The sequence below is a fragment of the Sphingomonas sp. genome (genome assembly GCF_041661885.1).
In the GTDB taxonomy this organism is placed as follows: domain Bacteria; phylum Pseudomonadota; class Alphaproteobacteria; order Sphingomonadales; family Sphingomonadaceae; genus Sphingomonas.
The window spans coordinates 57672-114163 of the sequence record NZ_JBAZTL010000003.1; the positions used below are offsets into that span (position 1 = coordinate 57672).

At 64.7% G+C, this 56492-nt stretch carries 54 protein-coding genes and 1 riboswitch (2 of these 55 cut by a window edge); of the genes, 19 read left to right on the forward strand and 35 right to left on the reverse strand.

The window, feature by feature from the left end; translation table 11 throughout:
- The 4 genes in view from nagA to WC704_RS06745 are tightly spaced (at most 50 nt apart) and all read right to left on the reverse strand, a layout consistent with a single transcriptional unit that may run on beyond the window.
- Window positions 1-340: the start of an N-acetylglucosamine-6-phosphate deacetylase gene (nagA, locus tag WC704_RS06730; RefSeq protein ID WP_372889155.1), read on the reverse strand. 818 nt of this gene lie to the left of the window's left edge; 340 of the gene's 1158 nt are visible here — the first part of the coding sequence; it begins with the start codon at window positions 338-340; the stop codon falls past the left edge of the window.
- Entirely contained in the window at window positions 337-1395 is a 1059-nt protein-coding gene (locus WC704_RS06735; RefSeq protein ID WP_372889156.1) for an SIS domain-containing protein, read from the reverse strand. Before WC704_RS06735 ends, nagA begins: the two co-directional genes overlap by 4 nt.
- 50 nt (window positions 1396-1445) lie before the next feature.
- Window positions 1446-2204: a copper homeostasis protein CutC gene (locus WC704_RS06740; protein ID WP_372889157.1), complete on the reverse strand. Its 759-nt coding sequence runs from the start codon at window positions 2202-2204 to the stop codon at window positions 1446-1448.
- Window positions 2201-3202, reverse strand: a complete 1002-nt coding sequence (locus WC704_RS06745; RefSeq protein WP_372889158.1) for a N(4)-(beta-N-acetylglucosaminyl)-L-asparaginase — start codon at window positions 3200-3202, stop codon at window positions 2201-2203. Before WC704_RS06745 ends, WC704_RS06740 begins: the two co-directional genes overlap by 4 nt.
- Before the next feature lie 171 nt (window positions 3203-3373).
- Between WC704_RS06745 and WC704_RS06750 the strand changes: the two genes are divergently transcribed.
- Window positions 3374-6415, forward strand: a complete 3042-nt coding sequence (locus WC704_RS06750) for a TonB-dependent receptor domain-containing protein (protein WP_372889159.1) — start codon at window positions 3374-3376, stop codon at window positions 6413-6415.
- A 161-nt stretch (window positions 6416-6576) separates the two neighbouring features.
- Here the strand turns inward: WC704_RS06750 and WC704_RS06755 are convergent, their stop codons facing one another.
- Together WC704_RS06755 and WC704_RS06760 are read right to left on the reverse strand one after the other, a co-directional pair.
- Window positions 6577-8520 (reverse strand): TonB-dependent receptor plug domain-containing protein, encoded by a 1944-nt coding sequence (locus tag WC704_RS06755; RefSeq protein ID WP_372889160.1) that lies wholly within the window; start codon window positions 8518-8520, stop codon window positions 6577-6579.
- A gap of 180 nt (window positions 8521-8700) precedes the next feature.
- A riboswitch (cobalamin riboswitch) is annotated at window positions 8701-8927 on the reverse strand.
- Window positions 8928-9030: 103 nt separating this feature from the next.
- Entirely contained in the window at window positions 9031-9933 is a 903-nt protein-coding gene (locus WC704_RS06760) for an MBL fold metallo-hydrolase (RefSeq protein ID WP_372889161.1), read from the reverse strand.
- Window positions 9934-9991: 58 nt separating this feature from the next.
- On the opposite strand from WC704_RS06760, the gene WC704_RS06765 reads away from it, so the two are divergent.
- From WC704_RS06765 to WC704_RS06775, 3 genes are read left to right on the forward strand one after another with little or no spacing between them, the layout of a single operon-like run.
- Window positions 9992-10360, forward strand: a complete 369-nt coding sequence (locus tag WC704_RS06765; protein ID WP_372889537.1) for an ArsR/SmtB family transcription factor — start codon at window positions 9992-9994, stop codon at window positions 10358-10360.
- Window positions 10329-10862, forward strand: coding sequence for a rhodanese family protein (locus WC704_RS06770; RefSeq protein WP_372889162.1), 534 nt, complete (start codon window positions 10329-10331; stop codon window positions 10860-10862). The genes WC704_RS06765 and WC704_RS06770 overlap by 32 nt, the downstream gene beginning before the upstream one ends.
- Before the next feature lie 15 nt (window positions 10863-10877).
- Entirely contained in the window at window positions 10878-11642 is a 765-nt protein-coding gene (locus tag WC704_RS06775; protein WP_372889163.1) for a sulfite exporter TauE/SafE family protein, read from the forward strand.
- A 62-nt stretch (window positions 11643-11704) separates the two neighbouring features.
- Here WC704_RS06775 and pnp read toward each other — a convergent pair whose 3' ends face one another.
- The 13 genes from pnp to rimP form a co-directional block, all read right to left on the reverse strand.
- On the reverse strand, window positions 11705-14068 hold the full coding sequence (pnp, locus tag WC704_RS06780; protein WP_372889164.1) for a polyribonucleotide nucleotidyltransferase: 2364 nt from the start codon (window positions 14066-14068) through the stop codon (window positions 11705-11707).
- Between the two features lie 173 nt (window positions 14069-14241).
- Complete coding sequence (rpsO, locus tag WC704_RS06785; RefSeq protein ID WP_010406799.1) at window positions 14242-14511, reverse strand: 30S ribosomal protein S15; 270 nt, start codon at window positions 14509-14511, stop codon at window positions 14242-14244.
- A gap of 19 nt (window positions 14512-14530) precedes the next feature.
- Window positions 14531-15562 (reverse strand): tRNA pseudouridine(55) synthase TruB, encoded by a 1032-nt coding sequence (truB, locus tag WC704_RS06790; RefSeq protein WP_372889165.1) that lies wholly within the window; start codon window positions 15560-15562, stop codon window positions 14531-14533.
- Window positions 15559-16263: a site-2 protease family protein gene (locus WC704_RS06795; RefSeq protein WP_372889166.1), complete on the reverse strand. Its 705-nt coding sequence runs from the start codon at window positions 16261-16263 to the stop codon at window positions 15559-15561. Before WC704_RS06795 ends, truB begins: the two co-directional genes overlap by 4 nt.
- 16 nt (window positions 16264-16279) lie before the next feature.
- Window positions 16280-16858 (reverse strand): thymidine kinase, encoded by a 579-nt coding sequence (locus tag WC704_RS06800; protein WP_372889167.1) that lies wholly within the window; start codon window positions 16856-16858, stop codon window positions 16280-16282.
- Window positions 16858-17262, reverse strand: a complete 405-nt coding sequence (locus tag WC704_RS06805) for a type II toxin-antitoxin system VapC family toxin (RefSeq protein WP_372889538.1) — start codon at window positions 17260-17262, stop codon at window positions 16858-16860. Before WC704_RS06805 ends, WC704_RS06800 begins: the two co-directional genes overlap by 1 nt.
- The gene (locus WC704_RS06810; protein ID WP_372889168.1) at window positions 17244-17525 is read right to left on the reverse strand and encodes an AbrB/MazE/SpoVT family DNA-binding domain-containing protein; all 282 of its coding nucleotides are present in this window, start codon (window positions 17523-17525) and stop codon (window positions 17244-17246) included. Before WC704_RS06810 ends, WC704_RS06805 begins: the two co-directional genes overlap by 19 nt.
- 31 nt (window positions 17526-17556) lie before the next feature.
- Window positions 17557-17952, reverse strand: coding sequence for a 30S ribosome-binding factor RbfA (gene rbfA, locus WC704_RS06815; RefSeq protein ID WP_372889169.1), 396 nt, complete (start codon window positions 17950-17952; stop codon window positions 17557-17559).
- Window positions 17953-18092: 140 nt separating this feature from the next.
- Window positions 18093-20873, reverse strand: coding sequence for a translation initiation factor IF-2 (gene infB, locus WC704_RS06820; protein WP_372889170.1), 2781 nt, complete (start codon window positions 20871-20873; stop codon window positions 18093-18095).
- Entirely contained in the window at window positions 20870-21634 is a 765-nt protein-coding gene (locus WC704_RS06825; protein ID WP_372889171.1) for a DUF448 domain-containing protein, read from the reverse strand. The genes infB and WC704_RS06825 overlap by 4 nt, the downstream gene beginning before the upstream one ends.
- Window positions 21635-21703: 69 nt before the next feature.
- Complete coding sequence (locus WC704_RS06830) at window positions 21704-21934, reverse strand: 4-oxalocrotonate tautomerase family protein (protein WP_033964443.1); 231 nt, start codon at window positions 21932-21934, stop codon at window positions 21704-21706.
- Window positions 21934-23556: a transcription termination factor NusA gene (gene nusA, locus WC704_RS06835; RefSeq protein WP_372889172.1), complete on the reverse strand. Its 1623-nt coding sequence runs from the start codon at window positions 23554-23556 to the stop codon at window positions 21934-21936. Before nusA ends, WC704_RS06830 begins: the two co-directional genes overlap by 1 nt.
- On the reverse strand, window positions 23556-24140 hold the full coding sequence (gene rimP, locus WC704_RS06840) for a ribosome maturation protein RimP (protein WP_372889173.1): 585 nt from the start codon (window positions 24138-24140) through the stop codon (window positions 23556-23558). Before rimP ends, nusA begins: the two co-directional genes overlap by 1 nt.
- Window positions 24141-24320: 180 nt before the next feature.
- Between rimP and WC704_RS06845 the strand changes: the two genes are divergently transcribed.
- The gene (locus tag WC704_RS06845) at window positions 24321-25529 is read left to right on the forward strand and encodes a PQQ-dependent sugar dehydrogenase (protein WP_372889174.1); all 1209 of its coding nucleotides are present in this window, start codon (window positions 24321-24323) and stop codon (window positions 25527-25529) included.
- On the opposite strand, the gene WC704_RS06850 is transcribed toward WC704_RS06845, so the two are convergent.
- Genes WC704_RS06850 through WC704_RS06860 form a run of 3 tightly spaced genes read right to left on the reverse strand, consistent with a single transcriptional unit; the run spans window position 25526 to window position 26759 of the window.
- Window positions 25526-25936 carry a hypothetical protein gene (locus tag WC704_RS06850; RefSeq protein WP_372889175.1) on the reverse strand — a complete coding sequence of 137 codons (411 nt, stop codon included), beginning with the start codon at window positions 25934-25936 and terminating at the stop codon, window positions 25526-25528. The genes WC704_RS06845 and WC704_RS06850 overlap by 4 nt on opposite strands.
- The gene (locus tag WC704_RS06855) at window positions 25933-26310 is read right to left on the reverse strand and encodes a PaaI family thioesterase (protein ID WP_372889539.1); all 378 of its coding nucleotides are present in this window, start codon (window positions 26308-26310) and stop codon (window positions 25933-25935) included. The genes WC704_RS06850 and WC704_RS06855 overlap by 4 nt, the downstream gene beginning before the upstream one ends.
- Window positions 26310-26759, reverse strand: a complete 450-nt coding sequence (locus WC704_RS06860) for a PaaI family thioesterase (protein ID WP_372889540.1) — start codon at window positions 26757-26759, stop codon at window positions 26310-26312. The genes WC704_RS06855 and WC704_RS06860 overlap by 1 nt, the downstream gene beginning before the upstream one ends.
- A gap of 178 nt (window positions 26760-26937) precedes the next feature.
- Between WC704_RS06860 and WC704_RS06865 the strand changes: the two genes are divergently transcribed.
- From WC704_RS06865 to WC704_RS06890, 6 genes are read left to right on the forward strand one after another with little or no spacing between them, the layout of a single operon-like run.
- Complete coding sequence (locus WC704_RS06865) at window positions 26938-27096, forward strand: hypothetical protein (RefSeq protein ID WP_372889176.1); 159 nt, start codon at window positions 26938-26940, stop codon at window positions 27094-27096.
- The gene (locus WC704_RS06870) at window positions 27089-27997 is read left to right on the forward strand and encodes a hypothetical protein (RefSeq protein WP_372889177.1); all 909 of its coding nucleotides are present in this window, start codon (window positions 27089-27091) and stop codon (window positions 27995-27997) included. Before WC704_RS06865 ends, WC704_RS06870 begins: the two co-directional genes overlap by 8 nt.
- Window positions 27997-28890, forward strand: a complete 894-nt coding sequence (locus WC704_RS06875) for a transposase (RefSeq protein WP_372889178.1) — start codon at window positions 27997-27999, stop codon at window positions 28888-28890. Before WC704_RS06870 ends, WC704_RS06875 begins: the two co-directional genes overlap by 1 nt.
- A 50-nt stretch (window positions 28891-28940) precedes the next feature.
- Window positions 28941-29534 carry a winged helix-turn-helix domain-containing protein gene (locus WC704_RS06880; protein ID WP_372889179.1) on the forward strand — a complete coding sequence of 198 codons (594 nt, stop codon included), beginning with the start codon at window positions 28941-28943 and terminating at the stop codon, window positions 29532-29534.
- 48 nt (window positions 29535-29582) lie between these two features.
- Window positions 29583-31118 carry an acyl-CoA synthetase gene (locus tag WC704_RS06885; RefSeq protein WP_372889180.1) on the forward strand — a complete coding sequence of 512 codons (1536 nt, stop codon included), beginning with the start codon at window positions 29583-29585 and terminating at the stop codon, window positions 31116-31118.
- Complete coding sequence (locus WC704_RS06890; protein WP_372889181.1) at window positions 31115-31903, forward strand: crotonase/enoyl-CoA hydratase family protein; 789 nt, start codon at window positions 31115-31117, stop codon at window positions 31901-31903. Before WC704_RS06885 ends, WC704_RS06890 begins: the two co-directional genes overlap by 4 nt.
- Window positions 31904-32086: 183 nt before the next feature.
- Here WC704_RS06890 and WC704_RS06895 read toward each other — a convergent pair whose 3' ends face one another.
- From WC704_RS06895 to WC704_RS06905, 3 genes are all read right to left on the reverse strand, one after another.
- Entirely contained in the window at window positions 32087-32515 is a 429-nt protein-coding gene (locus tag WC704_RS06895) for an acyl-CoA thioesterase (RefSeq protein WP_372889182.1), read from the reverse strand.
- Between the two features lie 116 nt (window positions 32516-32631).
- A complete protein-coding gene (locus WC704_RS06900) occupies window positions 32632-33414 on the reverse strand; it encodes an SDR family NAD(P)-dependent oxidoreductase (RefSeq protein WP_372889183.1) in 783 nt (260 codons plus the stop codon).
- Window positions 33415-33549: 135 nt separating this feature from the next.
- Complete coding sequence (locus WC704_RS06905) at window positions 33550-34722, reverse strand: acetyl-CoA C-acetyltransferase (RefSeq protein WP_372889184.1); 1173 nt, start codon at window positions 34720-34722, stop codon at window positions 33550-33552.
- Between the two features lie 101 nt (window positions 34723-34823).
- Between WC704_RS06905 and WC704_RS06910 the strand changes: the two genes are divergently transcribed.
- A complete protein-coding gene (locus tag WC704_RS06910; RefSeq protein WP_372889185.1) occupies window positions 34824-35489 on the forward strand; it encodes a nitroreductase in 666 nt (221 codons plus the stop codon).
- A 32-nt stretch (window positions 35490-35521) separates the two neighbouring features.
- On the opposite strand, the gene WC704_RS06915 is transcribed toward WC704_RS06910, so the two are convergent.
- The 3 genes from WC704_RS06915 to WC704_RS06925 form a co-directional block, all read right to left on the reverse strand.
- Window positions 35522-36964 carry a DEAD/DEAH box helicase gene (locus WC704_RS06915; protein ID WP_372889186.1) on the reverse strand — a complete coding sequence of 481 codons (1443 nt, stop codon included), beginning with the start codon at window positions 36962-36964 and terminating at the stop codon, window positions 35522-35524.
- Window positions 36965-37381: 417 nt separating this feature from the next.
- Entirely contained in the window at window positions 37382-38680 is a 1299-nt protein-coding gene (locus WC704_RS06920; protein ID WP_372889187.1) for an amidohydrolase family protein, read from the reverse strand.
- Window positions 38677-40125 carry an amidohydrolase family protein gene (locus WC704_RS06925; protein WP_372889188.1) on the reverse strand — a complete coding sequence of 483 codons (1449 nt, stop codon included), beginning with the start codon at window positions 40123-40125 and terminating at the stop codon, window positions 38677-38679. The genes WC704_RS06920 and WC704_RS06925 overlap by 4 nt, the downstream gene beginning before the upstream one ends.
- A 260-nt stretch (window positions 40126-40385) precedes the next feature.
- On the opposite strand from WC704_RS06925, the gene WC704_RS06930 reads away from it, so the two are divergent.
- Window positions 40386-40610, forward strand: coding sequence for a hypothetical protein (locus WC704_RS06930; RefSeq protein WP_372889189.1), 225 nt, complete (start codon window positions 40386-40388; stop codon window positions 40608-40610).
- 188 nt (window positions 40611-40798) lie between these two features.
- Here the strand turns inward: WC704_RS06930 and WC704_RS06935 are convergent, their stop codons facing one another.
- Entirely contained in the window at window positions 40799-40954 is a 156-nt protein-coding gene (locus WC704_RS06935) for a hypothetical protein (RefSeq protein WP_372889190.1), read from the reverse strand.
- A gap of 376 nt (window positions 40955-41330) precedes the next feature.
- Between WC704_RS06935 and WC704_RS06940 the strand changes: the two genes are divergently transcribed.
- Window positions 41331-41942, forward strand: a complete 612-nt coding sequence (locus WC704_RS06940) for a hypothetical protein (protein WP_372889191.1) — start codon at window positions 41331-41333, stop codon at window positions 41940-41942.
- A gap of 386 nt (window positions 41943-42328) precedes the next feature.
- Here WC704_RS06940 and WC704_RS06945 read toward each other — a convergent pair whose 3' ends face one another.
- Entirely contained in the window at window positions 42329-42745 is a 417-nt protein-coding gene (locus tag WC704_RS06945; RefSeq protein ID WP_372889192.1) for a PaaI family thioesterase, read from the reverse strand.
- Between the two features lie 106 nt (window positions 42746-42851).
- Entirely contained in the window at window positions 42852-44006 is a 1155-nt protein-coding gene (locus WC704_RS06950; protein ID WP_372889193.1) for an acyl-CoA dehydrogenase family protein, read from the reverse strand.
- 134 nt (window positions 44007-44140) lie between these two features.
- On the opposite strand from WC704_RS06950, the gene WC704_RS06955 reads away from it, so the two are divergent.
- Complete coding sequence (locus tag WC704_RS06955) at window positions 44141-45142, forward strand: fumarylacetoacetate hydrolase family protein (protein ID WP_372889194.1); 1002 nt, start codon at window positions 44141-44143, stop codon at window positions 45140-45142.
- Between the two features lie 10 nt (window positions 45143-45152).
- On the opposite strand, the gene WC704_RS06960 is transcribed toward WC704_RS06955, so the two are convergent.
- From WC704_RS06960 to WC704_RS06970, 3 genes are read right to left on the reverse strand one after another with little or no spacing between them, the layout of a single operon-like run.
- Complete coding sequence (locus tag WC704_RS06960) at window positions 45153-48443, reverse strand: error-prone DNA polymerase (protein ID WP_372889195.1); 3291 nt, start codon at window positions 48441-48443, stop codon at window positions 45153-45155.
- A 17-nt stretch (window positions 48444-48460) separates the two neighbouring features.
- The gene (locus WC704_RS06965; protein WP_372889196.1) at window positions 48461-50425 is read right to left on the reverse strand and encodes a DUF6504 family protein; all 1965 of its coding nucleotides are present in this window, start codon (window positions 50423-50425) and stop codon (window positions 48461-48463) included.
- Window positions 50343-51062, reverse strand: coding sequence for an ImuA family protein (locus WC704_RS06970; RefSeq protein ID WP_372889541.1), 720 nt, complete (start codon window positions 51060-51062; stop codon window positions 50343-50345). Before WC704_RS06970 ends, WC704_RS06965 begins: the two co-directional genes overlap by 83 nt.
- A 269-nt stretch (window positions 51063-51331) precedes the next feature.
- On the opposite strand from WC704_RS06970, the gene WC704_RS06975 reads away from it, so the two are divergent.
- From WC704_RS06975 to WC704_RS06990, 4 genes are all read left to right on the forward strand, one after another.
- Window positions 51332-52630, forward strand: coding sequence for a 3-methyl-2-oxobutanoate dehydrogenase (2-methylpropanoyl-transferring) subunit alpha (locus WC704_RS06975; RefSeq protein ID WP_372889197.1), 1299 nt, complete (start codon window positions 51332-51334; stop codon window positions 52628-52630).
- Between the two features lie 187 nt (window positions 52631-52817).
- Window positions 52818-53825 (forward strand): alpha-ketoacid dehydrogenase subunit beta, encoded by a 1008-nt coding sequence (locus WC704_RS06980; protein WP_372889542.1) that lies wholly within the window; start codon window positions 52818-52820, stop codon window positions 53823-53825.
- On the forward strand, window positions 53825-55237 hold the full coding sequence (locus tag WC704_RS06985; protein WP_372889198.1) for a dihydrolipoamide acetyltransferase family protein: 1413 nt from the start codon (window positions 53825-53827) through the stop codon (window positions 55235-55237). Before WC704_RS06980 ends, WC704_RS06985 begins: the two co-directional genes overlap by 1 nt.
- A 32-nt stretch (window positions 55238-55269) precedes the next feature.
- A complete protein-coding gene (locus WC704_RS06990; RefSeq protein WP_372889199.1) occupies window positions 55270-56091 on the forward strand; it encodes a protein phosphatase 2C domain-containing protein in 822 nt (273 codons plus the stop codon).
- 39 nt (window positions 56092-56130) lie between these two features.
- Here the strand turns inward: WC704_RS06990 and WC704_RS06995 are convergent, their stop codons facing one another.
- Window positions 56131-56492 carry the final stretch of an SDR family NAD(P)-dependent oxidoreductase gene (locus tag WC704_RS06995; RefSeq protein ID WP_372889200.1) on the reverse strand. Its footprint extends 424 nt past the window's final position, so 362 of the gene's 786 nt are visible here — the last part of the coding sequence; the start codon falls outside the window, past its right edge; the stop codon is at window positions 56131-56133.

The following is a 56492-nucleotide window of genomic DNA, read 5'->3' on the forward strand; positions in this document are numbered from 1 at the left end:
CAATCGCGGCGTCGGTCGCGTCCAATGCCTGGCCGATGACCGCCGCCGAATCGCTGATCAGCGTCGGCAGGAAGGCGGTGGTGCCATAGGGCCGATGCGCCGCGCCGATCGCCGCAATGCCGTCGACAGTTGGTTCGTCGTTGAACAGAATCCCGCCGCCGCCATTGACTTGGGTATCGATGAAGCCCGGCATCACCCAGCCGCCGGCAAGATCGGTCGCGCCCGGGCTTGCCCGGTCGATCAGCGCGACGATCACACCGCCCTCTACGTCGATGGTCGCCGCAGATAGTATCCCGCGCGGTGTTACGATGTGACCGTTGACGAAAGCATGGGACGTCATAGCGTGCGGGTAACCTTGCTGAGATGGCTCGGCGTATCGGGATTGTACCCGCGCGCGCGCGAAAGTGCATCGGCCATACGATAGAAGCTCTGGATCATCAGAATCGGCTCGATTGCGGGGTCGGCGGCAAGCGCGGGGGGATCGCCCGCTCCATTGGCGCGCGCATCGGCCAGGCGAACGACTGCGCCGCGTGCTGCAAATTCCGCCGCAACCGCACGAACATCATCGCCGATTCCGTCTGAGGTGGCAAAGGCAATGACGGGGAAGCCGACACCAACGATCGCCATCGGGCCGTGGCGAACTTCGGCCGAGCTGAACGCCTCGGCATGGAGGCCACAGGTTTCCTTGAGCTTCAGCGCGGCTTCCTGCGCCACGCCAAGGCCAAGACCTCGCCCGATGATGAATAAGTTGCTCGCATCCTGCAGTGTTGCGCCGACACAATCCCAGTCAAGCACCCATGACCGCGCGAGCGCGTCGGGCAAGCCCGCAACTGCGCTCCGCAACACGTCGTCCTCGATCCACTCCGCCACCAAAGCGGCAAGGGCGGCAAGCGCGGTGATATAGGATTTGGTCGCGGCGACCGAACGCTCGACTCCAGCAGATAGCGCGATCACGGTATCGGCGGTTTCGGCGAGCGGGGAGGTGGTGTCGTTGACCAAGGCGACGACATACGCGCCTGCGGCCCTTTGCGCGGCGACGGTTGCGAGCAGGTCCGGGCTCCGGCCGCTTTGCGAAATGGCGAGGCACAGCGCGTGCCCGGCGACTGCGGGCGCGGCATAAACCGACGCGACCGAAGGCGCGGCGGAAGCAACGGGAGTCCCGGTGCGCGTCTCGATCAGATATTTGGCGTAGGTTGCGGCATGATCGGAGGAACCGCGCGCGCAGGTCACGACAAGCGCTGGCGGTGCGCCGCGCAACCTGCGGCCGAGCGCGGCAAAGTTTGCGACATTGGCAGCGAGCATACGCGCAACCGCGCCGCTGGCTTCCGCCGCTTCCTGGAACATCAGCGTTGGTCCCGAAACGGGTGACGCGGTATTGGGCATGGTCTCGTGCATGGCTGGTCCGATTGCTACCTCAGCCGGGATAGGTTTTGTATTGGTATTACTCAACCCGCAAAATGCACCCGTTGCGCGAGGGCCGCTACGCGATCGGCATCGGTATCGCCGTTCTGCGCCGCGACGAAACCGAAGCGGCGTTCGGGCGAGTCCGGCGCGACCTCGTGCGTGGTACGGCAGGATGCGTGAAGTTCGACAATGCCGGTCTTCAGCAGTGTGGGCGCGGTCTCGACATTTACGCCGCTGCCCGCGAGGATGATGATCCGCCCCGCCGCTTGCCGATGCAATGCGGCGAGCGTCGCGATGCCGTCGATCGCGCGTGGTTCGCCGCCGGAAGTCAGGATGCGATCGAATCCCAATGCTACTGCCTGCTCGAGCGCGGCCAACGGATCAGGCACCAAATCGAATGCGCGGTGCAGCGTCAGTGACAGCGCCGCACCACGTTGCTGCCCGAGCGCGCGGGCATGATCGATCCAGCGAGCGAGGACGGCGGTATCGAGCCGCCGATCCCCGGTGCTTGCCCCGATCACGACGCCCGCGAGCCCGGCCTCGGCCGCAGCGCGAATGTCGTCGGCGATCAGCGCCTGCTCGGCCCGGTCGTAGACGAATCCGCCCGCCCGGGGGCGCGCCAGCAGATGAACGGGCAGGGGCGATGTCGCGGCGGCGCGGATCAGCGAACTCGGCGGGGTCAGCCCACCGACCGACAAGGCCGCACACAATTCGATCCGATCGGCCCCACCGCGCACAGCCGCTTCCAACCCTGCGATCGTTTCGACACAGACTTCCAGCAATCTGCCCGTTGTGGTCACGCCTGGAATAGCGACGCTCCTTTATGCACCACGGTGCGGCCCGCCATGTCGGTGACGGCATAGGTAAAGCCTGGCAATAGGCAGAAGGCACCGATATTGCCCTGCGGATCAAGCGCCAAGAAGCCGACTTGAACCCCGCGAATTGCATCGCCGCGCAGCGTGGCGATGTGCTTCACCACTTCCTCGCATGCCGCCTGGGGAGATTTCCCGGCGCGCATCGACGCAACGACGCGCGCGGTACCGGCAATCCGTGTTACTTCCTCACCCAGCCCTGTCGAAGTTGCGCCGCCAACGCCCGCTTCGACAAACAAACCGCTGCCAACCTGCGGTGAATCGCCAACGCGACCGCGCATCTTGAACGCCATGCCCGAGGTAGTGCAGGCACCGGCAAGGCGCCCGCTGGTATCGCGCGCGAGCAACCCGATCGTATCGTGATCGAGCGCACCGCCGGGCGTGCGCGTGATGCGGTTTTCGCTATTGGCTTCGGGTTGGTAATGAGCGGTTTTGAGCCATTCGCGCCACGCTTTTTCCGCTTCGGGCGTCAGCAATTTGCAATAGGGAAAGCCCTGATCCTTGGCGAAGCGCGTCGCGCCTTCGCCGACCAGCATGGTATGCGGGGTCTTTTCCATCACGCGGCGCGCGACTGAAATGGCGTGCATGGTATCTTCCAGCGCGGCGACCGCGCCGACTCGCCCGGTATCGTCCATGATGACCGCGTCGAGCGTAACATGGCCGTCCCGGTCGGGATAACCGCTATAGCCGACCGAATGGTTGTCGGGGTCCGCCTCCGGCACCATCGCCCCCGCTTCGACCGCGTCGAGCAACGATCCGCCGCTGGCCAATTTTGCGAAGGCGGCGTCGTTCGCGGCCGCGCCAAAATCCCAGGTCGAGACGATTTGCGCCGCAGGGCCCGTCGCCGCAGCGGCGAACGCCTTCGTCGCGGGCAGTGCCCCCGCAATGGTCCCCATCATCGCGAGCAAGGATCTTCTAGTGGTCATGGTCACCCCGGTTCATTCTAGCTGCGCGATCATGACATGGCCGCATAAAATGTCAAAATAGGTTTGTTGTGGTATCAATTAGGTATTGACGAACCGCCGGTTTGAATAGAACCTCTTGTAACAATGCCGTCACGCACAGCGCGGGCGGCATATGTAATTAGGGGAAATTCCATGATGCTCCGTCATTCCGTATCCTTTGCCGCATTGGGCGCGGCGCTGGCCTTTGCCGCACCTGCGGCGGCGCAGCAGACCCGTGCCGCCGGTGACGACCAGGTCTCGAAATCGGATGCGACCGAGACAACGCCTGCGGATGGTGACATCCTCGTCACGGGCACGCGCATTCTGCGTCCGAACATTGCTTCGGCCGCGCCGATCACCACCGTAACCGCGCAGGACATCAAGGCACAGTCGCCGACCAACATCGAGGAAGTGCTCAACCGCCTCCCGCAGATCGCGCCCGACAGCCAACAAAATTATCAGGATTCGGATGGCCGCCAGCGGATCAAACTACGCAGCCTCGGCTTCGAGCGCACACTGGTGCTGGTCGATGGCAAGCGGCTCGGCACCCAGAATGGCGAGGATGCGGGGATCATCCCGGTATCGCTGATCGACCGCGTCGACGTGCTCACCGGTGGCGCGTCATCGGTTTACGGTTCGGATGCGGTCGCGGGCGTCGTGAACTTCGTCCTGAAGCCCGATTTCAAAGGCATCCGCATCGACGGCAACTATAATTTCTACAACCACCAGAACCGCTCGAACATCGTGACGCAACAGGCCCTGGCGTCGAGCTTTCCGGCCAATACCGGTTTGGTCAACGACGGCGGCCGTACCGACATAACGTTGACGGCAGGCACTTCGCTGTTCGATGACAAGCTCAAAATATCGGGCTTCGTCAATTACAAGCATCAGGATCTGGTGCCGTATGCCGCGCGTTCCACGTCTGCGTGTCAACTTCTGCAAACCGGCACCGATGGGCCGCTGAGCTGTTCGTTGTCGACCTATTCGTCCAGCGGCTACATTTCGCCGCGCTCGGGCGCCAATAACGGCACGGCCTATGTCAACGATCCCGCCGGTTCGCGCACGTTCGTTCCTTATGGTGTGGGCCCGGGGAACGCGGCCAACCCGTATGACGGCTATTCATACCAGCGCGCGTTCAACCGCGTGAACGCAGGCGGTTTCACGTCGCTCAAGCTTTCGCCCGAGGTTGAGCTTTACGGGTCGGCAATCTGGTTCCGCGACAAGTCGACCAACCGGTTCCCGACGCGGGCGTTCAGCTACACCGCTTACGGTTCCACCCCGTATCAGGTGAATTGCAACAATCCGTTCTTGTCGGCGTCGCAAGCATCGGCAATTTGTGGTGCCGCGGCCGGCACGGCGGCGACCGCGCCGCTTGAAGTACGCTATCGTTTCAACGCGCCCTATCTGACGGATACCTATGTCAACACCGGTATCCGCGCGACGGGCGGGGTCCGCGGTAAGCTCGGCGATGCGTGGACCTATGATGTTGGTGGCGTCTATGCGCGGAACCAGCAGGAGTACCGACCCGCAACATTGCCCATTTTTGCCAACGTCAATCGTGCGCTCAATGTGGTCAATGTCAACGGCACGCCAACCTGCGCTTCGGTGGTCGATGGCACCGACCGAAACTGTGTTCCGTTCGACGCGTTCACGGCCGGAAACGGAAATCAGGCGCTCATCAATTATCTGTACAGCGGCACCGCCCCCGAAAAGCAGACTACGGTTGGCATTCTGTATGATGTCCTTGCCAACGTGACTGCCGACCTCGGCAAATATGGCATCACCTCGCCCTTTGCGGAGCAGGGTGTCGCTTTCGCGGCGGGCGTAGAATATCGTGAGGATCGTCAATTCTCGACCGCCAACGCGGCGTTCCGTGCGGACAATGGCGGATCGGATTCCGATCTGCGTCAACATGTCTGGGAAGGCAATTTCGAGCTTCAGGCACCGCTCGTTCAGCACAAGCCCTTTGTCGAGGAGTTGCAGGTCAATGGGGGCCTGCGTTTGTCGAAATATAATACCAATCCCGACAAATTCACGACGTGGAAGCTGGAGGGGCTGTACTCGCCGGTCCGCGACATCATTTTGCGGGCGTCGTTCAACAAGGCGCAGCGTGCGCCGACGGTTGTAGAAACCTATCAAGCAAGGAACATCAGTTTCTCGCGCCAGGGCGGATCGCAGAACGATTTCTGCGCGCCGGTGCCGCGCCAGATCGTCGATCCTGCGGATCCAACCAAGACGATCACCACCACCGCACCGCTTGCGTCGCGTGAAGTGTGCCGTGCGACCGGTCTGTCTGACTCGCTTTACGGCAGCGCAACGTTGTTGTGCCCCGACAACCAGTGCACCGTGCGTTCGGGCGGCTTCACCGCCGACCCCGAAACGGCTTATACCCAGACCTATGGTGTCGTGTTGAAGCCCCGCTTCATCAAGGGGTTGGTCCTGTCGGTCGATCGTTACCGGATCAAGATCAACAATTCGCTCGGTTACAATGACGACAGCTATTATACCGATGGCTGCTTGCGCTCCAACGGTGATCCGTTCTTCTGCTCGGGTATCGTGCGCGCGGCCAACGGCACGCTCTATGCCGCCGCTGGCACCAACCCAACCAGCGGCTTCATCCGCGCGGGCACGAGCAATTATTATTTCTCGATCGCGCGCGGTTGGGACTTCCAGTCGCAATATGCGCTGGGGCTCGGAAAGGTCGGGCGGATGGATCTGAGCTTCAACGGCTCGCTCACGACTTTTGCCGGTGGGCAGGATTCTCCGGTCCAGCCGCAGCGCAATTGTGCGGGTTATTATGGCAATGGTTGCGGCCAGTTGCTGCCGAAGTGGAGCCACGGTCTGCGGGCAACCTACTTCACGCCGGATGAGGGCTTCAACGCTTCGTTCAACTGGCGTTATGTCGGGTCGCTCACCAGCGCCAACAATTCGGGCGATCCGGCGATCGGCGGCACGCCTGATCGCGTGCAGCAGACCTTTGGCCATATCGCGCCGGTCAGCTATTTCGATCTCGCGCTGACCTTCAACATCGCCAAGCGTTACAGCCTGCGCCTTATCGCGAACAACCTGCTCGACAAGGCGCCGCCGATCCTGGCGAATTCGTACAACATCAGCCTGGCGCGCAACAACACCATCCCTGCGCGTTATGACAGCCTTGGTCGCAACATCGCGATTGGCTTCACGGCGAACTTCTGATGACAGGGCGGAGGGGTGCCGGTCGCCCCCCTCCGCTTTGCCGAAGGTTTGAGTTTAACGAGCCGCAGTTGCGATGCTCGAAATGCCCGCCGGGGGATTGATCGGAGCCACACCAATGGTCGCGGTGTGGCGAGGGCGATCAGCGGCGCGGCGCCCCCCGATCAGAAGCGCGCGCGGACGCCGCCGTAAACGGCGCGACCGGGGTTGGTGAAGCTGAACACGTCCTCATAATGGGCGTTGTTTACATTCTCGATCCGACCGAACAGCGTGAAATGCCCCGTCAGCTTCACGTCGCCGTTGAGGTTGAGCAGCACATAATCGTGCAGCGGCACCGTGACGGGCACAAAACTCGGATCGGTGAACGCCACGTCGCTGGTATCGCCATTGTAACGGGCGACGGCGGTGATGCCGAAACGATCGTGCGGCGCGCGCCAGCCGAGCGCGACGCTGGCGATATGGCTCGGGCGGCGGACTTCCTCGACGCCGTTTTCGCGCGCATGGAGATAGGTATAGGCCGCGTCGATCCGCCAGGCGGTGCCGATGCGGGCGTTGAGGAACGCCTCCACGCCGTGCTGGCGCGATTTGGTGGTGCGGTTGGCAGGCGTCGCGATGAAGGTCGGCGCGGGGAAGGTGGTGAAGATTTCATCCGACAGGCGGCTGTCGAAATAGGTCCCGCCGATCAGCACATGGCCCTGGACGAAGCTCTGCTCGATGCCCGCTTCCCAACCCTCGGAGCGCTCGGGCCTCAAACCCGGATTACCGATGAAGCGCCCGTCGCTATAGCCATAGAGTTCGTAAAACCCCGGATTTTTCACCCCCGATCCCGCCGCTGCGCGGATGCGCGTACCGCTGTCGAAGCGATAGCTGCCCTGCACGCGATAGGTGGTGGTGTCCTGAAAGCGATTGTTGAGGTCCTGCCGCAGCGACGCGCCGAATGCGGCATGGTCGCCCAGCGTCAGGTCATATTGGCCGACGATGCCGACATTGCTGACCGAGCGTCGCCCGGTGAAGGCAAAGCCGGTCGGGTCGGTATTGCGATACCGCTCGCGCTCGACATCGACCGCGAAGGTCAATTGGTGATGTAGTGCGCCCTGGTTGAGTTTGAGCGTCGATTCATACGAGCCCTTCAACCGCTGACCCGTATCGCCATAGGACCGCGCGGTCGCATTATAGCCATCGCGCGTGGTGGCGGCGATTTGCCCGGTCAGCGCCTGCGTCCATTTGCCGTCGAGCAAGTCAAGCTCGCCGCGCAGCAGGCCGTAAATCGCCTCGTTGATGAAATGCGCGCCCGGCGTATCGATCGTGTAGCCAAAGGTCGGGCTGGCGGGGTTGCTGTCGCTGTCGTTGAAGTCGGCCTGGGTGCGGGCATAACGCGCAACGGCGGTGAGTCGGGCATTGGGTGCAGGGGTCCAGGTCGATTTGAACGATATAGCGCCCGAGTCATTACCCAGATCGCGCTTGCCCCCGCGTGCGTTGGGGGTGCCGTCGGTGGTGTTGAGCGTTCCCGACAGCGCATAATCGAACGCGCCCGACACGCCCGCAATGCGCGCGGCGGTGTTGATCGTGCCGAACGAGCCGCCCTCGATCCGTGCGCTGACGCCCGGCGCTTCGCGTCCGGTGAGCGTGATATATTGGATCACGCCGCCAATCGCGTCTGAGCCATAGATCGCGCTTTGTTGCCCGCGCAGCACCTCGACGCGCGCGACATCGTCGGCGATCAGCGTGCCGAAATCGAATTCACCGGCATAGGGGTCCGATACTTCGATGCCGTCGATCAACACCAGCGTATGGTTGGCCTCCGTCCCGCGCAGGCGGACTTGCGTTTGGCCGGCGATACGGCTAACCGCGACGCCCGGCACGTCGCGCAGAATGTCGGAGACAGCGCGCGTCTGACGCTGGCCGAGCGCATCGGCGTCGAGCACGGTGACCGAGCCGCCAATCTGATCCGCGCGCGGCGGCGTGGCGGTGGAGCGGACGCCCGTAACGACGATAATGGAATCATCATCCGTCGTCTGCGCGGGCGCCGCATCGGGTGCGTTCTGGGCGAGGGCGACGGCGGGGAGCAGCAGCGCGGCCAGCGCGACCGAGGAAAGCAAAGTCTTCATGGCGTAAACGATTCCCTTGGGCGTCGAGCGACAAGGGCCGGGGCGTCCGCTGCGAACGGTCGACGCACGCCACCGGACGGACGCGTAAAAGCGCCCGGCGACCCGCACCGATGCGGCCCCAGCCGCACGTTCGTCGCTCAGACGAAAATCGTTTCGCGCCTGGCCAATCCCATGAGCCGGGCAAGAGCGACCCGCGCCGGTCGGTCTCCTGGCTCACGGGTCACCGCATGATGCGCGCCTTCCCAGATCTCCCCCACTCAAACGGCGGTGGTTCTCCAGTGGCTGCGGAACCGTTGCCGATTCCGCCCGCGCGTCATGCTCGCCGCTTACAGTTGCAGGGACAGCCGCAGACTTGCACGTCGAGACGTGCGCACTGCGTTCCCGTTACCGGCGCGAATGCGCGGTGGTCCCCAAAAGGTTCCACCGCGCAGGGCCAGATAGGACGATAAATGCGATAAGCCAACCAGGTTTCGCGGCTATCGGGGGGAGCCGACGAATTGGATCGGACACTCAGGTCGCCGTGCCGGGTTTGGCGTCACTGGAAAATGTAATGGGCAATTTCAGGAAGATGTGGCCCGCTGTTGTTGCTGGCGGGAGGGCCCCGGCGCGAATGTTGACCTGTAGCGATGGCAAGATCAGCGTGGGTGCGGCAAGCGTTCGATCGCGTGCTTCGCGCATGGAAACGAAGGCCGCTTCGTTTACACCATCATGAACATGGACGTTGTCGGCGGCTTCCGCAGCGACGGTGGTTTCCCAGCGATAGGCGGTGCGTGTGGCGGGCAAATAGTCGTGCCCCACGAAAAGACGCGTTTGCGGTGGCAAGGCGAGGATTTTGCGGATCGACCGATATAGGGTGGCGGCATCGCCGCCGGGGAAATCGGTGCGGGCGGTGCCGTAATCGGGCATGAACAGCGTATCGCCGACAAAGGCGGCATCGCCGATCAGATAGGTACTACAGGCAGGGGTGTAGCCGGGTGTATACAGCACGCCGATCGACAAGTCACCGAGCGGCACCTGGTCCCCTTCGTTGAGCAGCAGGTCGAACTGGCTGCCATCGGTCGGCACATCGTCAAGTTCGAACAGATCGGCAAACACGTGCTGAACCGCCGTAATGTGGCGCCCGATCGCGATCCTTGCGCCAGTGCGATGACGGATATGGTCGGCCGCCGACAAATGGTCGGCATGGGCGTGCGTTTCTAGCACATAGGCCAGACGTAGCCCCTGCTCCGCCACTGCCTGCAGCACGACTTCGACCGAAGCCGTGGAAAGCGTGCCGCTCTTGGGTTCGAAATCGAGCACCGGATCGACGATCGCGGCCACGCCCGTCGCCGGGTCGCTGACCAGATGCGTGGCGGTGAAGGTCGCTGGGTCAAAAAAGGTCTGCACATGGGGATTCTGGTTCGGGCGGGGCATCGCTTTGGCTCCTTCTCACATATATATAAGGCATTGCTAAATTAGATTCAACGTATATATTGAGACCATGCTTGACCCGTCCACGTTTGACCCTGCCCGATTCGAGGCGAACGCCACCGCCGCCACACGGCTGCTGCGCGCGCTGGCGAACGAGCGACGACTTATGATCCTGTGCCAATTGACGGGTGGAGAGCGCTCGGTCGGTGAATTGTTGCCGCTGATCGGTCTGTCGCAATCGGCGTTGTCGCAGCATCTTGCGGTTTTGCGCAGCGACGGTTTGGTGGCGACCCGGCGCGAGGGGGTGTCGATCCGATACCGCATCGCTGATCCGGCGGCGGCGCAAGTGCTGGCGACGCTCGCGACGATTTTCTGTTCCGATGATGTGGAGATCCCCAATGCCGAACCCCCTGCTTTCGTTGACGCCTGAGGCTGTTGAAGCGCGATTGCGGCTTGGCCATGCGCTGTTGATCGACATTCGCGAGGATGATGAATTTGCCCGGCGGCATATCGCCGGCTCGGTGTCGTGCCCGTTGTCGCGCTTTGGCGCTGCCGCGCTGCCCGAACGTTCGGGGATTGACGTGGTGTTCCTGTGCCGATCGGGTATGCGGACTGCCACCAATGCGGAGCGGCTGGCGGCACCGTTGACGGGGCAGGGCTATGTTCTGGAGGGCGGGATTGATGGCTGGACTCGTGCGGGGCTTGCGGTCGAAGAGAATCGCAAGGCGCCGCTGGAAATGATGCGCCAGGTACAGATCGTCGCCGGATCGCTGGTGCTGATCGGGGTATGCCTCGGCTGGCTGGTAACGCCGGTCTTCTTCGCACTCTCGGCCTTTGTCGGGGCTGGCCTGACCTTTGCGGGCATCAGCGGCTTTTGCGGGATGGCGAAGCTGCTGGCGTTCCTGCCGTGGAATCGGGCGGCTGCGCTGTAATTGGTGGAGAGCGTCATGATCTCCTATCCCGCCGCACTCCTCGGTGGTGCGGTGATTGGTTTGTTGCTGTCGGTGTTCGGCGGCGGCGGATCGGTACTGGCAACGCCCTTGCTGCTCTATATCGTCGGCATCCGCGATCCGCATGTCGCGATCGGTACGTCAGCGGCGGCGGTCGCGGTCAATGCGGCGGTCGGGCTGCTGGTGCAGGCGCGCGCCGGGCGAGTGAAATGGCCGTGTGCGCTTGTCTTTGGCGGGGCCGGGCTGACCGGTTCGCTGATTGGAGCCCATATCGCCAAGCAAATCGATGGCAGCCAATTGCTGATCTGGTTTGCACTGGCGCTGGCGCTGGTGGGGGGATCGATGCTGCTACCGCGCAAGGGAGAGGGGGATGCCGATGTCCAGCTAAACCCCGCCATGACGCTGAAGCTTGCCCCGGCAGGGGCGGTGACCGGGCTGGCAGCAGGCTTTTTCGGGATTGGCGGTGGCTTCCTGATCGTGCCGGGTTTGATGGCGACGACGGGCATGACGCTGGCGACCGCCGCCGCCTCTTCGCTGGTATCGGTGGTGCTGTTCGGGGCTGCGACCAGCGCGAGTTATGCCGCGTCTGGCATGGTCAACTGGCCGGTCTTCGCCGCACTGGTTGGCGGTGGAGCGATCGGATCGGTTCTTGCCATTCCGGTTGGGCGCGTGTTGGCGACGCGGGTTGCGGTCGCGCGCGTCGGCTTTGCGCTGATGGTGCTGGCGACCGCTGTCTATGTTGCGTGGCGGGCGCTGCGATAGCGCATAAGAAAAGGGGCCCGGATCCCTCCGAGCCCCTTCTTCCTCCGTAAGAAGCGGAGGTTTTAGTCGCGGTCACCGGTCAGGAAGGCCGGTGCGAACTCGGGCGCGGGGCCGTCGTCATTCCCGCCCGAACGCTCTGCACGGGGTGCGCGCTCGCCGCCGCCGTCGCGACGCGGGCCACGGCCACCGTCGCCATCACGGCGCGGGCCCCGATCGCCACGACCGCCGCCATCGCCACGCGGGCCACGGCCACCATCGCCATCACGACGCGGACCACGTGGGCCACGATCGCCACCTTCGCGCGGCTCACGCGCCGGGCGGGTGTCTTCGATCTCGGCACCGGTTTCCTGGTCGACGACGCGCATCGACAGGCGCACCTTGCCGCGCGGATCGATCTCGAGGACCTTGACCTTGACTTCCTGGCCTTCCTTGAGGACGTCCGAGACCTTTTCGACGCGCTCGTTCTTGATTTCGGACACGTGGACGAGGCCGTCCTTGCCACCCATGAAGTTCACGAACGCCCCGAAGTCCACCAGGTTGACGACCTTGCCGTCATAGACCTTGCCGACTTCGGCTTCCTCGACGATGCCCTTGATCCACTTGATCGCGGCTTCGATCTGCGCGGTGTCGGACGAGCTGATCTTGATGAGACCCTCATCGTCAATGTCGACCTTGGCGCCGGTTTGCGCGACGATCTCGCGGATCACCTTGCCGCCGGTGCCGATCACTTCACGGATCTTGCTCTTGTCGATCTGCAGCGTCTCGATGCGCGGGGCATGGGCCGAAAGCTCGGTGCGGGTCGAGGCCAGCGCCTTGTTCATCTCACCCAGGATATGCGCGCGGCCTTCCTTGGCCTGTTCGAGCGCCTTGCGCATGATCTCTTCGGTGATGCCGGCGATCTTGATGTCCATCTGCATCGTGGTGATGCCGGCTTCGGTGCCTGCGACCTTGAAGTCCATGTCGCCCAAATGATCCTCGTCGCCGAGAATGTCCGAGAGAACCGCGAACTTCTTGCCTTCGAGGATCAGGCCCATCGCGATGCCCGAAACCGGGCGCTTGAGCGGCACACCGGCATCCATCATCGACAGCGAACCCCCGCACACCGTCGCCATCGACGACGAGCCGTTCGACTCGGTGATGTCCGACAGAACGCGGATCGTGTAGGGGAACTCGTCCTTCGACGGCAGCACCGGGTGTAGCGCGCGCCAGGCGAGCTTGCCGTGGCCGACTTCACGACGACCCGGCGCACCGAAGCGGCCGACTTCACCGACCGAATAGGGCGGGAAGTTATAGTGCAGCATGAAGTTTTCGTAGGACAGGCCGGTTAGGCCGTCGATCATCTGCTCGGCGTCCTTGGTGCCGAGCGTGGTGGTGCAGATCGATTGCGTCTCGCCACGCGTGAACAGCGCCGAGCCGTGTGCGCGCGGCAGGAAGTGGACGATCGCCTCGATCGGGCGGATCTGCGTGGTGGTGCGGCCATCGATGCGCTGGCCGTCCTTCAGGATCGCGCCACGGACGATTTCGGCTTCGAGCTTCTTGACCAGCTTCTGCGCGGCCATCTGGTCCTGCGGGGCGGCATCGGCAAAAGCTTCCTTGGCCTTGGCGCGCGCGGCATTGAGCAGGTTCGAACGCTCGGACTTGTCGGTCACCTTATAGGCGGCGGCGATGTCCTTGCCGATCAGCTTCTTGAGCTTGTCCTTGGCAGCAGAGAGATCGGCCTGGGCGGCCATTTCCCACGGATCCTTGGCAGCCTGTTCGGCCAGATCGATGATGAGGTTGACGGCTTCGCGGCACGCCTTGTGCGCGAACTGCACGGCACCGAGCATGACCTCTTCCGAAAGCTCCTTGGCTTCGGATTCGACCATCATCACGGCGTCGCCGGTCGCGGCGACGACGAGATCGAGATCGCCTTCCTTGACCTGGTCGAGCGTCGGGTTGAGCACATAGTCGCCATCGACATAGCCGACGCGCGCGGCGCCGATCGGGCCCATGAAGGGCACGCCCGAAATGGTCAAAGCAGCCGAAGCGGCGACCATTGCGAGGATATCGGGCTCGTTCTCGCCATCATAGCTGAGCACCTGGCAGATCACGTTGATCTCGTTGTAGAACCCTTCGGGGAACAACGGGCGGATTGGGCGGTCGATCAAGCGGCTGACCAGCGTTTCCTTTTCGGTCGCGCCGCGCTCACGCTTGAAGAAGCCACCGGGGATGCGGCCGGCAGCCGAATATTTTTCCTGATAGTGAACGGTCAGCGGGAAGAAATCCTGGCCTTCCTTCACTGATTTGGCGGCGGTCACAGCGCAGAGCACCACGGTTTCGCCCAGCGTTGCCATAACGGCGCCATTGGCCTGGCGCGCGACGCGGCCGGTTTCCAGCGTCAGCGTCTTGCCACCCCATTGGGTGGTCACGGTCTTGGTATCGAACATCTTTTTTCCTTCAACACCGCCGGCCGGATGCCGACGGGGCCACTGTGCGGACTAGCCGGTCCGCGCGGTTTGGAGCCTTTCGTGGCTCCCCTGCCATGCCGCCGGAGTGCGGAATGGCGAAAGAGGGGAATATGAAAACGGCGCCGCGAGGGCGCCGTTTCCGTTCGGGCTGGTTACTTGCGTAGGCCCAGTTTAGCGATGAGGTCGGTATATCGCGCGCCGTCCTTGTGGCGGAGATAGTCGAGCAGCGAGCGCCGCTTGTTGACCATCATCAGCAGGCCGCGCCGCGAGTGATTGTCCTTCTTGTGGCCCTTGAAGTGCTCGGTCAGGTTGCGAATACGCTCGGTGAGGATCGCGATCTGGACTTCGGGGCTGCCGGTGTCGCCTTCGACGCGGCCATGTTCCTTGACGAGCGCGTTCTTGCGCTCTGCAGTGATCGTCATGTTCTTTCCTTCGACATCGTCACAGGTTGAAACCGCGAATGACGCGGACCTCGCGGTCCTGGACCTCCACCAAAGCGACCGGACTTTCATCCAGCGTCGCGAAGTAATGGCCATCATCTGCGGCGGTCCCGATCAACACCCGCCCCTGTCGGAGCAGCCCTGCCTGATCGGGGGAGAGGGATAGAGCCGGGATGTCGTCCAGCCCCGCCCTCAACGGCAGGAGATTGTGTTCAAGGGTGCGCGCATTACCGAAATCGGCCAGTTTGTCCAGCGATATTGCGTGGTCGAGCGTGAACGGGCCCGCCTTGGTACGGCGGAGCATGGTGACATGGCCGACCGTGCCGAGCGCCCGCGCGATGTCGCGCGCGAGGCTGCGGATATAGGTGCCTTTGGAGACGTGGGCGGTGAGGGTGATGGACTCCAAATCCTCCCCGTTCAGGGGAGGGGGACCATTCACTTCTTCAGCGAATGGTGGAGGGGGGCCTCCGCTAGCGGAACGCTCGTTGAGAGCCCCCTCCACCCCTCGGCTGAAGAAGCCGAGCGGTCCCCCTCCCCGTTCCGGGGAGGATGTAAGGGCGTGGATCGTCACCGAGCGGCTGGCCAGCACCACGTCCGCTCCCGCGCGCGCCAGATCATAAGCGCGCTCGCCATCGATCTTGAGGGCGGAATAGGCGGGCGGCACCTGCTCGATCGGGCCGGTGAAGCGCGGCAGCACCGCTTCGACCTGGGCGAGGGTGGGGCGCACCGCGCTCTCGGCAATCACCTTGCCCTCGAGGTCGAGCGTATCGGTCTCCACCCCGAACCCGATCGTGAAGTCATACACCTTGTCGCTGTCGAGCATCCGCCCGGCGAGCTTGGTCGCTTCGCCGAGCGCGATCGGCAGGACGCCGGTCGCCAGTGGATCGAGCGTCCCGCCATGCCCGACTTTGATGCCGCGCTTGCTCGCATCATAACCGGCGGCACGCAGCGCGCGCTTTACCGCCGAGACGCCCTGCGTCGACCCAAGCCCCAAAGGCTTGTCGAGGATTAGCCAGCCATGCAGCCCAGTCATGCCGCGCCCAGATTGGCGATACCGAAGAAAAAGTCGGTGGCGGCACCCGCGATGGGCGCGATCAGGCGGCGTACGATGTCAGCCTGCGGGCTGATCATCGGCAGGACGAACAGCAGCACGATCAGCAGCGGAAAGCCGTAACGCGCCAGTTTGGCATATTGGACGGCGATCGAACGCGGCAGCAGCCCTTGCACGACATGCCCGCCATCGAAGGGGGGCAGCGGGATCAGGTTGAAGATGCCGAGAAAGACGTTGACCTGCAAAAAATTTCCGAGGGTATCCATTGCGAAGCGGGCAAGCGTGAAGGGTGGCACCGGGGCCGGAACACCGTGGAGCACGACCAGAAGCCCTGCCAGCACGAAGGCGGTCAGCGTCGCCAGCACGAAATTGGTCGCCGGGCCTGCCAGCGCCACCAGCATCATGTCGCGGCGCGGGTTGCGCATCTTCCGCGCATCGACCGGCACCGGCTTGGCCCAGCCGAAGATCGGTACGTGTGCGATCGCCAGCACCATCGGCAGCAGAACGGTGCCGATCGGATCGACATGGCGCAGCGGGTTGAGCGTCAGGCGGCCGAGCCGCTCGGCGGTGTGGTCGCCGAAAATGCGCGCGACATAGCCGTGCGCGACTTCGTGAAACACGATCGCGATGACGAGGGGAATGAGCCACACCGCGATGGTGTAGGGCAGATTGGGGTCGGTCATGGGGGTCCGTTCGAAATCAGGCGGCGGCGAGCGCTTCGCTGAAATGGCGACGACATAGCGCAATGTACAGGTCGTTGCCGCCAATCTCGGTCTGCGCGCCCGCCGCAATCGCGCGGCCATCCGCCCCGACGCGCAAGTTCATGGTCGCCTTGCGCCCGCACGCGCAGACCGATTTGATCTCAATGAGCGAATCGGCAATCGCCAGCAGACGCGCCGAGCCTTCGAACAGATTGCCGAGGAAATCGGTGCGCAAGCCATAAGCCAGCACGGGAATGCCGTGGAAATCCGCCAGCGTGGCGAGCTGGTCGACCTGGGCTGCGGTCAGGAATTGCGCTTCATCCACCAGCACGCAGGCCGGAGGCGCTTCGCCCTCGCGGACCACCACGGCGACCAGATCGGTATCGCGTTCGAACGTAATCGCATCGGCGGCAAGGCCGATGCGCGAGGTGATCGTCCCCGCCGCAAAGCGATCGTCGATCGCGGCGGTGAGCAACACGGTGCGCATCCCGCGTTCGCGATAGTTGAAATCGGCCTGCAACAGGTTGGTCGATTTGCCCGCGTTCATTGAGGCGTAGTAGAAATAGAGCTTAGCCATCAGGGGAGCGTTTCGATGGGAACGGGCGTGTCTTGGCCAGCGGCCTTGGCAAGTCGGCGGTCGAACGTAACGAAGCCTTCGGCGTAGCCTGCGGCGGCGAGATGCAGCATATCGGCGAAGTCTGCGCCGTTGGCGAAGCGCTCGATCGCCCAACCAATACCCGGTGGTGCCTCGCGCAACGTCGGCAGGTCGATAAGCGTCGCCAGCGCCTCTCCGATTCGGGCGCGCGGCCATTTGTAACTCGACCGCAGCACCCATTCGGTTTCGAGTAATACGCTCGGCAATAACGCGAAATCTCGCGATAGCACGACCTTTGCCATCGCGACCTGACGTGCATCGTCGTCGACGAGAATACGCACGACGATGTTCGTATCGACCGCGACAGTCAGATGTCGTCCTTGGATCGTGCGGCGAACATCGCATCGATGGCGCGGTCCATCTCTTCGATTGAGACAGGAGGCCCCTCCCATTTGGGCGCGATTTCGCGGAGATGCGCGAAAATCTCTTCCGTCGTGCGACCGCTTTTCTGCAATACCGGGCGAAGCAATACGCCGTTGCCTGCCTTCACCACGTCAAGCTTTTGCCCAGGAACAAGCCCGAGCGCATCCCGCACGTCCTTCGGGATGACGACTTGGCCTTTCCCCGAAAGAGTCGTTTGCGTGTTCATAACGGTAAGATGCGTCTTACCGGCGGGGCTGTCAATCCTCGCCGCCCAAATCCCGCGCCACCTTCGGGTCGCGTAGCAATTTGTCGATGTGGCTGCCTTCGTCGAAGCTTTCGTCGGCGAGGAATTTGAGCTTGGCGGCATATTTCATCTGAACGCGGGCGGCGACCTCGCGCTGGAGATAGGCGGTGTTGGTGCGCAACGCTTTCAGCACCGCCTCCTCGTCCTTGCCAAGCAAGGGCTTCATGAACACGGTCGCGTGGCGCAGGTCAGGCGACATGCGCACTTCGGTGATCGTCACTGGATGCTTGGCCAGCGTCTCGTCATGCACATCGCCGCGCGCGAGAATGTCGCTTAGCGTGTGGCGCATTTGTTCGCCCACGCGCAGCAGGCGGACGGAACGGGTTTCGGGCGTTTCGGTAGGGCGCATTACATTTCCCTCTCCCCGCTTGCGGGGAGAGGGCAAGCGAGCGAAGCGATGCGCGGGAGAGGGGCAGTAACCGAGCGACAGCCCGCGTGACTGCCCCTCTCCCCGGCCCTCTCCCCGCAAGCGGGGAGAGGGAGAAGTGCTTACAAGGTCCGTTCGCGCAGTTCGACCTCGAACGTCTCCAGGAAGTCGCCCGGCTTGATGTCGACGAAGTTCGACGTGAAGGTCACGCCGCACTCCAGACCCGCGCGCACTTCGGCAACGTCGTCCTTGAAGCGGCGCAGCGAGGCGATTTCGCCCTGGTAGATGATGACATCGGCCCGGGTGATACGCGCCTTGAGCGCCTTGCGGATATTGCCTTCGGTAACCAGCAGACCGGCCGCCTTGCCATGCTTGCCCGCCGAGAAGACGTCGCGGATTTCGGCGCGGCCAACGACCGTTTCGAACGCCTCGGGGCCAAGCTCGCCCGCCATGCCGGCGCGGATTTCGTCGATCAGATCATAGATCACGTCATAATATTTGAGCGCGACCTTCTGCCGTTCGGCGATTTCGCGTGCCTTGGCATTGGCGCGGACGTTGAAGCCGATGATCGGCGCACCGCTGGCACCCGCCAGCGTCACATCGCTCTCTGTGATGCCACCGACGCCTGAATGCAGCACGCGCGCCTTGATGAGATCGGTCGAAATCTTGTTGATCGACGATACGATCGCCTCGACCGACCCTTGCGTGTCGGCCTTGACCACCAAAGGATATTCGATCGCCTGCTTTTCCTTGAGCGCGCTGAACATCGACTCGAGGCTGGCCGGACCACCCCCGGTGCGCTTGCTGGTCATCACGCCCTGGCGATATTCGGCCACTTCGCGCGCCCGCGCTTCGTTTTCGACCACCGACAGCGGATCACCCGCACGCGGCACGCCCGACAGGCCGAGCACTTCGACCGGCATGGACGGGCCAGCTTCCTTGATCTGCATACCCTTGTCGTTGGTCATCGCGCGGACCTTGCCGCTCTCGGCACCGACGACGAAGATGTCGCCGACCTTGAGCGTGCCGCGGTTGACCAGGATCGTGGCAACGGGACCACGGCCCTTGTCGAGCTTCGCCTCGATCACGGTGCCTTCGGCGGCGCGATCGGGGTTCGCCTTCAACTCGAGCAGTTCGGCCTGAAGCTGGATCTTCTCGATCAGTTCGTCGAGCCCGGTCTTCTTGAGCGCCGAGACTTCGACGTCCTGGACGTCGCCCGACATTTCTTCGACCACGACTTCATATTGCAGCAGGGCTTCGCGCACCTTTTGCGGATTGGCGTCGTGCTTGTCGACCTTGTTGATCGCCACGATCATCGGCACGCCAGCCGCCTTGGTGTGGTTGATCGCCTCCACCGTTTGCGGCTTGATGCTGTCGTCAGCCGCCACCACGAGCACGACGATGTCGGTCACATTGGCACCGCGCTGACGCATTTCGGTGAAGGCTTCGTGGCCCGGCGTGTCGAGGAAGGTGATCTTCGACTTGTCCTTCAACGTTACCTGATAGGCGCCGATATGCTGGGTGATACCACCGGCCTCGCCCTTCACGACATCGGTGCCGCGCAGCGCGTCGAGCAGCGAGGTCTTGCCGTGGTCGACATGGCCCATGATCGTGACGACCGGCGGACGCGGGCGCAGCGTGTCCTCGGCATCGGTATCGGTTTCGACCGCGATATCGATGTCCGAATCGCTGACGCGCACGATGTTGTGGCCGAATTCGGTCACCAGCAGTTCGGCGGTGTCCTGGTCGATCGTCTGCGTCATCGTGACGGGCATACCCATCTTGAACAGCGTCTTGACCAAGTCAGCGCCCTTTTCCGCCATGCGGTTGGCGAGTTCCTGGACGGTGATCGCTTCGGGCACGACGACGTCGCGGATCTGCTTGGCCTGCGCTTCACGCGGGCCGCCCATCCGGCGGTTTTCCTTCTCGCGCGCACGCTTCAGAGCGGCGAGCGACCGTGCACGCGCGCCGTCGCCATCGTTGAGCGCGCGGTTGACGGTCAGCTTGCCGCCGCGACGCTCATCACCCTTGCGGTCGCGCTGGCCGGGACGCGAGGGTGCTTCGCTGGCAGGGGCGGCAACGCCGACGGCAGGGCGCTTGGGTGCGCCCGTCGCGCTGCTCGCGGGGGTCGGTGCGGTTTCGGCTGCGGGGGCAGGCGGGGGCGGCGGTGCCGGACGCGGACGCTCGGGGCGCGGCACCGGCGTGAACAGGCGTGGTGCCGGCAGCGACGGATCGAGCAGCAGGCCGAGCGGACGCGGTGGCGCTGCTGGCGCGGGAGCAGGTGCGGCGACCGGAGCCGGAGTGGGCGCGGCTGCGACCGGAGCCGGAGTGGATGCGGCTGCAACGGGTGCAACCGTCGGCGCGGCGGCTGGCGCGGCCTCAACCGGAGCCGGGGCTTCCGCCACGGGTGCGACCGGCTCGGGCGCGGGTTGCGGCGCGGGGTCGGGCGCAGCCGGGCTGTCCGGCGCATCGCCAGCGCGGCGGTTTTCCTCGGCGCGGCGGCGCTCTTCGGCTTGCGCCTCAAGACGGTCGCGCTCTTCGCGGCGGCGCGTTTCTTCGAGCGCGTTCATGCGCGCTTCGTCGGCCTCGCGCAGCAGCTTGGCCTGAAGTTCCTGGCGCGACAGCAAAGAATTGCCCGGCGAAACCGGCGCAGGTGCCGGGCGCGGCGGCGGCGCGGGCGGGGCAGGCGGTGCGGCTACGGCGGGAGCCGCATCCTCGACAACGGCGGCTTCGGTCGGCGCACCGCCGGGGCCGAGCACGCGACGGCGCTTCACCTCGACCACAACGGTGTTCGACCGTCCGTGGCTGAAGCTCTGCTTGACCTTGCCGGTCTCGACCGTGCGCTTGAGCCCCAATGGCTGACGCATTCCGAGTTTCGGCTTTTCGTTGTCGGTATCGCTCACTCAAATTCCTCGCATGTGTCTTCGTCAGCCGCAACGGGAGCGCCACTTCCCGCCGGGTTGGATATAAGCGCCGATGCGCCCTGCGATGGTGTTTCGCAAGGCACGAGGGCGGGGTGGGGTCCGATAAAATGCAGCCAGCGGTCGAGCGTTTCGCTCACCCGCCGCGCCGCATCGCGCTCCGTTAGGCCGATATGTACCACATTCTGCCGCCCCAGGGCCACGGCCAATATGGTGCGGCTGACCGGTAGTGCCAAGCCCCTGAGCGAACTGCCCTCTTCATCGTTGCCGATGCGCCACGCCTGGTCGAGCTTGCGGTTGCCGTCGGCACCCGCATCGCTGGCGTGCAGCAGCAGGTGGAGTTTGCCGGACCGCGCCGCGGTTTCGATCTTTTCGGCGCCGGTCAGCAAGTTTCCGGTGCGGGCTTCGAGGCCAAGCCGGTCGAGCGTCGCGCGTTCAAGCGCGGTGGCGATCATGTCGGGCAAATCGTCGGGGATCAGCACCGGGCCGGTTTTGAACGCGCGGGCGAGCGCGTTCTTCAGCTTGCCCTTGGCGATGGCGGTTTCGAGCTCGGCGCGCGTCACCCCGATCCATGCGCCGCGTCCCGGTGCTTTGGCACGCACGTCGGGCAGAACCTGCCCGTCTGGAGACAGCGCAAGCCGCACCAACGCCGCACGCGGTGCACGCTCGCCGAGCAGGATACAGCGGCGGATGGCCCCGGTGGGATCGTCGTTGGTTGCGACTTCGGTGATGATGTCGGTCATTGCGCTCCCCTCCCTGAAAGGGAGGGGAGGACGCGAAGTGCGAACGTCGGTGTCTGAACCGCTAGCGTGTCATTGCGAGGATTCCGCATGAGCGTCCTCCTGCGGTTTGGGCGCATCACGGTCGGCGATCAATTGCCCACCTGCACCGTAATTTTCCGGGCTCACTTCTTCGATCACAATCTGCACCGCAGCCGGGTTTTTGCCCAGCCGCTGCACCAGCGACTGGGTGACATCGGCGACGATGGCGGACTTCTGGTCCTTGGTCGCCGTGCCGGCCAGACGGATGCTGACGAACGGCATCAGGCTTCGCTCGCCTCCGTCGTTTCGCCAGCGGTTTCTTCGTCGGCGAACCAGTGCGCGCGCGCGGCCATGATGATCTCATTGCCCTGCGCTTCGCTCAGGCCATATTCGCCGAGCACCCCGCCCTTGTCCTCGGCGCGCTTGGGCGCATCCTCGGCGCGGCGGCGCTGTTCCTGGCGCTTCTTCTGGATCAGTTCGTCGGTCGCCAGATCGGCGAGATCGTCGAGCGTCTTGATTCCGGCCTTGCCGAGGGTGACCAGCATCGCTTCGTTGAGGTGCGGCAGCGCGGCGAGATCATCCTCGACGCCGAGCGCGCGGCGTTCTTCGCGATTGGCGGCTTCGCGGCGTTCGAGCGCTTCGGACGCGCGGCTCTGCAATTCGGCGGCGAGATCGTCGTCAAAGCCTTCGATCGAGGCAATTTCGTCGACTTCGACATAAGCGACTTCTTCCAGCGCGCCAAAGCCCTCGGCGACCAGCAACTGCGCCAGCGTCTCGTCAACGTCGAGCTCGGTCTGGAACATTTCGGTGCGCTCGGCGAATTCCTTCTGGCGCTTCTCGCTGGCATCGGCCTCGGTCAGGATGTCGATCGCCTTGCCGGTGAGCTGCGAGGCAAGGCGCACGTTCTGGCCGCGACGGCCGATCGCGAGGCTGAGCTGATCGTCGGGAACGACGACTTCGATGCGGTCCTCTTCCTCGTCGATCACCACGCGGCTGACCGAGGCCGGCTGCAATGCGTTGACGACGAAGGTCGCGGTGTCGGGCGACCACGGGATGATGTCGATCTTCTCGCCCTGCATTTCCTGCACCACCGCCTGCACGCGGCTGCCCTTCATGCCGACGCACGCACCGACCGGATCGATCGACGAATCATGGCTGATGACGCCGATCTTCGCGCGCGAACCCGGATCGCGGGCCGCAGCCTTGATCTCGATGATGCCGTCGTAAATTTCGGGCACTTCCTGCGCGAACAGCTTCTTCATGAAATCGGGATGCGCGCGGCTGAGGAAAATCTGCGGGCCCCGGTTTTCGCGACGGACGTTGAGGATCAGCGAGCGGATGCGGTCGTTGACGCGCACCACTTCGCGCGGAATTTGCTGGTCGCGACGGATGACACCCTCGGCGCGACCGAGATCAACGACGACATGGCCGAACTCGACGCGCTTGACCACGCCGGTGATGATCTCCCCCATGCGGTCCTTGAACTCTTCAAACTGGCGCTCGCGCTCGGCGTCGCGGACCTTCTGGAAGATCACCTGCTTGGCCGCCTGCGCGGCGATGCGACCGAATTCGATCGGGGGCAGCGGATCGACAATGTAATCGCCGACGACTGCGCCCTTCTGGAGCTTCTGCGCTTCCTTCAGGTTGACCTGCTTGAAGTAATCATCGACCGCCTCGACCACTTCGACGACGCGCCACAGACGCAGATCGCCGGTGACGGGGTCGAGCTTTGCGCGAATGTCGTTCTCGGCACCGTAGCGTGCGCGGGCGGCGCGCTGGATCGCATCTTCCATCGCCTCGATGACGATGCCCTTGTCGATCATCTTCTCGGTCGCGACGGCATTCGCAATGGCGATCAGCTCGGCGCGGTTGGCGGTAACGCCGGAGGTTCCTGCGGTGGCCATCAGTTCAGTCCTTCGTCTTCAGTGCCTTCGGGCACCAGTTCGTCTTCAATCTCGTCTGCGCCGTCGAGCGACAGCGGTCGGGTGGCGGCGATCAGCGCGTCGGTTAGCAACAACTTGGCGGTGCCGACTTGCGCGAAGCTGAGCTCTATCTCGCCATGCTTCTGCACGTAAATGGTGATGCGGTCGTCGGTCACGCCTTTGAGCAGCCCGGTCAGCACCTTGCGCCCCTCGATCGGGGCCGCCAGCACGATGCGCGCCTCATGCCCGGTCCAGTCGGCGAAATCCTTCAGTCGGGTGAGCGGACGGTCGATGCCGGGCGACGACACTTCGAGGCGATATTCCTCGGTGATCGGATCGCGGCCTTCGGCCTCCAGCGCGTCGAGCACATCCGAGATACGGCGCGACAAATCGGCGCAATCCTCGATCGTGAGCTGGCGCGTATCGGGGCGCTCGGCCATCACTTGCAGGGTCAGGTCGCCCTTGCCGCCGAACAGCTTCACGCGCACAAGATCGAAGCCGAGTGCTGCGGCTTCGGGGGCGATCAACGCAGTCAGGTCGGGCGTGTCGGCCAAGATATGTCCCATGCAAAGGTCTTCGCTGCCGGAACCGGGGGGCTCCAGCCTCTTCACCTGGCGATGTAGAGAATATGTATCGTATAGGCGTGTCGGGTGACGCTGGCAAGCCATCGCGGATGGGGTGCCGTCGCGCCACGGAACAATCTTGGAGGGATGACGGTCGTGTTTTTGAAAAGCCGGAAAATATGGATGGTATCGTCTTGCTTGTCGCTCCTTGCCGCCTTTGTCGCTGCCGCCGCATGTTCGGCGCAGCCGGAGCAAGCGGGCGTCATCTCGACGCCATCTCCCAGCGCGCCTCCAGTAACCACGCTCCCCGACGATGCGCCCGACGCGACGCTCCCCAACATTCGCGCCACCACTGGCCGCGCCAATTTGGCGCCGACCGCGCCACCCTTCGTAAAGCAAACCATCGGACAATTTGACGAGCCGTTCGCGATTGCGATCCTGCCCGACGGCTCGGCGCTGGTGACCGAGAAGGCGGGCAAGATCAAATGGCGTCGCCCGGACGGGACGATCGCCGATATCGGCGGCGTGCCCAAGGTGCTGAACGAGGGGCAAGGCGGGCTGCTCGATATCGCACCTGCGCCCGATTTCGCGACGAGCAAGCTGGTTTACATAAGTTATTCCGAACCGCGCCCTGGCGGCAGCAGCCTGGCGCTGGCGCGCGGGCAATGGAGCGAAACGGCGCTGACCAATGTGCAGGTGCTGTGGCGCGCAGGCTCAGACGGGGTCGGCGGGCAATTCGGTGCCAACATCCTGTTCGCGCCCGATGGTCAGTCGCTGTATCTGTCGTCGGGCGAGCGCCAACGCTTCACCCCGGCGCAGGACCCCGAGCAGCGGCTCGGCAAGGTTTTGCACCTGACGCTCGATGGCAAGGCGTGGCCGGGCAATCCCGAGTATAAAGCGGGCGGCGCGCGCGCCGAAACGTGGAGCACCGGCCACCGCAACCCTTACGGCATGGTGTTCACCGCCGATGGCCGTTTGTGGGAAGAGGAAATGGGCCCGAGGGGCGGCGATGAGCTCAATCTGATCTTGCCCGGGCGCAATTACGGCTGGCCGATCGTATCCAACGGGGACAATTATAGTGGCAAGCCGATCCCCGATCATCCCAGCCGCCCCGACTTGGAGGCGCCCAAATTGTGGTGGAATCGGTCAATCTCACCGGGCGGGATGATCGTTTATTCGGGCGCGCTGTTCCCGCAGTATCGCGGTAATGTGTTGATCGGCGCTTTGTCGGGCGAGGCGCTGATTCGCGTCTCGGTGTCGGGCGACACCGCCAAGGTCGAGGAGCAATGGGCGATGGGCGCACGCATTCGCGACATCGCGCAAGCCCCTGATGGTGCGATCTGGCTGCTGGAGGATGACGGCGCGTTGGTGCGGCTGACGCCGAAGGGTTAGCGCCGCAACGCCGCGATCCGGGTGTCGGCTTCAGCCACCCCTTCGGCCACGTTCAGCGCCAGATAGCGTGTCCGGGCCTCCCCCCAAAAGGCAAGCGCAGTTTCGTCATCGCCCGTGGCCGCTGCGTGCAACGCGGCACAGCGCAGTGCATTGGCATGTTCCAAGGGGGGCACGCCGCCATGCGGCCGATAAAGGGCGAGGAGTTCGCGGACCGCCCCATCCGCTTCATCGAGCTCGCCCGCCTCGATCAGAATTTCCGCAAGATGGCGGAGCGCATAGCCAAGTGCGAGCGGATCGCCACCGCGCAGCAGCGTGATCGCGCGGCGTTGCTGCACGGCGGCGTCATAATAATCGCCGGCCGCGCGCGCCTGCCGCGCCGCCCGGATATGGGCGGCGGCGTCGCTCATGCGCGCACGATCAGATAGTTCATGCGTGCCGCAGCGATTGGCTTGGCGACATCGTCCTGCCAGGCGGTCGCCTCGACATTGGCGACGCGCCCGCCGAGTCGCGTGACCGATCCCCGCGCGAAGGTCGGTTTTTCGCGGCCACCGCGCATATAATCGACAGTCACGTTGATCGGCTTGATCTGTCCACCGCCGTCCTCGGCTAGCGCACACCGCAAGGCGACGATCGCGGCCATTTCGAGCAAGCCACCAATCGCACCGCCGTGCAAATAGCCTGGCCGCCCGAGCAGTGTGTCGGCGCTCGGCATCAGCAACAGCGTCGGGTCGGTCGCGTCGGCGAGCGTGATCCCGAGCAGATTGGCATAAGGCGGCAGCATCATGCGCGCTCCGCCGACACGTCGGTGAACATGAAGGTGCCCGCGACATGGGCGAGCGGATCGGCGGGATCGCCATCATGCGCCTGCCCGCGCACGAACGAGATCGAGCGGGTGATGCGGTAGCATTCGCCATGCCCGAACACCGTCTTGCCCGGGGTCGCCGGGCGCAGATAATCGATTCGCAAGTCGAGCGTGGCATGGGGGCGAAACCGCCCGAGCCTGGTCCACACCGCCAGGCTCGTCGCCATGTCCATCATCGTCAAGATCGGCCCCGAGGCGAGCACGCCGCTATCGGGATCGCCGATGAGCGCGGTTTGATAGGGGAGCTGAAGCTCGACCCAATCGGGGCCATGCGCGTGGTAGCTGAGCTTGAGCAACCCGCCATGACCGCCCACGCCGTGGCGGATAAAGCGCTGTGGATCGAACAGGGGCGCGGGGTCGGGCATCATCGTCCCTGCGATGTACCGCAATGCAGCATCCGCGCAAGCATGTTGGCGGGCAGGACGTGGTGGGTGACAGGCCGCGCAACGTTACATCGAATTAACTCCGACAGCAGGCGCTGGCGCGTTTAGCCTCGGTGCGGCCGAAACGTTCGGCACAACAGAGTGGGCAAAAAGGGGACGCGCGATGGAGATTTTCAACCTCGATATCAATCAGATCGTCGACCTTGGAACACAGATCGGCACGAGCGGGGCAATCCGTACACTCGAATTGGTCGGCGATGATGTGTTCGACTACATTATCGGTGTCGCGATCCTGATTTATGAAATCTATCCCAATGGGTGAGCGCAGCGCGCTGGATGCGGCGGCGGCGCGGTCTTTTGCAGCCGCCGCCCGTTTTCGGGCGAGCGAACCCTATCGCGCGCTGGAAGCCGCGTTTTCAGGGAATGCGGGGGAAGACGTCGCCGCCACGGTGCTGGGGGATGCAGACTGGGTTGGCGCGCTGATCGCGCCGCTGGTTGCCGCGTTGGCGGAGGATCCGTGGTTTGAGCCTCCCTTTCGGGTCGCCCGCGATGGTCTGCGGATCGGGACGGTGTTGTTCGAAAACGCAGCAGTCTCGATTGCCGCGACGGTGCTGTCGGCGGATGCGCTGGCGGCGTTGCCGCCGCCGCGAACGGTGGTGGTGCCGGGACGGCTGACCTTGACGCGGTACGTTCGCGCCGGGGACGCGCGGCTGAGGCTATGGGATGCGGAGCCGATGGGCGCGGATTTTTCTTCCGAAACCGCGCAGCCATGCCGTGCGGTGCCGCCTGTCGGGCTTGTCGATGGGGCGGTGGTGCGGATCGACGGGCGAACGCGCGGGCATATTCTGACCGACGCGCGCGGTGATGTGGTGACGTTGAACGCGACGATTCGCGCCGCGACGACGCCCTATGCGCGCGAATATGCGATCGAAACCGGCGCGTTGGTGCGCCTTGCCACCAATGATGATCGCGCGGCACGCACGCAGATGCTGCTGGCGTATTTGCGGCTGGCGCAGCGCCCGGGTGCCGAGGAACGCTTTGCCGAGGCGACGCGCGACCCGGCGTTTTTCCTGCGCTGGGGCGCGATGCGCGAGTGGTTGGCGCTCGACACGCGCGCCGCGTTGCCGCGACTGCGCGAAATGGCGGCGGCGGACCCCCATGCCGAGGTGCGCGCGGCGGCGACCGCAACCCTGGCCTTGGTCGCCGAGCGGATGGCCGCCTGATGCCGCGCGTGCTTGATTCGGGCGGTGGGGACGCGATTGGTCTCGATGATCTGGTCGCGGCGCTCGATACGACACCGTTCGATCCGCGTGACGAGGATTCGCTCGCAGCCCTTGGCCCGCTTTTGGCGCGGCTTGGGCGCAATCGTGATTTTCTGGCCGATCTGGTGATTGCCGAACTGGAAGACCGTTGTTCCGGGCAATCGAGCGGCAACAGTTACGGTGCGCAGGTGTTCCTGTTGCGCCCCGCCAATGGCCGCTATGTCGTGCGCGCAAACTTCTGGCCGGCCCGAACCGATGCGGTGGTACGGGCGAGCGGCACCGCGCCGTTCTTTTACGATTTGCCGCACGACCATAATTTCTCGTTCCTGACCGTGGGGTATCAGGGGCCGGGCTATTGGAGCGATTATTACGAATATGATGTGGATGCGGTGACGGGGTTGCCCGGCGAAAGCGCGGGCCTGCGCTTCGTCGAGCGATCGCGGCTCGAATCGGGCAAGGTGCTGCTGTATCGCGCGCGCCGCGACGTCCACGTCCAGCTTCCGCCAGACGCTCTGTCGGTCTCGCTCAATATCCTCACTTATGATCGTGCGCAGCCGTGGTGCGACCAGTTCCGCTTCGATGTCGCGGCGGGCACCATCGCGGAGGGGCTGACAACCGCTCCATCCGAGGCGTTGCTCGCGCTGGCGGTCCATTTTGCGGGGGAGGAGGGTGTCGCCCTGGCCGGGGAGCTGGCGACGCGCCACCCGGCACCGCGGATGCGGGTTACCGCACTGCGCGCGCTGGCATCGCGTGCGCCCGAACGGGATGGGCGGGTCGCGGTGCTGGCGCGCGGGCTGGAGGATCCGGATGGCTATGTGGCGGGCTATGCGCGGCGTGCGATATTTGGTCCATAACGGATTAAAATCACAGCATTTGCATATTTGACCCCTGCTAAACCGACGGGGTGGAACCCGTTCTGGCTTTCGGGCCGCTCCGTCCGGGCCTTGGGGCGGAGGCGGCAAAGCGTGGCTTGTGCTTCGTGCCAGATGGCGCGCGGGCGCGCGCCGGAGTGCGCTTTGCCAGCGCAAGCGTTGGAAAGGCTGGCATACCGGTGCTTGAGGTGGTGGCGGGGGATGACGCAGCGGTGGCAGCGGCGATCGATGCTGGTGCCGATGATGCGGTGGCGCTTTCCTCGAGCGATTCGCTGATCGCGGCGCGGCTTGCGGCGCTGGTGCGGCGTGGATTGGGTCGGGTCCGGCTTGGCCCGCTGGAAATCGATCGAGTCGAGCGGCGTGTGGCGCGCGCGGGACGCACGCTCGATCTGCTGCCGCGCGAATATCGCTTGCTGCTGCATTTGGCCGAACGGGCCGGGCAAGTGGTGCCGCATGACGATTTGCGCCGGGCGGTATGGGGGCTGGCCTTCCATCCGGGCACCAATGTCGTTGCGGTCCATGTGTCACGGTTGCGCGCCAAGCTGGATCGGGGTTTCGAGGTTCCCTTGCTGCACACCGAAAAGGGCTTTGGCTATCGGCTTGCCGTGCCCGAAAGCCCGGTATAACTTCGCGTTTCAAAACGAAACCAAAATAGCCGGTGAGAGGGCCCTGATATGTCGCACCCGAGCGTTCACGCGCGGACCGATCCTGCGAAACCGGCGCTGATCGTCGCGGAGACGGGCGAGACGATCAGCTTCGGCGCACTCGACGCACGCTCCAATCGCGCGGCGCAGGTGTTCCGCGCGCGCGGGTTGAAGGTTGGCGACACGATCGCCTTGTGTTTGGAGAACACACCCGAATTTTACGACATTGCCTGGGGCGCGCAGCGCGCCGGGCTGTTCTTCGTGTGCATCTCGACCAAGCTGACCGCGCCCGAAGTCGATTATATCCTGCGCGATTCGGGGGCGGCGCTGATCGTGCTGTCAGCCAGTCTGGCGAATGTGGCGGTGGGGCTGACAAGCGACCTCGAACGGTTTTCGGTCGGCGGCGTTATCGAGGGCTGGGAAGCGTGGGAGGCCACCGTCGCCGCGATGCCCGATACGCCGATTGCCGATGAGCGCGCCGGGATCGACATGCTCTATTCCTCGGGCACCACCGGTCGGCCCAAGGGCGTGCGCGTCGCCTTGCCCGAGGACCCTGACATTGCGGGTGCGACCGTGCTCGAAATGCTCGCGCGCGGGCTTTACGGCCTTGGCCCCGACAGCATCTATCTCAGCCCCGCGCCGCTCTATCATGCCGCACCCTTGCGCTGGTCGATGACGGTGCAACGGCTGGGCGGCACGGTGGTGATGATGGAGCATTTCGACCCCGAACGCGCGCTTGCCGCGATCGAGCGCTATCACGTCAATGCCAGCCAATGGGTGCCGACGCATTTCGTGCGGATGCTGAAGCTCGATGACGCGACTCGCGCCCGTTATGACCTGTCGAGCCTCAAGGTCGCGATCCATGCGGCGGCGCCGTGCCCGGTGCCGGTGAAGGAAGCGATGATCGCCTGGTGGGGGCCGGTGTTGTACGAATATTATGCCGGATCGGAGGGCAATGGCCTGACCACGATCGCCTCGCCCGAATGGCTGACGCACAAGGGTTCGGTCGGCAAGGCGGCGTACGGCGTGCTGCACATCTGCGATGAACAAGGCGAGGATTTGCCGCCGGGTGCCGAAGGGCTGGTCTATTTCGAAGGCGGCGGCGCGTTCGAATATCATAATGATCCCGCCAAAACCGCCGAGGCGCGCAATGCGCGCGGCTGGTCGACGCTTGGCGATATCGGGCGGATCGATGACGAAGGGTATCTCTACCTCACCGATCGCAAGAGCTTCATGATTATCTCAGGGGGCGTGAACATTTATCCGCAGGAAATCGAAAACCGGCTGATCACGCATCCGCGCGTCGCCGATGTCGCGGTGATCGGCGGGCCCTGCCCCGAAATGGGCGAGCGCGTCGTGGCGGTGGTCCAGCCGGTCGACATGGTCGAGGCGGGCGAGGCATTGGCGGCGGAATTGACCGCGTGGTGCCGCGCCGAACTGTCGGGCGTAAAAACCCCGCGCCAGATCGATTTCGCAGCGGAATTGCCGCGCCATGCCACCGGAAAATTGTACAAAAGGCTGCTTCGCGACCGTTATTGGGGCGAAACCGGGAGTAAGATCGTATGAACGACCGCGTCACGACCACCATCACGCACCACATCGCCGATGTGCGGCTCACCCGCGCCGACAAAATGAACGCGATCGACCCGGCGATGTTCGAGGGAATTGGCGCGGCGATCGATGCGCTTGGCCCCCGCAAGGATGTGCGCGCGGTGGTGCTGTCGGGCGAGGGCAGGGCGTTTTGCGCGGGGCTCGACATGACCAGCATGGCGGGCGGTGGCTCTGGGCTGTCGCGCGTCGATCGCAACGCGCAGGGCGCGATCTTGCCGCAGCATGTGACCTGGGGTTGGCGCAATCTGCCGGTGCCGGTGATCGCGGCAGTGCATGGCGTCGCCTTTGGCGGCGGCTTCCAGATCATGTCGGGCGCGGACATCCGCATCGCGGCCCCGGCCACGCGCTTCTCTATCCGCGAGCTTTATTGGGGGCTGGTGCCCGACATGGCCGGCTTCCCGATCTGGCGTGGGCTGGTGCGCGACGACGTACTGCGCGAGTTGATTTACACCGCGCGGGAATTCGATGCCGAGGAAGCACTGCACCACGGCTTCATCACGCGCATTGCCGAAGACCCGCACGCCGCCGCAATGGCGCTGGCGCACGATATCGCCGCCAAGAGCCCCAATGCGATCCGCGGCGCCAAACGCCTGTGCAACATGGCGTTCGATGCCGATCCGCTGGCGATGCTGGAGGCCGAGACGCGCGAACAGGTCGCGGTGATCGGCCAGCCGCCGATGATGGAGCAGGTCGCCGCCAACATCCAGAAGCGCCCGGCGGTGTTCCATGACGCGGATTAGGGACGATGTCCTTTTGGGGAGGCCCCCTCAAATTCCGTTCGGGCTGAGCTTGTCGAAGCCCTGCTCTCCCCAGGCGCAGCGATCGCGGGGGGAGAGGTGCCCTTCGACAGGCTCAGGGCGAGCGGGGAAGAGGGCGGCTTTCCCCTCGACGGAAGGGGAATAATACCGTCCGCAGCTTCCCCCTCACGCGCGGATGCGGTGCGCCTCCAGCCCGGCGCGGAATTCGGGCGGTAACTCGGTCAGGCCGCCGCTGGCGCTCATCACCAGCACCACGTCGGCGGTGGCGATGCACTCGCCCTTCTGGAACGCGGCGGCGAGGATGCTCCAGCTTCGCTTGCCGATCTCGCCAATCCCGCTGGCGATCTCGACATCGTCGGGGAAGAAACCTTCGCCCAGATAATTGATTTCCAGCTTGGCGACGAGCCAGCGATGGCCCGACCATCCGGTCAAGTTCATCGCGCGGTTGAAGCGCACGCGCCCGCTTTCGAACAACCCCGCCATTGCGACATTGTTGATATGGCCGAGCACGTCGAGATCCTGGAAGCGCGTCTGGATCGTCTCGCAATGTGGATAGCTGGCGGGATCGAGGCGATGGGGGGCGGGGCGGGACATTAAAGTTCCTTATTCCCCACCCGCTTGCGGGAGGGGTTAGGGGAGGGGCGTGGGGGCAAGCGCGGAGAGGGCCTTTTTGCCCTCCCCCAGCCCCTCCCGCGAGCGGGAGGGGAGACTTACCGCGGCGCCATACGGATCGCGCCGTCCAGGCGCACATCCTCGCCGTTGAAATAGCTGTTCTCGACCATCGCCAGCGCGAGCTTGGCATATTCCTCGGGCTTGCCGAGCCGCTTGGGGAAGGGCACCGAGGCGGCGAGATTGTCCTTCACCTGTTGCGGCGCGCCCTGCATCAACGGCGTCTCGAAGATGCCGGGCAGGATGGTGTTGACGCGAATGCCTTCGCCCATAAGGTCGCGCGCGATTGGCAGCGTCATGCCGACGACACCGCCCTTCGACGCGGAATACGCCGCCTGGCCGATCTGCCCGTCTTCGGCGGCGACGCTGGCGGTCATCACGATCGCCCCGCGCTCGCCATCTCCACCGGGTTCCAGCGTCAGCATTCCGGCGGCTGATTTGGCGACGCAGCGGAAGGTGCCGACCAGATTGATCTGAATGAGCCAGTCGAACGCCGCCAGGCTGAAATGCTTGATGCTGCCATCTTCCTTGGAGCGGCTGGCGGTTTTCATCGCATTGCCGGTGCCAGCGCAGCAGACCAGCACCGATTCCTGGCCGTGCGCGGCGCGCGCTTTGGCGAAACCGGCGTCGACCGATTCCTCGGAGGTGACGTTCACTTCGCAGAACACACCGCCGATTTCGGCGGCGACGGCCTCGCCTTTTTCGGTCTGCAGATCGAAGATCGCGACCTTCACCCCCTTGGCGGCCAGCGCGCGGGCGGTCGCGGCTCCCAGGCCGGAGGCCCCGCCGGTGACGACGGCGGCCTTGGTGGAATCGAGATTCATGGTGGTTCTCCCTTGTTAGAAGCCCCTCCTCTTCAGGGGAGGGGGTGGGGTGGGGCCGTGCCTGACACGCAAGGCCGGAGTCGTGGAAATGCCCCACCCCCAACCCCTCCCCTGAAGAGGAGGGGCTTTACGGTATTAAACCCGCTCGATGATCGTCACATTGGCGATGCCGCCGCCTTCGCACATCGTCTGCAGACCGTAGCGCCCGCCCGATTGTTTCAGCGCGTGGACCAAGGTCGCCATCAATTTGGTACCCGAGGCCCCTAGCGGATGGCCAAGCGCGATCGCCCCACCATTGACGTTCAACTTGGCATGGTCTGCGCCGACATGCTTCAGCCAGGCGAGCGGCACCGGCGCGAAGGCTTCGTTGACTTCGTACAGGTCGATATCGTCGATCTTCATGCCCGCGCGCTGCAAGGCACGGTCGGTGGCGAACAGCGGTTCCTCGAGCATGATGACCGGGTCGCCCCCGGTCACCGTCAAATTCACGATCCGCGCGATGGGCGTAAGGTTGTGCGCTTTCAGCGCCGCTTCGCTGACGATCATCACCGCGCTCGCGCCGTCGCAAATCTGGCTGGCATTGGCGGCGGAAATGCTGCCGCCTTCCTGCAGCAGCTTGACCGAGCCGATGCTCTCCAGTGTCGCGTCGAAGCGGATGCCTTCGTCGGTGGCATGGGCGACGACACCTTCGGGCGTCTCGATATCGAGCGCGATGATCTCATCGGCAAAGGCGCCGCGCTCGGTCGCGGCGGCGGCGCGGCGGTGGCTTTCGAGCGCGAAGGCGTCGAGCTGGTCGCGGTCGAAACCATGTTTCTTGACGATCATTTCGGCGCCCATGAACTGGCTGAACATGATGCCGGGATATTTCTCGTCGAGCCGGGGGGATTTGTAATGGCCCAGCCCCTCTTTCATGAACAAGGTTGCGGTGCTGCCCATCGGCACGCGCGTCATGCTCTCCACGCCCGCCGCGATGACGATGTCCTGCGTGCCCGACATCACCGCTTGCGCCGCGAATTGCATCGCCTGCTGCGAGGAGCCGCATTGCCGGTCGATCGACACGGCGGGTACGCTGTCGGGCAGGTTCTTGGCGGCGAGCACGGCGTTGCGGCCAACTTGCCCGGCCTGTTGCCCGCCCTGCATCACGCAACCCATGATGACGTCATCGACCGCAGCACCATCAATTCGGGTGCGGGTGACGATGACATCGAGCACGGCGGCGGCCATGTCGACCGGGTGCCAACCGGCGAGTTTGCCGCCACGCTTGCCACCGGCGGTGCGAACGGCGTCCACGATATAAGCCTCGGCCATGCTCGACTCTCCATATCCGTTGTTATTTGCAACCTCTCTTGCCGTGATCCGCGGCTCTCGGCAAGGTGGTTTGCATACCGGATGATCGAAAGGATGGGGTAATGGAGGTAAGCGAGGCGATCGCGGCGCGGCGGTCGGTGCGCGGTTTTCGGGACGATCCGGTCGATCCGGTGGTGCTGCACGGCATCGTGACCAAGGCGGCGCGCGCGGCGACCGGCGGCAATTTGCAGCCGTGGCATATCGACGTGCTGATCGGCGATCCGCTCGCCCGGCTTAAGGCGGCGGTGCTGCACAAGCTCCAATGGGGTCAGCCCGAAACCCCGGCTTATGACATTTACCCAAAGGAGTTGGTCGCACCGTACCGCGACCGGCGTTTCTCGGTGGGGGAGGCGATGTACGCCAAGATCGGCATCCCGCGTGAGGACAAGGCGGCGCGGCGCTTATGGTTTGCGCGCAACTTCCAGTTCTTCGGGGCCCCCGCGGCACTGTTCTGCACGGTCGACCGGCGAATGGGGCCGCCACAATGGGCCGATCTCGGCATGTATCTGCAGAACGTCATGCTGCTCGCGGTCGAGGCGGGGCTGGCGACCTGCGCGCAGGAATGCTGGGCGATGTATCCCGACACGGTGCGTGAGGCGATCGGCATTCCGCCCGAACGGATGCTGTTCTGCGGCATGGCGATCGGGTTCGAGGATAAAGAAGAGCCCGCGAACCGCTTGCGCAGCGCACGGGCTCCGGAAGGGGAGTGGCTGAGGATCTGGGATTAATTCCCTTTCCCTTTGGGAGAGGGAAAGGGAAATCAGCCTGCCGCTGGCGAACGACGGCCACCGCCGCCGCCTGCCGGACGGCCCTGGCCACCCGAGCGACCGCCACCCGGACGACCGAAGCCGCCACCCGGGCGACCCTGGCCACCGGGGCGGCCACCACCTGCCGGACGACCGGCACCTTCGGGACGGGCGCCAGCCGGACGGCCAGCGCCAGCCGAACGGTCACCGGTCGGGCGTGCCGTATGCGTCGCCTTGGGCGGTGCGCGGTGACGGCCCGAATCATCGCGGCGCTCGAACGTGTCGGAACCCGCCGGGCGCGCGGCCTTGATGCGCGCTGCTTCGGCAAGGAAGCCTTCGGGAAGCTGCATCATCTCGGGCTTGACGCGCGTCAGCTTCTCGATGTCGCGCAGGTACGTCCGCTCATCATCCGCCACGAAGCTGATCGCGGTGCCCGATGCGCCGGCGCGCGCAGTGCGACCGATGCGGTGGACATATTGCTCGGGCACGTTGGGCAGCTCGAAGTTGAAGACGTGGCTGACGCCCGACACGTCGATCCCGCGCGCGGCGATGTCGGTCGCGACAAGCACCTTGGCCTTGCCCGACTTGAACTCGGCGAGCGCGCGTTCGCGCTGCGGCTGGCTCTTGTTACCGTGGATCGCGTTGGAGACAATGCCATTGGCACCGAGCAACTTCACGACGCGGTCGGCACCATGCTTGGTGCGGGTGAAGACGAGTGCGCGCTCAACCTTCTCGTCGCGCAGCAGGATCGTCAGCAGCGCCTGCTTCTCGCCCTGGTTGAGGAAGGTGACGAACTGATCGACGCGCTCGGCGGTGCTCGATGTTGGCGCGACCTTCACCGTCTTGGGATCATTGAGGAACTGGTTGGCCAATTCACGGATCGCGTTGGGCATCGTCGCCGAGAAGAACAAGGTCTGGCGCTGCTTGGGCAGCATCCGCACGATCTTGCGCAGCGCGTGGATGAAGCCCAAATCGAGCATCTGGTCGGCTTCGTCGAGCACGAGGATTTCGAGCATCGCAAGGCTGACGAAACGCTGCTCGATCAGATCGAGCAAGCGGCCGGGCGTGGCGACGAGTATATCGACGCCGCGCGCCATATCCTGGCGATTCTTGTTGATGCTGGTGCCGCCGAACACGGTTGCGACCGACATCTTGGAGAATTTGCCATATTCGCGGGCGCTCTCGGCGATTTGGCTGGCCAGTTCGCGCGTCGGGGCGAGCACCAGCATCCGGCAATGCGTCGGCAGTACGCGCTTTTCATTGTTGACGAGTTGCTGGATCGACGGGAGCACGAAGGCCGCCGTCTTGCCGGTGCCGGTCTGTGCGATGCCGAGCAGATCGCCGCCTTCGAGCAGGATCGGGATCGACTGCTTCTGGATCGGGGTAGGGGTGGTATAGCCCTTGGCTTCGAGCGCGCGGACGAGCGGCTCGGCGAGGCCGAGTTGTGCGAAAGTCATAATGGTTCAGTCCATTGCATGTGCCACGGACGCGCGTTTTGGACGCACGGATGGCGGGGGGAGGATGACACCCCGCGTGAAAAGGGAAGTCCGTTGGATAACGACCGAGGCGGAGCTTGGGCTGCCGGTTAACGGCATACCTAATCACGCTGCATGACGCCTCGATGCCGCGCCTATGCCTGCTGCAGTGCGGAAAGTCAAGGTGGTGGAGGCTGGGGCGCAACGCGGAGGTGCGCTCTAGGCAATCGCACCGAATAACGCCTGTGATTGGTCCTATCGCCGTCACCCCGGCCTTGTGCCGGGGTCCACTTCGCGGCGACCGCGCCCTACATTGCTGGCGGTATCGGCCGCTGCCGGGTGGACCCCGGCACAAGGCCGGGGTGACGGCGGGCGTTGTGGTGCTGCGCCAATCGCGCCCTACCGCTCATACGCCTTGGGCAGTGCGCCTTCCTGCGGCACCAGATACCGCTCGCGCAAAGCATCCTGCCGGGTGCGCAAGGGTTGCTTGACGCCGTCGATATAGACCGCCGCCACTGCGGTGCCAAGTTCGAGCGGATCGCCGTCCCAGATCACCACATCGCCGCGCCGCCCGGCCTTGAGCGAGCCGATCTCCCCGCCAAGGCCGATCGCCTCGGCGGGTGCGGAGGTGATCGCCGCGAAGGCGGCGTTCCAGTCCAGCCCGGTCGCGCCGGGCACCCTGGTCAGCGCGACGAGGTTGCCGGCATATTGCTTCTCGCGTCGCGCCTGGCGCGCTTCGTCGTCGTTGATCGTGCCGATGCCGACCAGCACGCCCGCCGCCTTCAGCCGCCCGACATTCGACTGGGTCGCGCCGAGCTGGTCAAACGATTCGGGCAGATCGTTCAGTGCCGAAGCGATGACGGGCACGCGCGCGGCGGCGAGTTGCTCTGCGATCAGCCACCCTTCGGACGCGCCGACGAACACCAGTTTCAGCGCGGGAAAATCGCGCCGGAGTTCGATCAGCGCCAGCATGTCCGCCGCACGCTCGACATGGACGAGCAAGGGCACACGGCCACTCGCCACCGGCACCAGCGCCTCGGCATCGGCGCGCGTCAGCAGCGCGTCCTTGCCCTGATCGGCATAATGCGCTGGGTCGCGGGCATAAGCGCGCGCCTGGGCGATGGCGTTGCGGAAGGCGGTGAGCGCGGCGGGGCGGCTGCCCCCGGCGGCGCGACCGCCATTCTCGCCATATTCCATGAACTGGAAAGCGCGCGCCTTGGTAATGGGCGTGCGGTCGGCACCAAGATCGATCACGGCGCCCTGTCCGGCGAAGATCGACCCGGCATTGTCGGGTGCGACGATCGCGCGCGTCACGCCCTCGGCGCGGTTGAGCGGGATCGAGGAGGTGGCCGGGTTTACGGCAGGCGCAATGTCGATCGCGGCGTGGAACGGGCTGGTGCGTGCGCCGGCATCGTTGGTTTCATCAACGCCATCGACTTCGATGATGCCCATGCGCGTGAACCCCGCGACGATACCGGGGGTGACCCAGCGGCCACCGGCATCGACCGTGGCGATGCCGGTTGGCACCGCAACCGTCTTGCCCGCGGCAACCACGCGACCGTCCCGGACGACGACGGTGCCACCCTCGATCGGCGCGGAGCCATCCCCGATGACGAGCTTGGCATTGGTGATGGCGACCGATTGGGCGGCGGCGGGCGCGGCGAGGAAGGCGGCGCTGAGCAGCAGGAGGCGCTTCACTTGGTATCTCCCGCACCGGGTTGGCCGAGTTCGAAATCGGAAACGGGCCGTCGTTTCGGATCATTGGCATCATAGAGCAACGCCCCGTCGATCCACACCTTTTCGGGCCGGGTATAGGCGCTGAACGGGTTGCCGTTCCACAACACCACATCGGCCATCTTGCCGGGTTTCAGGCTGCCGGTCTTGTCGGCGATGCCGAGTGCCTTGGCCGGGTTATAGGTCAGCCATTCCCACGCGACCGCATCCGAAATGTCGATACCGGCATGGCGACCCGAGGCGAGCGCCTTGGCCACTTCCTGGTTGAGGCGCTGAATGCCGTTGGCGTCGTCCGAGTGGATCATCGCGCAGGCGCCGTTCTTCTGCAGCAGCGCAAGGTTCTCGCCGATTGCGTCGTAGGATTCCATCTTGAAGCCCCACCAATCGGCCCAGACGGCGGCGCAGGTGCCGTTTTCCTTCAGCAGATCAGCAATCTTATAGGCCTCCACCGCGTGGTGGAAGGCGCTGACATGATAGCCAAATTCCTTGGCCATATCCATGACGATGGCCATTTCATCGGCGCGGTAGCAATGGTTCTGGACGAGGATTTCGCCGGCCAGCACGCCGCGCAGCGTATCCATCGCAATGTCGCGCGCGGGTGGCTCCCCGCCGTCCTTTTCATATTTGTCCCACTTGCGCTTATATTCCACCGCGCGTGCCCAGGTCTGACGATCGACCGCGATGTTGCCCATGCGGGTCGAGGGTTCGCGGCCCTTGCTGCCATAAACGCGCTTGGGGTTCTCGCCGCACGCCATCTTCAGGCCATAAGGCGCGCCGGGGAATTTCATGCCCTGTTCGGTGCGGGCATAGACATTCTTGACGACGACCGAGCGACCGCCAAACAGATTGGCCGAGCCCGGCAGGATCTGCAACGTGGTGACGCCGCCATTGACAAGCGCGCGGCTGAAGCCCGGGTCCTGCGGCCACACGCTATGTTCGGCCCACACTTCGGCGGTGACCGGGCTGGTCGCTTCATTGCCGTCGGAATTGGCCTGCACGCCGGGCGAGGGGTAATCCCCCAAATGGCTGTGAATATCGATGATGCCGGGGGTGAGCGTCTTGCCGGTGCCATCGATAACGGTCGCGCCCGCCGGAGCCTCGACGCTCTGGCCGAGCCCCACGATCTTGCCATCGGCGAACAGCACCGAGCCATTGTCGATCCGCCCGCCCTCGCCGTCGAAGATGGTGACATGCGTCACCAGCGTCGGCACGCCGGGATAGGCCTTGTAGGTCGAAGGGAAGGGATCGTGCGCATAGCCCTTGCCCGCGCCAGGGCCGGCCTTGGTCGGGGGCGCCGATGCGCTGCCAGGCTTTGCCCCGCCATCGCTGGCGCAACCCGCGAGCAGCGCCGATGCCGCCACCGCGCCCAGCAACACCCGCAGGCCCGCGGGCAGGATTCGATCCGCCATGAAATTCCCCTTTGCGCCGCGATCGGCTTGGTTTTGCCCAACTTTCTCGCGCAACATTCCGGGATTGTCGGAGCCTGTCAACCACGCAAAGGCGGCGCGACCGATGCGGCGTGGATCGCTTTCGCGCTGAAAGGAAAACTTGGCGGCGCTAAAGATCAACGCAATTGAATGCATATTAATTTAGTAGAGATTGATGTGGTGCCTGGGGGGCAGCGGCGCGGATGCCGCTGGCTGGGCCGAGATTTCAAGGAGATTCGACAATGAAGAAGGTTTTGGCCCTGACGCTGACGGCCGCGATGGCGCTTTCGCTGGCGGCGTGCGGCGGCGGTGGCGGCAACACCAGCGCGGTGGCGAATGAAGATCTGGCGCTCAACGACACGCTCGGCAATGACGCGTTCGGCAATGACACCATCGGCAATGACGCGGTGATCGACACAAACGCAGCCGATACCAATGCCGCGGCTGTTGCGGGCAACGCGCTCTGACCTGACTTTCCTCCTATAGTGGATTCAGACACGCCGGGTTTGCTCCCTAGGCGCACCCTCAGGCCCGGCGGCACCACCGCCGGGCTTTTTGTTTTTTGGCGGTGGGGGCGTCCTTTTGGGAGCGATGTGCCCTCCAAAAAAGGGGCGCAGCTTTTGCCGCGCCCCTCCGATAACGTTATCGATGTCGATTAACGGTGACGAACCTGGCCCTTGGTTTCGTCATTGCTGAGGGCTGCGCCCGCAAGCGTGGCGATCTGCGCCTTGGTCGGCGTCACCCGTCCGGCGAGAACGTTCGAGGCCAGCGTGGAGACCTTCGGAGATGTCTGTTTCTTTGGGGTAGGCATTTGTTAGAACCTTCTTTATAGCGTCAAATTAGACATGCAACGCGAGTTGCGTTATAGAGAAGGTCACTGAGACACCCGGCAAGGCGTCCCAGTGACCGGTATCACTGCCCTAATAAGAGCAGTGGGAAGGGGATCGGCGGCAACCGAACTAACTTCCCAAAGGGATGCACTAAGATCCCATCTTACCCTTCTGCGGGGTCCGAGCACCCCCGCTGTGCTGACACACAGTTTAAATGACGACCCGTAAGCCCTGATGGGCTTGCGGGCGTCACCCCGTGCAATGAACCCACCGCACGTGGTAGTGCCAATCTACAGCAATTGAATACAAAGGCAAGTACTGTATCTTGATTTGTATGTTCTGGATTGTATTCTGTCGGTGAACCTACTCGTGGAGGCCTATGTGGAAGACGTGCCAGCCCAGAACCCTGTTCAACTCCGTGATCATCTCGCGGAGCGTTTGCGTGTCGTCGAGCAGCGTATCTCGGAACTTCATCATGAGCGCGAGACGCTAAAGAGCGATCTCCAAGTGACGGAGCAGTTCATCACCGTATGGAGGCGTACGAATAACGTACAGGGTCCGCCAGGCCGGACGGAAGCGACGATCTACCAGGTCTCAAGCGAAGTGCCGCCTCCTGTGCGAAAGCCGAAAAATCCACCGCGCGAGGCAGTCCTAGATGTCGTGCTGAAAATCATTTCAGCTCGTGGTACGCCCGTAAGTCGTAGCGACCTGTACGATGCTCTGCAATCTCACGGTATCCGCTTGTACGGAAAAGATCCGGTGATGGTTCTCAGTACGATGCTCTGGCGTTCACAGGATCGTATAGTGCGGCTGGGCAGCAAGGGATACTGGTTCAAAGATCGCCCTTATCCGCCTGCGAGCTACTACCCCGAGACGGAAGACCTCGTCGGCGTAGCCGACACTGAGCCTGAGGACGGCGTGATCGAGGACCCAGAGGATGACACCGAAGTAACTTCGCGCGAGGATTGAGCGGTGCAACGGGTTGCACGATGGGCAGAAGACTTTGGAAAGAAATAAGAAGTCTGGCGGAGCTTCAGGTTTGTAATCAAGTCGTCGGAACGGCCGTTTTACCCCGATCAAACAGTTTGAAGCAGCCGTTCGAGCCGTCGAAAGGGCTTTTTCTATCCGCCCCCTGGCGTGGGTCGCAGCCGTGCGGTGGACCCCGGCCCAAGGCCGGGGTGACGGTTGTGGGGGAGGCTTCCTCCTATAAAGATCGCCCGATCAGTTCTTTTACGATTTTGTTCTAGCCCCGCAAATGCGCGTCACGCGTGGCGCGGCAGGATCGGCGTGGGCAATGCGACTGGGCCCCGGCCTTCGCCGGGGAAGCGGTGGGTTGGTTTGGCCGCTCGCCAGCGCTATGCGCGGGGCACGTTGGTCGTGGGTATGACGCGCGCGGAAGCGGTTGCGCGGGCGACGCAGCGATGATCAGCGTCGAACAATTCGCCTTCAAGGAAGGCAATCGTTTTTCCCATCTGAACAATGCGGCCAACCCCCGTAAACGCGCCAGGGCGAGCGGGTGCGAGGTAGCTGACGTGGAGATCGATCGTCGCGCAATACTGCGTGCCGTTTGATTTTACGAGAATCGTGGGTCCGAGTGTGTCGTCCAGCATCGCGGCGACAAAGCCGCCTTGGATGGTGCCGCCTGGATTGCAGAAGGCTGGCTTCCCCTCCATCGCGACCCGCACCGTTCCGGTGTCGGGGTCCGCTTCGATCAGTTGCCAGCCCAGTGTTTCGGCACAGGGCGGGCGCGCGAAGGTGTCGAAAACGCTCATTCTTTTCCCCTTGCTATGCGGGGCAAGTCTCCGCTGGCGGTCGGGCCCAGCCGCGCGGTGGACCCCGGCACAAGGCCGGGGTGACGGCTGTGGCGCGGTGGCTCCCCTACAAAGACCGCCCGATCAATTCCTTCATAATCTCGTTGGTCCCCCCGAAAATGCGCGTTACGCGGGCGGCGCGCCAGGCGCGGGCGATGGGGTATTCGTTCATATAGCCAGCCCCGCCATGCAATTGCAGGCAGGCGTCCATCACTTCCCATTGCAGATCGGTGTGCCATAATTTGGCGGCGGCACCTTCTTCGTTGGTCAGCTCGCCCTTCAAATGGCGCGCGATTGCCCAGTCGAGATGCGCCCAGCCGACTTGCAGCTTCGCCTTCAACCCGGCGAGGACGAAGCGGGTGTTCTGGAAATCGAACACCATGCCGGCAAACGCCTTGCGCGTCTTGGTGAACTCGACCGTCTCGTCGAACGCCTTTTGCGCCGAGGCCTGGACCGAAACCGCGATCGAGAGGCGCTCCTGCGGCAATTGGCTCATCAAATAGATAAAGCCCTTGCCTTCCTCGCCCAGGCAATTGGTCATCGGCACGCGCACGTCGTTGAAGAACAGTTCGGAGGTATCGGCGGCGTCCATCCCGATCTTGTCGAGCTTGCGGCCCTTCTGGAAGCCTTCGCGCTCGCTTTCGACCAGGATGATCGACATGCCCTTCCAGGCGGGCTTGGCATCGGGATCGGTCTTGGCGACGACCAGCGTCAGATCGGTATTCTGGCCGTTGGTGATATAGGTTTTGGAGCCGTTGATGATGTAGTGATTGCCGTCCTTCTTGGCCGTCGTGCGGATCGCCTGCAGGTCGCTGCCGGTGCCGGGTTCGGTCATGGCGATGGCGGTGATGGCCTCGCCCGAGACCATCTTGGGCAACCACTGTTTCTTCTGCCCTTCCGAGCCATAGCTTTCGATATAACCCGCGACGATATCCGACTGGAGCGAGAAGCCTGCGGGTACGCCATTATACGCCATCTCCTCATCGACGATCGCGTTATAGCCGAAATCAAGCCCGAGCCCGCCATAGGCCTCGGGCGCGGTCGGGCAGAGCATCCCGATGGCGCCGGCCTTGATCCAGAAATCCTTGGGGACGAGCTTGTCCGCCTCCCACTGCGCGACGTGCGGCACGCCTTCCTTTTGCAGGAAACTGCGCACGGTCTGGCGGAACGCCTCATGATCCTCAGTATAGGCAAAGCGGCCGGCGACGGAATCGAGCGTCATGTCAGGTCTCTCCGATAACAGTTGTCGTCTGCAACTCTTTCCGCAGGTGTGCGGTGAGGTGACGCTTTCGTCAAGCGGGTTGCGCTCGACACGCCCGGTGGGTCGGCTATGTTCGGGCAAAACGGGAGAGCTTCATGAAACTGGCCAGTCTCACATCGGGTCGCGACGGGAAACTCGTCGTCGTGTCGAACGATCTCGCCTGGTATGCCGATGCCGCGCACATCGCGCCGACGCTGCAGGCAGCACTTGACGATTGGGACCGGTTGCTGCCCGATTTGCAGAATTTGAGTACCGATCTGGAACATGAAATGATCCCGATGCGGCGTTTTCACGAGCATCAGGCGGCGTCACCACTTCCGCGCGCGTATCAATGGGCGGACGGATCGGCTTATGTGAACCATGTCGCTTTGGTGCGGCAGGCGCGCGCGGCGGAGCTGCCCGACAGCTTCTGGCATGATCCGCTGATGTACCAGGGTGGTTCGGATGGGTTCCTCGGCCCGCGCGCGCCAATCCCGCTGGCGGACGAAAGCTGGGGCTGCGATTTCGAGGGCGAAGTGGTGGTGGTGACCGGCGACGTGCCGCAGGGCGCGAGTCGCGAAGCGGCGCTGGCGGCGGTGCGACTGGTCGGGCTGACCAACGATGTGAGCTTGCGCAACTTGATTCCGGGCGAACTCGCCAAGGGCTTCGGCTTCTTCCAGTCCAAGCCCGCCAGTGCTTTCTCGCCGGTGTTCGTCACGCCCGATGCGCTCGGCGAGTGGTGGCAGGACGGCAAATTGCACCGCACGCTGAATGTCGATCTCAACGGCCAGCCGTTTGGGCGGGTCGCCTGCGCGGTCGACATGACCTTCGATTTCGGCACGCTGATCGCCCATGCCGCCAAGACGCGCGCGCTGGGCGCTGGGACGATCGTCGGCTCGGGCACCGTCTCCAACCGTGATGCGGATGGCGGCCCTGGCAAGCCGATCGCCGAGGGTGGCGTTGGTTATGCGTGCCTCGCCGAGCTGCGCACGGTCGAGACGATTCTGCGCGGCGCGGTGGAGACGCCGTTCCTGAAAGCGGGCGATACCGTGCGGATCTGGGCCGAGGACGACAAGCATCACCCGATCTTCGGGGTGATCGAACAGACGGTGGGGTGAACGCGTAAGCTCAGTGGAAATCGTGGCTGCGGATCGGGATGACCGGTTCCGGCTCGCCGCCCGCCATCCGCCGTTCGCGCGGGTCGCTCTCGCCGATTTGGCGCAGCAAGAGCGTGAGATCGGTGATGCGGTCCGCGATCAGGTGGATGACCCCGCTTTCGCTTTGCACGCGGCCGCTGACGCTGAGCATCGTCGCCGCCATGACGGTGCGGCGCTGCGCTTCGAAGCGATCGGGCCACAGGATCGCGTTGGCGATGCCGGTCTCGTCCTCCAGCGTGACGAACACCACGCCCTTCGCACTGCCCGGGCGTTGCCGCACGAGGATGAGCCCCGCCACCTCGACGCGGGTGCCGTCCTTCAGCCGCGGGAGATCGCCGCAGCGGGTAATGCGGCGGCGGTCCAGTGCGCCGCGCAGGAAGCTGACCGGATGCGCGCGCAGCGACAATTGCGTCGCGCGGTAATCCTCGACCACCTCCCGCCCTGCGGTGAGCGCGGCGAGCGTGACGCTGGGTTCGCGGGGGGATTCGATCGCGGTGAAGAGTGGCAACGGCTTTTGCCCCAACGCCTTCACCGCCCATAGCGCCTGGCGGCGGTCGAGGCCGAAGCCGTGGAACGCATCGGCCTGGGCGAGTTTTTCGAGCGTCAGCAGCGAGACGCCCGCGCGCCGCCAAACATCCTCGATCGAGCTGAACGGGCGCGTTGCGCGGGCGATGAGGATGCGCCCGGCATCCTCGCCCGACAGGCCGAGCACGATGCGCAGGCCCAGGCGGAGAGGGTATTTTCCCTCCCCTCCCGCATGCGGGAGGGGATTGAGGGGTGGGCGCCCGACCTCCACGAGCGCTGCGCTTGAGGATAGCGCGTGCCCACCCCTCGGTCCCTTCCCGCATACGGGTGGGGAGGAAGAAGGCAGTAAGATCGTATCCCAATCGCTGCGATTCACGCAGACCGGCTCGATCACCACGCCATGTTCGCGCGCGTCGCGGACGATTTGGGCGGGGGCGTAAAAGCCCATTGGCTGGGCGTTGAGCAGCGCCGCGCAGAAGATGTCGGGGTGGTGGCATTTGAGCCAGGCCGAGGCGTAAGCGATCTTGGCGAAGCTCGCCGCGTGGCTTTCGGGGAAGCCATAGCTGCCAAAGCCCTCGATCTGCTTGACCAGCCGCTCGGCGAAATCCTGGCTGATGCCGTTGGCGCGCATCCCTTCGATCAGCGGATCGCGGAATTTGCCGACGCCGCCGGTCATCTTGAAGGTCGCCATCGCGCGGCGCAGCCGGTCGGCTTCGCCCGCGCTGAACCCGGCGCCGAGAATCGCGACTTGCATCGCCTGTTCCTGGAACAGCGGCACGCCCAGCGTCTTTTCCAGCACTTCGCGCAATTTGGGGCTGGGATAGTCGATCGCGACCTTGCCGATGCGGCGTTGTTCTCGGCGTTTGAGATAGGGGTGGACCATGTCGCCCTGGATCGGCCCCGGACGCACGATCGCCACCTGGATCGCGATGTCGTAGAAATTTTCGGGGCGCATCCGCGGCAGCATCGACATTTGCGCGCGGCTTTCGATCTGGAAGGTGCCGAGCGTGTCGGCCTTTTGAATCATCGCATAAGTGGCGGGGTCGTCCTCCTGCATTTCGGCACTGTCGAGCCGCAGGTCGATGCCCTTATGATCGCGCAGCAGATCGAAACAGCGGCGCAGGCAGCCGAGCATGCCGAGACCCAGGATATCGACCTTCATCAGCCCGATTTCCTCGACATCGAGCTTTTCCCATTCGACCACGCGGCGATCGACCATCGCGGCGGGTTCGACCGGCACCAGATCGTCGAGCCGGTCATGCGCGAGCACGAAGCCGCCGGGGTGCTGCGACAGATGGCGCGGCGTGCCGATCAACTGCGTGGCGAGCTCGAGCGTCAGCGCAAGACGCGGCTCGCTCGCGTCGAGGTTGAGTGCGGCGACATGCTCCTCGGGCACGCCGTCATTCGACCAGCCCCAGATTTGCGAGGCGAGTGCTGCGGTCATGTCCTCGGGCAAGCCCAGCGCCTTGCCGACGTCGCGCACCGCGCCGCGCGAGCGATAGCGGCTGACGACGGCGGTGAGCGCGGCGTGGTTCCGCCCATAGGTGTCGTAGATCCACTGGATCACTTCCTCGCGCCGTTCATGTTCGAAATCGACGTCGATATCGGGCGGTTCGTGGCGTTCGGTGGAGATGAAGCGTTCGAACAGCAGCTTGTGCTTGACCGGATCGATCGAGGTGATGCCGAGCACGAAGCAGATCACCGAATTCGCCGCCGATCCGCGCCCCTGGCACAAAATGCCCTGGCTGCGCGCGTAGCGCACGATCGAATTCACCGTCAGGAAATAGGGCGCATAGCCCATATGCGCGACCAGGCCGAGTTCGTGTTCGAGCAAGCTGGTATAAGCGGGTGGGGGCGTGCCGTCGAAGCGCTCGGCGAGCGCGGAGCGCGCCATCGTCGCCAGCGCCTCCTGTGGGGTGCGCTGGGTCATTACGATCTCGTCGGGATAGCGATACTGGTCCTTCAAGGCGCGCAAGCTGAAGGTGCAGCGCTCGACGATCGCGGCGGCGGCGGCGAGCGCGCGTGGGTGCAGCCTGAAGCGGCGCGCCATTTCGGCGGGGCCTTTGAGATGGCGGTCGGCGCTGCGTTCGCGGGCATGGCCGAGCGCGTCGATCGTCGAGCGGTGGCGGATCGCGGTGACGACATCCTGCAGCATCCGCCGCTCGGGCACGTCATAGAGCACGTCGCCGGTGGCAAGCGGAGTCAGGCCGAAGTGCCGGGCGTGCGCGTCGAGCGTGTGGAGCCGCTGCGCATCGCCGGGGCGGCGGTGCTGCGTCAGGCAGAGATGGCCGCGCGTGCCGAACACGTCCGCCATCCAGCGCAACGCCTGATCGTCTTCGGCGAAGGTCTCGGTCAGGCCGGGGACGAGCGCGGCGACCAGCCCTTCGGCATGGGTCGCGACATCCTCCCAATGCAGGAAGCACTGCCCTTTCTCTCCCTTTTGCGGATCGGCGCGGCCCTTGCCGAGCGTCAGCAGCCGGGTGAGGCGGCTCCAGCCGGCGCGATCCTCGGGCCAGACCAGCACCGATGTGCCATCGACCAGATCGAGCCGACAGCCTGCGACCAGCCGGATTGGGCGGATCGCCGACATCTGTTCGGCCGCGACCAGCGCGCGCACCACGCCGCCGACCGAATTGCGATCGGTAATGCCGAGCGCGGGCATTCCGGCGATGGCGGCGGCCTGAAACAGATTCTCGGGCGAGGACGCGCCGCGCAGGAAGCTGTAATGCGTCGTCACCTGAAGCTCGCACCACGTCACCCGAACGATCCGTGCATGAACCAGGCGAGATCGCCCGTCTCGCCGCGTTCGCCATCGCCGCGACGGAACAGCCAGAAACGCTGCCCGGCCTCATCCTCGACCTGGAAATAGTCGCGCACGCTGTGCCGCTCGCTGCCGCGCTTCCACCATTCGCCGAGGATGCGTTCGGGGCCGTCGGCGCGGACCACGCGGTACGCCATGCCGCGCCAGGTGAAGCGCTTGGGCGGCTGATCGGGCAATTCGGCGAGAACATGGTCGAGCAATTCGGGCCGCCGCAACAGCCGCACCGGGCGCGGCCAACGCGGATCCCAGGGATGCAGCGCGCGCGAGCGATCGAGCTGGCGGACATCGTCGGGCTTGCTTTTGGACGCGGCGCGGGGCGGTGGATCGAGCGGCGGGGCGGCGGCGACCGAGCGTTCGGGCACGTCGCTTTCGACCGGCACGCTGCGCCACAGCGCGCCCAGGCCGATGCGGTTGGCGAGCGTGTCGATCAGCGGTGCGAGATCGGGCGCGCGGTCTTCGAGCGTTTCGGCAAAGGGTTCGGCCCCGAGCGGATCGGCGCGGCGGACGTGGAGCGCGAGCGCATCGATGCCATAACCCGGCGCGATTTCCTCGATCCGGCGCACGATCAACCGCAACAGATGCGCGCCGTCGCGGGTCGGGCGGGCGAGGCCGATGCGCAGGCGCTGCGGCACGCCATCGATACGATCGGCGACCAGATCGATCACGCGCGCGCCGAGCCCCGCTTGGGCGAGCGCGGTGACGAGGCGCGGCATCAGCACGTCCAGCCAATGCGCGATGGCTTCCGCAGTGGCGATCGGTTCGGCGAAGCGCTGCACGACGGCGATCGCTTCGGGCGGGATGACGGGATCGAGCGGTTCCGCCAGCCGCCCCGATGCCTGATCGAGCCGCGCGATGAGCGTGCCGCCGAACCGGCGCGCGAGCGGGGCGCGGGGCAAGGCGGCGAGCTGACCGATCGTCTCGATCCCCAGCCGCTTGAGCACGTCGCGGGCGCGCGGTTCGAGCCGCAGCGCGGCGGTTGGGAGCGGGGCGATGGCGTCGAGGTGTGCGCCGGGCGGGCAAATCTGCGGGGCGTAGCGCGCGAGCGCCCAGGCCGCGCCCGGCGTATCCGCCACGGCAATGCGCGCGGTGAAGCCGTGCCGCTTTAGCAACGCCACAATCCGCCGTGCCATGCGGGTTTCACCGCCGAACAGATGCGCAGTGCCGGTGATATCGAGGAACAGCCCGTCTTCGCCCGACGGCATTACCACCGGGCACCAACGCCGCGCCGCGAGTGTGGCGAGGCGCAGCAACGCGGCGCGGTCGCCCTCCGGGTCGGCGGGGCGGATGTCGAGTCCGGGCACCAGCGCCCGCGCCTGCGTCACCGCCATGCCGGGTGTGAGCCCGAGCGCGCGTGCGGCGGGACAGGCGGCGGCGATGAGGAGCGCGTTGCCGGATTGGAGGCTGGTGATGATAGGCTTGTCCGTCACCCCGGCCTTGTGCCGGGGTCCACCCATCACCGCATCCTGCCGTCCGAGGAGCGGAGTGGACCCCGGCACAAGGTCGGGGTGACGGAGCGGCATGGTGGCAGGAGGCGCGGCTTTTCCTCCCCTCCCTGGAAGGGAGGGGGTAGGGGGTGGGTTGGCCCGTAAGCGGGCGGACGGACTGCCATCAGCCGACCCACCCCCGGCCCCTCCCTTCCAGGGAGGGGAGGCAGAAGGGGGCCCGGCGCGACGATTATGGGGGGACGCATCGGCATTTTCGGTCCGCGCCCAGCGCGCGGCGGGACGCCAGCCACCACCGCGCGGCACCGAACAGGCGACGGCTTGTTCCTGCGCGGCGATGGCATTCAGCGGGGCGGTGTCGACCGGCGCGCGCTCAGGCGGCGTGGCGATACGCTCGGCCTGCGCCAGCCGTTCGATCGGCCAGTCGGGCAGGTAGAGCGAGGCGACCCGTTTCATCGCATGCCTCCATCGTCCAGTCGGCGGGTTCGCCGCCGCGTTGGCGGACCAGCTCCACCCGCCAACGCGCCCGCCCGACTCCCGCCGCGCCGACCGGCAGCGGGGCGGAGGGGGCCGCCGCAATGCGCCAGCGCGTCACGGCGGCGGACGGTACGGCGAGCGGATTTCCGCCGCCTTTATCGGTCGCCGCGCGGGCATGGCGCTTGAGCAGCAAGGCGATGGTCTTGCCGCCCTCCGCCGCCAGTTGCAGCCGCCTTGTATTGGGCATCGCCGCGCGCTTCACTTCGCCGACCACGGCACCCAGCCCACGGTGGCGCAGGCCTTCTTCCATCAAGGCGAGCAGTTCGGCATCGTCGGCGGCCTCGGCATAGATCAGCCGTTCGGGCGCGAGCCCGGCCTGGTAGAGTCCGGGCGCGAACAGATCACGCCGCCGCACCACCCACAGCACCGGCCCCCAGGCACGCGCCGCGATTCCGGCCATGAACAGCGTCGCGGCGGCATCGTCTGACGGGGCTGCGCTGGCGGCGGCAATCTCGTGGAGCGAATCGAGCCGGAGGCCACCGGGGGCCAGCTTCTCGTCAATCGCGCCGATTCCAAAGGGCAGCACCGGGCGACGGCGCAACCCGTCGCGTTCCACCTTCTTCAGGCTTTCGCGAAGCTCGGCTATGTTGGCCGAGGAGGGGATGGCAGGACAGGACACGGCCACGACTCGCACAATAGGTTCGTTCCTATTTTGTTCCGTTTGTGCCAAGCGAGTCAAGCGGCACCTTCCCTCAAATAGGACGATGCGCATTTTCCTGCTGCTAACCCCCTCTCGCCAAAGGCCACGAAATTTTATAACAAGGATTCGAGAGAGCGATTCCGCGTGCCAAGCCTTGATAAGGGCACGCCCCGTTTGGAGAGATCATGGCAAGCGACCGCGTTCCTGCGCATTTGAAGCCCAATTTGCCGCCTTTGTCGCTCTATGTGCCCGAACCCAAATTCCGGCCGGGCGACACGGTCGATTTCACGCAGGTGGCGATCCCGGCGGCGGGCGCGACGCGGCGCCCCGATACCGCCGACCGCGCGGATAGCTTCACCGATCTGGCCTATCAATTGGTGCGCGTGCTTGACGAGCAAGGCCAGGCAGTCGGCCCGTGGAACCCGCGCCTGTCGCCCGATATGCTGCGCGCGATGTTGCGCAGCATGGCGCTGGTACGCGCCTTCGACGAGCGCATGTTCCGCGCGCAACGTCAGGGCAAAACGAGCTTCTACATGAAGTGTACCGGCGAAGAGGCGGTCGCGGTCGCTGCCGCCTTTGCGCTCGATTACGAGGACATGTGCTTCCCGTCCTATCGCCAGCAAGGCCTGCTGATCGCGCGCGGCTGGTCGATGGTCGACATGATGAACCAGATCTATTCGAACACCGCCGACCGGCTGCACGGCAAGCAATTGCCGATCATGTATTCGGTCAAGGATGCTGGGTTCTTCTCGATCTCGGGCAACCTCACCACGCAATATCCGCAGGCGGTCGGCTGGGCGATGGCGAGCGCGGCCAAGGGCGACACCCGCATCGCCGCGACCTGGTGCGGAGAAGGATCGACCGCCGAGGGCGATTTCCATTCGGCCTGCACGTTCGCCAGCGTTTACCGTGCGCCGGTGATCTTCAACGTCGTCAACAATCAGTGGGCGATTTCGAGCTTCTCCGGGTTTGCCGGAGCTGAATCGACCACTTTCGCGGCGCGCGCGGTGGGCTATGGCATCGCGGGATTGCGCGTCGATGGCAATGATGCGCTGGCGGTCTATGCCGCGACCGCCTGGGCGGCGGAGCGGGCGCGCACCAACCAGGGGCCTACGCTGATCGAGCATTTCACTTATCGTGCGGAAGGCCATTCGACTTCGGACGATCCGGGGCAATATCGCTCGGCGGGCGAGCCGACCGCGTGGCCACTGGGCGACCCGATCGCGCGACTTAAAGGTCATCTCATCGCGATCGGTGAATGGGACGAGGCCGCCCACGCCGCGCAGGACAAGGAGCTGGCCGAGCAAGTGAAGGCCGCGCAGAAGGAAGCCGAGGCGAACGGCGTGCTCGGCCACGGCCTGCACCAGCCGCTCGACAGCCTGTTCGATGGCGTGTTCGAGGAAATGCCGTGGCATTTGCGCGAGCAGCAAGCGCAAATGATCGCCGAAGAAACCGCCAGCGGCCGCCCGTGGGCGCGCAAGTGATGGGTGCGAGGCTCAGCGGTACAGCCGCAATCCTTTATTTCTCTTCCTTTCTCCGCGTCTCCGCGTCTCCGCGTGAACAAAGCGGCGTTTGGTTCGCGCGGAGACGCGGAGACGCGGAGAAGAAGCTTTTTGAGGCCGCTGTCGCGGCGGGTGCAGCAGCATGACCGACACACCAAAATCCACCCGCATGAATATGATCCAGGCGATCAATTCCGCCCTGGACGTGATGATGGAGCGCGACCCCGATATTGTCGTGATGGGCGAGGATGTCGGCTATTTCGGCGGCGTGTTCCGCGCGACCGCCGGCTTGCAGTCCAAATATGGCAAGACCCGCGTGTTCGATACGCCGATCACCGAATGCGGCATCATCGGCGTCGCGGTGGGGATGGGGGCGTATGGCTTGCGGCCCGTGCCCGAAATCCAGTTCGCCGATTACATTTATCCCGCGCTCGACCAATTGGTGAGCGAAGCGGCGCGGTTGCGCTATCGCTCGGCCGGGGAATTTACCGCGCCGATTACGGTACGCTCGCCCTTTGGCGGCGGTATTTTCGGCGGGCAGACGCACAGCCAGAGCCCGGAGGGCATCTTCACCCATGTCTCGGGCATCAAGACGGTGATCCCCTCGACGCCCTATGACGCCAAGGGCCTGCTGATCGCGGCGATCGAGGACAATGATCCGACGATCTTCTTCGAGCCCAAGCGCATCTATAACGGCCCGTTCGACGGCCATTGGGACCGCCCGACGCAGAATTGGTCGCAGCATCCGGCGGGCGACGTGCCGACGGGTTATTACAAGATCGAACTCGGCAAGGCCAAGGTGGTGCGGCCAGGCGAGGCGCTGACGGTGCTGGCTTATGGCACGATGGTGCATGTCGCGCTGGCGGTGATCGCCGAAGCGGGCGTCGATGCCGAGGTGATCGATCTGCGCACGCTGGTGCCGCTCGACATTGAGACGATCGAGGCATCGGTCCAGAAGACCGGACGCTGCATGATCGTGCATGAGGCGACGCGCACCAGCGGCTTTGGCGCGGAACTGTCGGCGCTGGTGCAGGAGCGCTGCTTCTACCATCTCGAAGCCCCGATCGAGCGCGTGACCGGCTTCGACACGCCATATCCGCACAGCCTGGAATGGGCGTATTTCCCGGGGCCCGTCCGTATCGGCGAGGCGCTCAAGAAGATCATGAAGGACGCATAATGGCGCGTTTTACGTTCAAACTCCCCGATATTGGCGAAGGCATTTCCGAGGCCGAAATCGTCGCCTGGCATGTCAAGGTTGGCGACCGGATCGAGGAGGACCAGCAAATCGCCGACATGATGACCGACAAGGCAACGGTCGAGATGGAATCGCCGGTGACGGGCATTGTGATCGAACTCGCGGGCGAGGTCGGCGACCAGGTGTCGATCGGCGCGGCGCTGGTGGTGATCGAGACCGAGGGCGATTTCTCGGCAGCGGAAGCGCCTGCGCTGGAGCCGGTGACCGATACGGTCAACCTCGCGCCGGCCAGCGCCGAGCAGGTTGAGGTGGCCGCGCAATATGAGGCGGAGAATCCGGGGGTGGAGGCGACCCAATCTGCTCCCCTCCCGCCTGCGAGTTCGGGGTCGACAGCGCTCCGCGCTGTCGAGGATGTGCCGGGGGCACATCCGACCCTGAACTGGGCTGGGGGAGGGCAGGACGCCGGTTCGCTATCCGCGTCTGGACCTGCTTCCCCTCCCCCAACCCCTCCCGCAAGCGGGAGGGGAGCCATGAAGCATGTCCTCGCTTCCCCCGCCGTGCGCGCACGCGCGGCGGATCTCGGCATCGATCTCGCCCAGGTGCGGACCGAGGGCGACCGCGTGCGCCATGCCGATCTCGATGCGTTCCTGCGCTATGGTCAGGGGCAGGGATATCACGCACCGCATATCAGCCACGCGCGCGCCGATGAGGCGATCAAGGTGATCGGGATGCGCCGCCGCATCGCCGAGAATATGGCGGTGTCGAAGCGCGCGATCCCGCATTTCACCTATGTCGAGGAAATCGACGTCACCGCGCTGGAGGCGATGCGCGCCGATTTGAATGGCGCGCGTGGGTCACGGCCGAAATTGACGATGCTCCCGCTGCTGATCGCCGCGATCTGCAAGACCGTGCCCGCCTTCCCGATGATTAACGCGCGCTATGACGATGAAGCGGGCGTGGTCACGCGGCGTGGCGCGGTGCATCTCGGCATGGCGACGCAGACCGATGCCGGGCTGACCGTCCCCGTGATCCGCGATGCGCAGGACCGCAATGTCTGGCAATTGGCCGCCGAAATCCTGCGCCTGGCCGAAGCGGCGCGCGCCAACAAGCTCAAGCCCGATGAGATGGGCGGCGGCACGCTGACGGTCACCTCGCTCGGGCCCCTTGGCGGGATCGCGACGACGCCCGTTATCAACCGGCCCGAGGTCGCGATCATCGGCCCCAACAAGATCGTCGAACGCCCGATCTTTGTCGGCGACGAGATCGTGCGTGCCAAGCTGATGAACCTGTCGATCAGTTGCGATCACCGCGTGGTCGATGGCTGGGATGCGGCGAGCTTCGTGCAGGCGCTCAAGCGCTATCTGGAAACGCCGGTGTTGTTGTTCGCCGACTGAAATCCGTCATGATCGGCTGGTAGGAGGGTCTCATGCGCTTCGATTTGCTCCAGTCGATCAGTCTTGCCGGGGATATCGCGGTCGCCAATGACGATCGCACCGGGTCGAGCGACGTGCTCGCCTGGGTGATTGATGGTGCGACCGATTTGGGGGAATCGGGATTGGTCGGGTCGCGCGGTGGGGCGGCGTGGTTGGCGCTGGAGGCCGATGCTGCCTTTGCCGCAGCGGGCGACGCGTCGATCGATGCGATCTGCAAGGGGGTGTTCGCCCGGCTCGCGCGGCGCTTCGCGGCGCAGCGGACGCGCGCGCCCATCGCCGCGTGGGAATTGCCGAGCGCCTCGTTTTTGGCGGCGCGCGTCGGCAAGGACGGTCTTGCCTGCCGCTGGCTGGGGGATTGTGCGGGGTTGCTCAAGCGCGGTGATACCGTCGAGCGGATCGGCCCGCCCGCCAGCAAGGACGACGAAAATGCCAGTGCCGCCGCGCTCGCCGAGCATGGGCTTGGCCTGAAACAGCGGCCGCAGCCGATCCTCGATGCATTGCGCCGCTCGCGCGGACGCGTCGGGCGCTACGCGCTCGGGGTCGATCCGGCGGCGGTGGAGCATCTCGGCGGCGCGGTGTTGCCGTGCGCTGCCGGAGACGAACTGCTGTTGATGAGCGACGGCTTCGCCGCGTTGGTCGATGTTTATACGGCCTGCGATCTGGACGGGCTGTTCGGAGAACTTGCCACGCTTGGTTTGGCCGGGCTTGCCTTGCGGTTACGCGAGATCGAACAGGCCGACGCCGATTTTACCCGCTTTCCCCGCTTCAAACGATCGGATGACGCGACCGCGCTCTGGCTGCGCATCGCCGCCTGAACCGCACATCGTCGTGCGGTCGATGGACCGATCACCCGTTCAGGCCCTGCGCACCCGTTGCAGCGAGCCGGCCAGCGTTCGCGCGATGCGGCGCGGGAGGAAGCGGACCGCGCCTGCCGTCACGCGGTTCAGCGTGCCCGACACTGCGACCGCGCGATTGGCCGACAAGGCGCGCAATCCGTCGCGCACCACCGCATCGGGGTCTCTGGCAAATCGCTTGAACAGGTCGCTGTCGGCCATGTCGGCGACCTCGGCAAATTCGGTCAGCGTCGGGCCGGGGCACAGTGCCGAGACATGGATACCCTGCCCCTTTACTTCCTCGTGCAAGCCCTCGGAGAAGCTCAGCACGAACGCCTTGGTCGCGTAATAGACGCTCATCCACGGGCCCGGTTGAAAGGCAG

Bases quoted from the DNA above. Each gene is read 5' to 3' on its own strand.
- WC704_RS06735 (WP_372889156.1), bottom strand. From the start codon at position 1,395: ATGCACGAGACCATGCCCAATACCGCGTCACCCGTTTCGGGACCAACG.
- WC704_RS06745 (WP_372889158.1), bottom strand. From the start codon at position 3,202: ATGACCACTAGAAGATCCTTGCTCGCGATGATGGGGACCATTGCGGGG.
- WC704_RS06750 (WP_372889159.1), top strand. From the start codon at position 3,374: ATGATGCTCCGTCATTCCGTATCCTTTGCCGCATTGGGCGCGGCGCTG.
- WC704_RS06755 (WP_372889160.1), bottom strand. From the start codon at position 8,520: ATGAAGACTTTGCTTTCCTCGGTCGCGCTGGCCGCGCTGCTGCTCCCC.
- WC704_RS06760 (WP_372889161.1), bottom strand. From the start codon at position 9,933: ATGCCCCGCCCGAACCAGAATCCCCATGTGCAGACCTTTTTTGACCCA.
- WC704_RS06770 (WP_372889162.1), top strand. From the start codon at position 10,329: ATGCCGAACCCCCTGCTTTCGTTGACGCCTGAGGCTGTTGAAGCGCGA.
- WC704_RS06775 (WP_372889163.1), top strand. From the start codon at position 10,878: ATGATCTCCTATCCCGCCGCACTCCTCGGTGGTGCGGTGATTGGTTTG.
- pnp (WP_372889164.1), bottom strand. From the start codon at position 14,068: ATGTTCGATACCAAGACCGTGACCACCCAATGGGGTGGCAAGACGCTG.
- rpsO (WP_010406799.1), bottom strand. From the start codon at position 14,511: ATGACGATCACTGCAGAGCGCAAGAACGCGCTCGTCAAGGAACATGGC.
- truB (WP_372889165.1), bottom strand. From the start codon at position 15,562: ATGACTGGGCTGCATGGCTGGCTAATCCTCGACAAGCCTTTGGGGCTT.
- WC704_RS06795 (WP_372889166.1), bottom strand. From the start codon at position 16,263: ATGACCGACCCCAATCTGCCCTACACCATCGCGGTGTGGCTCATTCCC.
- WC704_RS06800 (WP_372889167.1), bottom strand. From the start codon at position 16,858: ATGGCTAAGCTCTATTTCTACTACGCCTCAATGAACGCGGGCAAATCG.
- WC704_RS06810 (WP_372889168.1), bottom strand. From the start codon at position 17,525: ATGAACACGCAAACGACTCTTTCGGGGAAAGGCCAAGTCGTCATCCCG.
- rbfA (WP_372889169.1), bottom strand. From the start codon at position 17,952: ATGCGCCCTACCGAAACGCCCGAAACCCGTTCCGTCCGCCTGCTGCGC.
- WC704_RS06825 (WP_372889171.1), bottom strand. From the start codon at position 21,634: ATGACCGACATCATCACCGAAGTCGCAACCAACGACGATCCCACCGGG.
- WC704_RS06830 (WP_033964443.1), bottom strand. From the start codon at position 21,934: ATGCCGTTCGTCAGCATCCGTCTGGCCGGCACGGCGACCAAGGACCAG.
- nusA (WP_372889172.1), bottom strand. From the start codon at position 23,556: ATGGCCACCGCAGGAACCTCCGGCGTTACCGCCAACCGCGCCGAGCTG.
- rimP (WP_372889173.1), bottom strand. From the start codon at position 24,140: ATGGGACATATCTTGGCCGACACGCCCGACCTGACTGCGTTGATCGCC.
- WC704_RS06845 (WP_372889174.1), top strand. From the start codon at position 24,321: ATGGTATCGTCTTGCTTGTCGCTCCTTGCCGCCTTTGTCGCTGCCGCC.
- WC704_RS06850 (WP_372889175.1), bottom strand. From the start codon at position 25,936: ATGAGCGACGCCGCCGCCCATATCCGGGCGGCGCGGCAGGCGCGCGCG.
- WC704_RS06855 (WP_372889539.1), bottom strand. From the start codon at position 26,310: ATGCTGCCGCCTTATGCCAATCTGCTCGGGATCACGCTCGCCGACGCG.
- WC704_RS06860 (WP_372889540.1), bottom strand. From the start codon at position 26,759: ATGATGCCCGACCCCGCGCCCCTGTTCGATCCACAGCGCTTTATCCGC.
- WC704_RS06865 (WP_372889176.1), top strand. From the start codon at position 26,938: ATGGAGATTTTCAACCTCGATATCAATCAGATCGTCGACCTTGGAACA.
- WC704_RS06870 (WP_372889177.1), top strand. From the start codon at position 27,089: ATGGGTGAGCGCAGCGCGCTGGATGCGGCGGCGGCGCGGTCTTTTGCA.
- WC704_RS06875 (WP_372889178.1), top strand. From the start codon at position 27,997: ATGCCGCGCGTGCTTGATTCGGGCGGTGGGGACGCGATTGGTCTCGAT.
- WC704_RS06885 (WP_372889180.1), top strand. From the start codon at position 29,583: ATGTCGCACCCGAGCGTTCACGCGCGGACCGATCCTGCGAAACCGGCG.
- WC704_RS06890 (WP_372889181.1), top strand. From the start codon at position 31,115: ATGAACGACCGCGTCACGACCACCATCACGCACCACATCGCCGATGTG.
- WC704_RS06895 (WP_372889182.1), bottom strand. From the start codon at position 32,515: ATGTCCCGCCCCGCCCCCCATCGCCTCGATCCCGCCAGCTATCCACAT.
- WC704_RS06900 (WP_372889183.1), bottom strand. From the start codon at position 33,414: ATGAATCTCGATTCCACCAAGGCCGCCGTCGTCACCGGCGGGGCCTCC.
- WC704_RS06905 (WP_372889184.1), bottom strand. From the start codon at position 34,722: ATGGCCGAGGCTTATATCGTGGACGCCGTTCGCACCGCCGGTGGCAAG.
- WC704_RS06910 (WP_372889185.1), top strand. From the start codon at position 34,824: ATGGAGGTAAGCGAGGCGATCGCGGCGCGGCGGTCGGTGCGCGGTTTT.
- WC704_RS06915 (WP_372889186.1), bottom strand. From the start codon at position 36,964: ATGACTTTCGCACAACTCGGCCTCGCCGAGCCGCTCGTCCGCGCGCTC.
- WC704_RS06925 (WP_372889188.1), bottom strand. From the start codon at position 40,125: ATGGCGGATCGAATCCTGCCCGCGGGCCTGCGGGTGTTGCTGGGCGCG.
- WC704_RS06930 (WP_372889189.1), top strand. From the start codon at position 40,386: ATGAAGAAGGTTTTGGCCCTGACGCTGACGGCCGCGATGGCGCTTTCG.
- WC704_RS06935 (WP_372889190.1), bottom strand. From the start codon at position 40,954: ATGCCTACCCCAAAGAAACAGACATCTCCGAAGGTCTCCACGCTGGCC.
- WC704_RS06945 (WP_372889192.1), bottom strand. From the start codon at position 42,745: ATGAGCGTTTTCGACACCTTCGCGCGCCCGCCCTGTGCCGAAACACTG.
- WC704_RS06950 (WP_372889193.1), bottom strand. From the start codon at position 44,006: ATGACGCTCGATTCCGTCGCCGGCCGCTTTGCCTATACTGAGGATCAT.
- WC704_RS06955 (WP_372889194.1), top strand. From the start codon at position 44,141: ATGAAACTGGCCAGTCTCACATCGGGTCGCGACGGGAAACTCGTCGTC.
- WC704_RS06965 (WP_372889196.1), bottom strand. From the start codon at position 50,425: ATGAAACGGGTCGCCTCGCTCTACCTGCCCGACTGGCCGATCGAACGG.
- WC704_RS06975 (WP_372889197.1), top strand. From the start codon at position 51,332: ATGGCAAGCGACCGCGTTCCTGCGCATTTGAAGCCCAATTTGCCGCCT.
- WC704_RS06980 (WP_372889542.1), top strand. From the start codon at position 52,818: ATGAATATGATCCAGGCGATCAATTCCGCCCTGGACGTGATGATGGAG.
- WC704_RS06985 (WP_372889198.1), top strand. From the start codon at position 53,825: ATGGCGCGTTTTACGTTCAAACTCCCCGATATTGGCGAAGGCATTTCC.
- WC704_RS06990 (WP_372889199.1), top strand. From the start codon at position 55,270: ATGCGCTTCGATTTGCTCCAGTCGATCAGTCTTGCCGGGGATATCGCG.